This is a genomic window from Roseinatronobacter sp. NSM (assembly GCF_052379845.1).
GTDB lineage: Bacteria > Pseudomonadota > Alphaproteobacteria > Rhodobacterales > Rhodobacteraceae > Roseinatronobacter.
Genome location: NZ_JBQTCF010000002.1, coordinates 56,852 through 114,257, shown reverse-complemented (window position 1 = coordinate 114,257; position 57,406 = coordinate 56,852). Strand labels below are relative to the sequence as shown.

Genomic DNA, 57,406 nt, shown 5'->3' with positions numbered 1-57,406 from the left:
CGATCAGAAAATTCATTTGAAATGCGCTCAACCGGAATTTTCCTTCGAGGAAAAAAACAGCTTTCGAGGATATCAGTGTAAAAATGCGTTTCGGGAGTGCTGCATACTCCTTCAAAGCGGCTCAGGGACGTCGCCAAGAATGTAGTTCCCGAACGAGGAAATCCAACTAAAAATATGAGTTCTGCCATTTCTACTGTCCTGAAGTGTAAAGTGAACGTCTTGAGAACACAGCCAGTAGGATCAGACAAGCCATTACACCGCCAGTTTGATCAAGAAAGCCGACACTGAAGCACATACTCAAAAGGATGCCCGCGAATACGCTTTTTGTGAGCGCATTTGCAACCCTAGGATTGTCCTCTAATTCTGCCCGACCGTAAAGTAATTTCGTTACACCGAATATCAATGACAGCAGGCCTATTACACCAAAAATACCCAGCTCTATGAATGTTTCTAGAAAGGCATTGTGCATTTCAAGTCCGAAGATGCTCACGAACGTAGACTGGCCGGGGCCAAATCCGAAAAAGGGTGAGTCCAGCGCAATTCTAAAATGAAGCACCCAGTTAACTATTCGCCATGCCATTGAAGATTGCACAAAACGATAATCGTACTGTGTCGTATCAAAAGCCGTATAGGTTAAAAAAGTTGAAAGTGACGCTAGATCATCAAATCTATTAGATACTAATATAGAAATAGTAAGTCCAAACAAAACGCCAATAAAAATAAACGGTTTTACCAATGGTTTGGCAGAAAAATAAACGTATACCATCATTACTATTGCTAGCATTAGCCACGCAGTTCTTGCATAGGTGAGGTATATTGATATAAATGCTAAAGCGATTGTGATAATGTATAGGATTGACACCGGCTTCCGCAGCTTTATCCGCAAAACTTCAGATAAAACGATAAATATAACTGTTTGCATCGCGAAAGTGACCGGATGCGCCGTTAGGCCGTAAACACGTTTTATTCCTGAGCCAGCGCGTTCTATGAAAACTTTATCTGTCCCAATTTGAATCATGCAGAAAATAAAACCAAACACTAAGATTAATTTTGAAAATAAGAATAGCTTTTCCATGATGTCATGTGTAATTGATATCGTAAAAAAGTAGTTTAATAATAAAAAATATAAAATGAGTGATGAGATAGTTGTTGATGCAGATCCATAGTTCTGAATGTCATTCAGAAGAAACGAAAAAAATGAGGCTATACCCATCGTTGAAATGCCAAAAAAAATTGGCGCCAACTTTGAGCTGAACGTAAGCTTAGTAAGCAAATTAAACGCTAGCGCAATCATTATGATGGCAGATGTCACCAGTGAAATACGCGTTGAGAATTGAGCATCAAGTCCACCAGATATGAAGCGAACGTATAGCAAAAATAAAATAAAGGAAAAAAATCTCATTCTCGCGACCTGTTTTGCTCATTTTCTAGTGTTTTGCGAAGTAACAAGAACGCGATTAGACGCGAGCTGAAAGTGATTAACATTACACTGATAGCCATACCGATAGTGCCGTGGGTGCTAACGAGTATTAGTGCAACGAATATGAAAGAAACGATCGCAATGATTTGCACGCTTTGTACACTTCTTTCCCTATTGCAAAGCTCAAGAGCAGCAAATGCCGGTCCAAATGCACTTTGTATCACAGCTGATGCTGCTAGTATTTGGACAAGACGATAGCTATCGCCGTAACCCTCACCAAATAGATTCAATATGTCTGCCGAAAAATAGAAAATAATCGCGGCTACTGCCGTTGTTGGCACAAATGCGTGGATAGTGGCATGCTGAACCATTGCCCGAACCTTGTCACGTTCCCCCGAATGCCATGCCGCCGAAATTTTCGGGCCAACGACAATATTCTGGCTCAGCAGGAAAAAATGACACAACATCGCCACACGGTTTGCCGCGAAGTAATAGGCCGCTGGCTCCCCGCCCAGCACCAGCGCCACGATGACCACATCGGCATTGGTCAGGAACATGGACGCCACGCCATTTACCCAGAAGGGAACAACTGTACGCCGCCAGTCCTGCGGTGTGTCGCGCAGGGTGCTGCGGTCCAGTCTCGGGCGGGGCATGGTTCGTCCCATCACCGCGCCTTGCCCCATGATCAGGACAACCAGCACGCCGATCATCAGCGCCACGACAGTTCCCAACGCCAGGTCTTCGCCACCGCCCCAGAAATACACTGCCGCTGCCGCCACCAGCACCAAGGCGCGCCACAGTATTTCCTTTGGCACCAGCGCCAGCATGACAGACCGCCACGCGCGCGCCAGGTGGGCTTGCATGTCGATCCAGCCCACAAGCGGAATCAGCGCAAGCCCCGCGAAGACCGGCCATGGCACAGCGCGCAATCCTGTGCTGTCCGCGATCAGCAATGCCACCCCAAGCAGCACAGTCAGGCCGATCATACCCGTCAGGCCCAGCGTGAAGGCACGGTTGATCATGCTACGGGTTTGTTCGGCATCGTCGCCTTGCAATTTGCGCAGGGGGGGGATGAAGCGCAGAATTGCCGTGCGCTGTCCCAGAATTCCCGTAACTGACAGCAGTAATGAGCCGGTCAGCAACGCGCCGACAATGCCGAAATCCGCCGGGGCCATCATGCGTGCAAGGAGCAGCACAAAGATATAGCTGACAGCCGCAGCCGTCACCTTGATAATGAATACACCAGAGGCTTCAAACCGTCTCATGCAACCAGACGCTTGCGCAGCCAGCCGAGGAGATTGCGCACGCGCCCTAGATTTAGAGCAAGCGCGCCGATCAGCTTCACAGGCATCAACAGTTTCTGAAAGACTATTGGGAAAAAGCCTGCATGAGAATCACTTTGTGCATATCCCAGACTCTTCATCAGCTCTGAATTGGTTCTTTCGCAGATGGTGATTTCTGATGCGGACAGTCCGCCACTGCGCCAAGCATCACTGCGCGTATTATCTATGCCGACAGTTCCGAAGCTATCTTGCCTCGTTGATGAATTGATTTGGTCAACATTTAGCATATCTTGATCGTAGATTACCCCAACATGCACGCAGATCTTCTGCAAGGTGTCCTGCGGCTGTTCCAGCAGATCCTCGAACCGGATTGTCAGAACGCGGTCACGGGGCCTGCAACCGGCTGTTACGGCCGACTTCCACAAGAGGGACATGGTCAGCGGATGGTAGTTCATCCATGAGCGAAGCGCCTCGAACCGTGGAATTGGCGCCCCCATGGACCGGCGCCGCCATTTGTTCTTTTGCGACAGCAATACATCACGCGGGTCGCGGACCATGTTTATGACCACGGCATCGGGATATGCAGCCAGGATTGCGTCGATGTGGAATACGTTTCGCGGGGTCTGTTCGCAGGCGATCACTGCGCCATGGCGTCGTGCCTCGGTCAGCATGGTAGCGCGCAGCAATGCCGCATGCGTCCGTGGCATTACCTTGTTGATGATATCCTGCGCTTCTGCAACGAACCTTTCGGGTTCACGGCGCTTGAAGTAGCCCAATCTGAAGATCGAGATGAGACGCGCCACCAAATCTATTGCCCGCGCATCCTCGACAGCATTATCAGAGGCAAACTGCTCTGCGGTGACCATCTGTTCGATGTAGTGCAATTCCGGGAAGCCATGAATGGCGCTGTTGCGCCCCAGCACACGCGACATCATTGTGGTGCCGCTGCGGCTGTTGCCGACGACAAATACCATTTTTGCAGAAGGATGCGTCATTCAAAAAACCCTCGATTGCGTGGTGTCCCCGAAGGGCCGGGATTTACCATGCTTTTCGATGTCGGGTGTAGATAAAAGACTGGCTGAAAGAAAGCGGGAATCCATGTCAAGCGGTTGGGAATGTATGATACTGCCGCGAAAAGAAGCATTCATGACATGGAGTCCCGCTGTTGGTTGGCGCGGTTAGTCCGAAAGCACGTCCAGACGGATTGACAGCATGGTCACGCTTGCGCCGGTATTTTCCGGGTCGGGCTGGATGCCAAGGAAGTCGCCGTTGCCGTTTACCATCGGGGGGACATTATACTCAAAGGATGTCACGGTTGGTTCCGGTCCGACAGGCAGCGTTCGCCAGCCGGAATTCCCGACTTCGGCGGTCGAATAGGCCGCAGCGATAGTGCCGCCTTCTGGTCCGGTTGCCGTAATTTCAATGCGGATCCGGTTGCCGCTTGCGGCTTCTTCGAACGCGTCAGACAGACGAATGAACGCGCCGCCGGTTTGCCCACCCGCCCCGGCATTTTCGACATGACCGGACAGGGTTACGCCAGCGTCTGTTTCGACAAGCTGGTATCCGCGCGACGTATTGAAGGGCAGGCCAAGGTCGGTGCCAAGTGCATATGTTTCGACCCCTTGTTCAGTCGGTGCCACGGCGGATGCGGCTGCGTCCGGGTCGGTTTCGGTTGTTTCGGGCTGTGGTGCGGTGTGGGTGGCTTCATCGGCGGCGCTGTCGGGCGTTGTCGGCAATTCCAGCATCATACCTGAAAGAATGCGATCACAATCTGACAGTCTGTTGAGATCACACAAACTGCGCCACGCGCGCACATCGCCCAATTCACGCTGGGCGATTGTGCGCAAGGTGTCACCCGGTTGCACGACATAGCTGCCTTGGGCAGATGCGGCATGTGCCAACCCCAATGTTGCAAGAGTATAAATGGCAAAACGCATGATTTTCTCCTAATGTCCGCTGGTGCGTGCATTAGGGTTTCAGGTCAACCATGGCTTGTCAAGTTGCAGGTCCGTTAAGCAAGGATCACGATGTGGTCCTGCGTCGTGGCGGCTGCGTTGGTATCGCAGATGATGCATTTTCCATCACATCCCAAGGGAATTGCAGGAAAAGTTGATTGAATTTTCGCTTCGAAACTGCAGAAAAACAACAGGTTAAAGCTTTTCGGTGTTTCATCAACATGCCCGCATGTTCTCGGCCAATGCAAAAGGCCCGGTCCAGTGGCCGGGCCTTTCGTGTTCATGCTCGGGCTGGGTTAACCCTTGCTGAATTCAGGATAGGCTTCCATGCCCAGTTCGGTTGTGTCCAGACCGGTTACCTGATCTTCGTCGCTGACACGGATACCCATTACCGCTTTCAGGATCAGCCACACCACCAGCGATGCGATGAACATGAACGCGCCGATTGCGACAATGCCGATGATCTGTGCTGACAGCGTTGCATCAGGGTTGGTCAGAACCACGGCCAGCGTGCCCCAGATACCCGCGAACAGGTGGACCGGAATTGCGCCAACAACGTCATCCAGTTTCAGCTTGTCCAGCAGCGGAACAGTCAGAACGACAATCACACCACCAACAGCGCCGATCAACGTTGCCATGCCCAGACCCGGTGTCAGCGGTTCAGCGGTGATGGACACCAGACCAGCCAGCGCGCCGTTCAGAACCATGGTCAGGTCAGGCTTGCTATACAGCACTTTCGACAGGATCAGCGCGGCAATAGCCCCACCTGCAGCGGCTGTGTTGGTGTTGGCGAAGATACGGCTGACATCGGCCATATCGCTGACAGTGCCCATTGCCAGTTGCGACCCGCCATTGAACCCGAACCAACCCAGCCACAGGATGAACATGCCCAGCGTGGCCAGCGGCAGGTTCGAACCGGCCATAACCGTTACGCGGCCATCCTTGCCATATTTGCCGGTGCGTGCGCCCAGAACGATAACCCCGGCCAAGGCAGCCCAGCCACCAGCACTGTGCACGATGGAAGACCCGGCAAAGTCAAGGAAGCCGACATCGCTCAGGAAGCCTTCGCCCCAGCTCCAGCTGGCTTGAATCGGGTAAATGATGCCCGTCAACAGGACAACGAACACAAGGAAGGGCCACAGTTTAATACGTTCGGCCACAGCGCCCGAAACGATCGACGCGGTTGCGGCACAGAACATCAGCTGGAAGATGAAATCCGACCCGATGGAGGCGTATTCCACATCATCCAGATCCTCGAAGGCAACGCCGACAGGTTCCAGAACAGTGGGCGCAATGCCACCCAACCAGCCTTCTACAACCCAGTCGCCAAGCGGATACATCAGGTTGAAGCCGACCACGAAGTAAGCAACCGTCGCCAATGAAAACAGCGCCACGTTCTTGATCAGCTGCATGGTCGCGTTTTTGGACCGGACAAGGCCGGTTTCCAGCATACAAAAGCCCGCAGCCATGAAGAACACCAGAAACCCGCCGACCAGAAACAGCAGCGAGTTCATGATGAACACCATTTCCATATTCAGGCGTTCAACGGCGTCAATGCCGGTTTCGGCAACCTCTGCGGCTTCCTGCGCGAAGCCCAGACTGGGCGCCAGCGCGGCAGCGGCGATCAAGGGTATAAGTTTTTTGAATTGCATCTGCATTTGTCCTTTTGATCTTTTATCAAGGTTTCCGCGGGTCACAGTGCGTCGTCGCCGGTTTCGCCAGTCCGCACGCGCGTTGCTGCCGCCAGATCAAGCACGAAAATCTTGCCATCACCGATTTTGTCGGTGCGCGCTGTCTTCTGCAGCGTTTCAACGACCTGATCGGCCATGCCGTCAGACACAGCAATTTCAAGCTTCAGCTTCGGCACGAAATTCACGGCATATTCGGCGCCACGATAAATTTCGGTATGTCCCGACTGCGCGCCGAAGCCCTTGATTTCAGTGACCATCATTCCGCGCACGCCAATCGAGGTCAGCGCTTCGCGCACCTCTTCCAGCTTGAACGGTTTTATCGCCGCTATGATGTATTTCACGGTGCCTTCCCCTTTTCACTACTGCCGGGACCCCCTCGGGCCTGTTGGTCAGTCAGCACAAAAACTGGGCGCCGCCTCAATGCTTTGCTGCGCTGCAATATCCTCAAGATGACAAAAACCGAAAAAAAATGCACAAAATAGCATCGTTGCTTAAAAAATAATCAAAACTGAATCGTGACTTGACGCAAACACCTCAACACTTTGTTGCGAAGGTGCTGGTCAGATGGTCTGCGCACTGGCAAAAGGGCACCCGTGCCGGCAAAATGCCGATATGTCATTTTCATGTGTTTCTGATAAGTAGGTCAATTGAATGGGCGGTGCGGGAAACAAACGCAAGAATCTGGTTGCGGACAAGCGCGGTGCGAAGCCCGCAGCCCCGGCCAGTGCAGCAGCGACCAAGGCCAAGGTATCGCGCAAAGCCAAACCCCAGCGGGCGAAAGCGCCCACAGGCAATGTGGTGACGCGTTTCATCAGGGGGCTGGTGCGGTTTGTCTGGCGCATCATTTGGGGGGTGATGTGGCGCACTGCTGCCGTCGTGGCGCTTATCCTTGCTGGCGCCACATTCTACTTCTACGCGAATATGCCCCCCTTGGCCGATTTGCTGGATGCCCGCGCGCGCGGGTCCGTAACCATGATGGACCGCGACGGCACTGTGTTTGCGTGGCGTGGCGAAACATTCGGGGGGGCCATTACTGCAGATACTGTGTCGCCGTATTTGAAAAATGCGATTATTGCGACCGAGGATCGGCGCTTTTATTGGCATCTGGGGGTGTCGCCGCGCGGTATTGCGGGCGCGATCAGAACGAACATGTCATCCGGGCGCAGCGCGTTTTCGGGGGCGGGCGGGTCCACCATTACCCAGCAGGTGGCCAAGCTTCTATGCCTTGGTGTGCCCTTCGACCCCGACGCGTGGGAGTCGGAGGCCGCCTATGAGGCTGACTGCCGCCGTGGCACAGTGTGGCGCAAAATCAAGGAATTGCCCTATGCTTTTGCATTGGAAGCGAAGCTGTCCAAAGATGATATTCTGACGATCTACATGAACCGCGCCTTTCTTGGGGCCGGGTCGCGCGGTTTTGAAGCTGCCGCGCAGCGCTATTTCGGGCGTTCAGCGAATGAAGTTGGCCCGTCAGAGGCCGCAATGCTGGCGGGTCTTTTGGTTGCGCCGTCCTATTACGCGCCCACCCGCAACCTTGCGCGCGCGCAGGCGCGCGCAAATGTTGTCACCGGGCTGATGCATGAACAGGGGCTGTTGACGGATTACGAACTGGCCGAGGCGCGCGCCTATCCGGCCACGCTGTCCGATTCTGCGGAATCGCGGCGTGGAATTCATTTCGCTGACTGGCTGATGCAAAGCGGTCCTGCCTATCTTACGCGCGACACCACCGAAGATGTGTTGATGCGCACGACCTTCGATCCCCGCTTGCAGGCCGCGGCAGAAGATGCGGTGCGCGATATTTTCGAAAACCGCGTTCGGGACGGGTCCGAAGCTGAAGTGGCCGTGGTTGTCATGTCTGCGGACGGGGCGGTCCGTGCCATGGTGGGCGGGCGCAACCCCTCTGTTGGTGGGTTCAACCGCGCCACACAGGCCATGCGCCAAACCGGGTCGGCGTTCAAACCATTCCTGTTTGCCGCAGCGCTGGAAAACGGGTTCGAACCATTTGACATTGTCGAAGATGCTCCGCTGACCATCAATATTCCCGGTTCTGGCGCGTGGTCGCCACGCAATTATGACGGGGAATTCCACGGCTTTGTGACGCTGACAGAAGCATTGGCCAAATCACTGAACACGCCCGCTGTGCGCATTTCCGAGGCCATGGGGCGTGACCAGGTGCGGGCTGTTGCAAACCAGTTCGGGTTGCGCAGCGAACTGGCCGAAGGTCCCGCGCTTGCGCTGGGGGCGTCGGAATCAACGTTGCTGGAAATGACAGCTGCCTATGCGGGCATTTTGAATGGCGGAAGCGCCGTTCGGCCCTATGGCATAGAGGATCTGACCCTTCTGGGTGAACAAAGCCCGCTTTTTTCTGCGACCAACGGCATGGGCGACCGCGTCATTTCCGAGCAATCGGCGCAGATGCTAACATGGATGATGACCCGTGTTTTGCAAGACGGCACCGGCGGGCGCGCGCGCCTGCCCGACCGGCCAGCCGCAGGTAAAACCGGCACAACCCAGGCCGCGCGTGATGCTTGGTTTATTGGCTTTACAGCGGACTATGTTGCAGGGGTCTGGATGGGATATGACGACAATTCACCGCTGACCGGGGTGACAGGCGGCGGCCTGCCCGCCGAGATATGGCACGAAGTCATGACCCGCGTGCATCAGGGCTTGCCCGCGCGCGATCTGCCCATGCTGGAACCGCAACGCCCGGTGATGGATGATCGCAGCTTCCGTGCTGCGCCCGAACCCCGACAGGCGCCCGCTTCCACGTTGGATGATACCATTCGCGGGATTTTGGGGTCAATCTTTGGCGGGAACTGACCACCGCGCGGGCCGCCATGGCCCGCCGTGGTCATTCAGGCCATGCCGCCAGCTTACAACCCGGCCAACATATTTTGTAGCCCTGCGCGCGCGGAATCAACCACCCCAACATAGGCTGAAACGACCGGCGCCGAAAATGGTGCCACCGCAACCAAGTGCGGGGCCATGACGTAAAACCCGACCATCAGCATGGCCAGCAGGGGCGGCACGGCAAACCCGCGCAAGAAGCTGCGTTGCCGTGCCTGTGCTGTCTGGGGCAGCGCGAAATCACTGTGCTTGCGCGCTTCGCCTATGGGTTCCAGCGTGGCGCTGATGTCATCAATGTCAGGGAATGCAGCTTGTGGCCCCGCCGGTGTGTCTGTTTTGGGGGCCGCTTCGGTATCGGGGGTGGTGGGGTCGGCATGGGGCGCTGGCCAAGGGGCGCTGGCCAGTAGCCCAAGGTCGGGTTGGGATTGTAGCCCCTCGGCCTCGCGCTGGCGCTGGCTGGCTTCGAACTGTGCTTCCTCGCGCAGCACATCCGCAACGGACGGGTCCAGACGTCGTGATCTGGGTTTCAATGTTGTATCAAAAAGCCCGGTCTTATCGTCTTCTTCGGCGGGCTTGGGGTCTGCGCCTTGGTTCTGGTCCGCCGTATCAGTCGCGGGGGGGGGCGGTGCAGGCGGCGTTTGCGGTTTTGGTGCCGCGCTGTCGGCTTGCTGAAACCAGATATGGCTGCAGCCAGAACACTGCACCTCCCGGCCATCTTTGGAAAGCAAGCTGGCGTCGATTTCGTATTGCGCAAGGCAACTTGGACAGGTGATACGCATCATTTAGATCCTTCGCCTTGCGAAATGCAGGATTGGCGCTGTTTATCAACTATTGTAGCAAGCGATCAGGCGTGTTCCAAGGTATTGCTGATCTGACAAGGTAGAAGAAATGTTCCTGATGCCGAACGCCATACTTCGTTGCTATGATCCCACGCGCAAGCCAAAGGTGGCCGCAGTATGATTGCGTTTCACGATGTTGCCCATGATTATGGCGGTGGGCCGCTGTTCAGGAATGCGTCCATCACCTTGGAAAAAGGCAGTTTCCATTTCCTGACCGGCCCTTCCGGTGCAGGCAAAAGCACGTTTCTGAAGCTATGTTACGGTGAGTTGCTGCCAAGTTCCGGCAGTGTCACCCTGTTGGGGCAGGATATACGCACCATGTCGCGCGATGATCTGGCGCGCACCCGCCAGCGCATTGGTATCGTGCATCAGGATTGCCAGTTTCTGGACCATCTGAGTGTGGAACAAAATGTGGCGCTGCCGTTAAGTGTGACGGGACGCGCGGTTTCTGCCGACAACCTTGCCGACCTTCTGGCATGGGTGGGGTTGGGGGGGCAGGCGCGGGCATTGCCGCCAACCCTGTCGGGCGGGGAACGGCAGCGCACGGCCCTTGCGCGCGCCATCATCGCCTCGCCCGAGGTGTTGCTGGCGGATGAACCGACCGGCAATCTGGATTGGGACATGTCCCAGCGGCTGATGTCGCTGATGATCGAACTGAACCGCATGGGCACGGCAGTTTTGATTGCAACGCATGATCTGAACCTGATCCGGTTTGCGAAAACACAGGTGTCCACACGGGTTTTGCGTATTGCCCGTGGCGAGGTTCAGGCCGCAGGTGCAGAGTTATGACCCGCACTGACGTGACCCGCCTTGTTGTGCCGCGCAGCGGGCGCGGTGTCTGGCTGGTCGGGCTAAGTGCGGCGGCCATGGCGTTTTTGGCGGTGTTTGCGCTGGCATTGTCCGTCTCGGCGGCACGGCTGGCGCAGAACTGGCAGGCAGCCTTGTTGCAGACGGCCACTGTGCGCATTTCTGCGCCGCCCGAAGAAATGGCCGAACAAACCGCCCTTGTGCTGGAAGTATTGCGCACCACGCCGGGCATAGTGGCCGCGCGCGAAATGACCGACAATGAACAGGCGGGCTTGCTGGAAGCCTGGCTTGGCCCCGACCTTCCGCTGGATGCGCTGCCCTTGCCGCGCCTGATAGATGTGACCGAAACGCCCGACGGACCGGACCGACAGGGGCTGCGGCTGCGCTTGTCTGCCGAAGCGCCGGGTGCCGTTTATGACGATCACACGCGCTGGCGCAGGCCGCTGGCTGAAGGCGCGGCGCGGCTGCGCCAGTTGGCGAACCTGTCGCTGGTGTTGATAGGGTCGGTGATGGCGGCGATTGTCATGCTGGCGTCCAGTGCGTCGCTTGCATCCAATGCGCAGGTTATCCGCGTGTTGCGGCTGGTGGGCGCGCAGGACCGCTTCATTGCGCGCGCCTTCGTCCGGCGCATGACGCTGCGCGCCACGCTCGGCGCAGCTGCGGGGGCCGGTGCGGGGGCTGTTGCCATGATGCTATTGCCTGATCCTGCCAGCGGCAGTAGCGTCTTTTCGGGCTTGGGGTTCCAAGGTTTAGGGTGGCTTTTGCCACTGTCATTGCCGGTGGTTACGGCCCTCCTTGCCTGGGCTGCGGCCAAGGCAACGGCCTTGGGTGTTCTGAAGGGGGTTACCTGATGCGCTATGCGGTCCAATGGGTCCGGTCTGTGGTGTTTATTGCGCAAATGTATGTCGCAATGCTGGTGCTGGCAGTTGCGTTTGCCCCGCTTGCGCTGGTGCGGCGGGACATGGCACTGCGGGCTTGTCACAGCTTTTGCCATTATGTGCGCTGGTCTGCGGCATGGATTGCGGGCTTGCGGTCGGAAATACGCGGCACTGTGCCGGACGGTGCAGTGCTGGTTGCGGCCAAGCATCAGTCATTCTTTGATATTATCCTTATATTCGGGGCCTTGCCGCGCCCGCGTTTTGTGATGAAGAAACAATTGAAATGGGCGCCTTTGTTGGGCTGGTATGCCATGCGCATAGGCTGCGTGCCTGTTGACCGTGGCAAACGCGGGTCTGCGATCAAGGATATGATGAAACGCGTTGCGGCAGGGCAGGAAGAAGCGGGACAGTTGATCATCTATCCGCAAGGTACCCGCGTCGCGCCCGGGGCGAAACTGCCCTATAAGGTGGGAACCGCCGTGCTGTATGACCAGATGCGCGGGGAATGCGTGCCGGTTGCAACGAATGTGGGCCTGTTCTGGCCAAAACACAGCCTGTATCGCAAACCCGGCGTGGCGGTGGTGGAATTCCTGCCCCCCATCCCGGCGGGGTTGGCGCCGCGCGAATTTCTGGTGCAGATGGAATCAGTGATCGAACAGCATTCTGACCGGCTGATGGCAGAAGCGGCACCGCAATAGCGCCATTTATGCCCGGCCCCGTAGAATGTGACGCAAGGTTATTTCAAAACTGCCCCAGCGTCGAACGAACATCAGGGCTTGTTTGCTGTCTGATAGTGAGGAATGCTGGCCGCAACGCCTGTTATCGCTTCACAGGTGAGGGAGGATACCTTGAACAAAACCGCAGCTGACCGTCCTTGGCTGGCGGCGTATGGCACTGACATATCGCCCACGCTTGCCCCGTCGCCCTATGCCAGTCTGGCTGAACTGGTGCAGGATGCCTGCACGACCTTCGCAAGGAAGAAAGCCTTTACCTGCGTTGTGCCCAACGGCATGAGCGGCACCCACACATTCGCGCAGGTTGGCGCGCTGTCCGATGACTTTGCCAGCTTCCTGCGCCATGAATGCGGGCTGAAACGGGGCGCGCGGGTGGCTGTGCAACTGCCCAATGGGCTGGCCTATCCGGTGGCGGCATTTGGTGCGTTCAAGGCGGGTTGCGTTCTGGTGAACACAAACCCGCTGTATACCGCGTCTGAGATGACGCATCAGTTCAATGATGCCGGTGTCGAGGTGTTGGTGATCAGCGACATGTTCACCGACAAACTGCCCGAAGTGATTCCGCAGACCGGCATTCGCCATGTTGTTCTGGCGGGCGTGCCCGAATTTTTCCCGCGCATTCCGGAATTCATAATTCGTGGTGTCCAGAAGGTCTGGACACGCAGCTTGCCGCCGGTGCCCAAGCTGACAGTGCCGGTTTTGCGGATCCGCGAGGCATTGCGACGGGGGCGCAAACAGCCCAGGGTCACGGATTGGGACCAGTTGAAACCCCATGATCTGGCACTGCTGCAATATACAGGGGGCACAACTGGTGTCGCCAAGGGCGCGATGCTTAGCCATGGCAACATTCTGGCCAATCTGGAACAGGTGCGTGCCATGGGGTCGCATCATATGACCGGTGATGATTGCGTGCTGACGGCGCTGCCTGTCTACCACATCTTTGCGTTTACGGCCAATTTAATGACGTTTTTCGGGCTTGGCGCACGCAATATTCTGGTGCCGTCCCCGCGCCCTGTGCAAAATATCCAGCGGGCGTTGGAAAATTACCCAGTGACATGGATTACCGGCGTGAACACCCTGTTCAACGGGCTGATGAATGAAGAATGGTTCGCGGCCTATCCGCCTAAAACCCTGACCGCCGCCATTGCGGGCGGCACGGCGCTTCATGGTGCGGTGGCCGAGCGTTGGCAACGGATCACCGGCACCCGCGTGGCCGAAGGGTACGGGCTGACCGAATCCGCGCCTTTGGTGACGTTCAACCCGCTGGAGCAACCCATGCGCGCCGGGTCCATCGGGGTGCCGGTGCCGGGAACGGAAATTGCGCTGGTCGATGACAATGCCGACCCTGTGGATGACGGACAACCCGGCGAATTGCTGGTCAAGGGGCCGCAGGTCATGCTGGGCTATTGGAACCGCCCCGAAGATACGGCCAAAACCTTGCAAAACGGCTGGCTGTTTACAGGGGACGTGGCCACAATGGATGCAGACGGCTATTTGCGCATTGTAGACCGCAAGAAGGACATGGTTCTGGTGTCCGGCTTCAATGTCTACCCCAACGAGGTTGAGGATTGTCTGGCCAAGTTGCCCACAGTGCTGGAAGCAGCCGTTATAGGCGTGCCGGACGTGAAATCGGGCGAAGCGGTGCGCGCCTATGTCGTGCGCAACCCTGACCAGCCCGATGACCTGACCAAGCAGGATGTGATTGCACATTGCCGCAAATATCTGGCGGCTTACAAGGTGCCCAAAAGCGTGATCATCCGCGATGAGCTGCCGAAATCCCCTATCGGGAAGATCCTGCGCAAGGACCTGAAGGCTGAAATGCGCGCCGAATTCGCGGGAAAGGTCTGATACCATGCTGACAGAACTGGAAACCACATTACTGGGGATCATGATGATGGTCATCATGTTGGGCATGGGGGCCAGCATGACGCCGCGCGACTTCCTGATTGCCTTTCGCAAGCCCAAGGGCATTATGGTGGGCCTGCTTAGTCAGTTTGCTGTCATGCCGTTTCTGGGGTTCTTGCTGGCGGTGGCTCTGGGCCTGCCGCCCGCGCTGGTTGTGGGGCTGTTGCTGATTGCCTGCATGCCCGGCGGCACCACATCCAACATTTTCGCCTATTTCAGCAAGGGTGTTCTGGCGCTGTCCATCATGATGACCACAGTATCCACGCTTGCGGCGGTGGTTATGGTGCCGGTCCTGTTGTCGTTTTATGGCGGGCTTGCGGGGGTGGGGGCGGATTATGTCATCCCGCCGGGCAATGTAGCGCAAATTCTGGCCGTATTGCTGGTGCCCACAATGTTGGGAATGGTGCTGCGGCGGATGAACCCGAATGTGGGCGCGACAGTGGAACTGATCGGGTCCTTCATGGGGGTGGTGGTCATCCTGTTCCTGATCATCAGCTGGGTGCCGCGCAATTACCAGTTGCTGCTGGACACGCCCGCCCCGATTTATGCCGCAACGATCGGGATTGGGCTGATTGGTATGTTGTTCGGCTATTGGGTCGCGCGGGGGTTGGGGCAGGACACCAACCGCGCGCGGACCATCAGTCTGGAAACGGGCATTCAGAACGGGCCGTTGGCGGTGCTTGTCATTACGCTAAGCTTCACGGCGGCGCAACAACAGGCAGTGTTGCTTATTCCGGTGCTGTATTCGCTGTTCATTGTGCTAAGCTCCACTGCTGTCACGCTGTGGTATCGGCGCAATGCCACGCGCGAAGCGCTGGCGCGCGATGCGGCCAAGGTTGTGCAATAGCAGACCCGACAGCTTCTTGATTTCTCGCGCCTTTGCCACACCTTGGAACGTGGCGGGGGCGGTCCCTGTCAGGCGATGCAGGGGGGGGAATGGACCCTATTCTGGTTCCAAGACCTGAAGGGTTGTTCTGTCCGGCGGGCGGGTTCTTCATTGACCCTGTGCGCCCTGTCGCGCGTGCGCTTGTCACCCATGGCCATGCAGACCACGCCCGCGCAGGGCATGGCGCGGTGATGGCCACGGCCCAGACGCTGGACATCATGGCGCTGCGCTATGGCGCGGAATTTACCCCAAACCGCCAACCCTATGACGGGCCTTTGCGCATTGGCGATGTGACGGTCAGCTTCCACCCCGCGGGTCATGTGCTGGGATCAGCGCAAATTGCGGTCACGGGGGCGCAGGGGCGTATTGTGGTGTCGGGTGACTACAGCCGCGTGCCCAACGCCGCCTGTGCCCCGTTTGAACCCGTGCCCTGCGATATTTTCGTAACGGAAGCGACATTCGGCCTGCCAGTGTTCCGCCACCCTGACCCGCTGGGTGAAATTGCCAAATTGCTGGCCTCTGTGCGCGCGCAGCCAGACCGCGCGCATCTGATCGGGGCCTATGCGCTGGGCAAGGCGCAGCGTATTATCATGCTGTTGCGGCAGGCAGGCTATGACGGGCCAATCCATATTCACGGTGCGTTGCAAAAACTGTGCGACTATCACATCGAACAGGGCGTCGCGCTGGGCGACTTGCGCCCTGCCACCCTTGAACGTGGGCGCAAGCCGGATTTCGCGGGTGCAATTGTGCTGGCGCCGCCATCGGCGTTTGCGGCCACATGGGCGCAGCGTTTCCCCGATCCGGTGATCTGCTTTGCATCGGGCTGGATGCAGGTGCGCGCCCGCGCCCGCCAGCGCGGTGTTGAACTGCCGCTGGTCATATCCGATCATGTGGACTGGCCCGACCTGACGCGCACCATCACCGAACTGGACCCCGCGCAGGTCTGGGTCACCCATGGGCGCGAAGATGCGGTCATGCGCTGGTGCAGCCTGAACGGGCGCGCGGCCCACCCCCTGCGCCTGATCGGGTATGAGGACGAGGCAGAATGACAGGCGGTCTTGCGGCATTCGCGCGGCTGCTGGAACAGCTGGCCTTTACCCCGCAGCGGTCGGGCAAGGAACGGGTGCTGGCCGACTGGTTTGCCACCCAGCCCGACCCCGAACGCGGGCTTGCACTGGCCGCGCTGACCGGTGATCTGGATTTGCGGCAGGTGCGCCCGTCCTTGTTGCGCGGGCTGGTGTCGGGCAGCGTTGATGCCGAGCTGTTCGCCCATAGCTATGATTTTGTGGGCGATCTGGCGGAAACCATTGCGCTGATCTGGCCTGTCGACGGTTCTGAGAACCCCGCGCTGGCGGATGTGGTTGCGCAATTGCGCGACACACCCAAAGCGCAGCTTGGGGGGGTGATTGTGGCGCTGCTGAACAGTCTTGGCCCGTCACAACGCTATGCCTGCCTGAAACTGGCGACAGGGGGCTTGCGGGTGGGCGTGTCGGCGCGGCTGGCGCGCACGGCATTCGCCAAATGGGCCAACCTGCCCCTGACCGAGGTTGAGGAGATATGGCACGGCCTGACGCCCCCCTATCTGGACTTGTTCGCATGGGCGCAGGGCGGCGCGAAGCCTGAAACTGCCGCCTACGCGCCTTTTCGCCCCGTCATGCTGTCAACCGCCTGGGACCCCGAGTCGATGGCGGCCCAGTCCCCGGCGGATTTTGCAGCGGAATGGAAATGGGACGGCATTCGTGTTCAGGCCGTCAGTGACCGTGGCACGCGGCGGCTGTATTCACGCACGGGCGAAGATATATCAAACGCCTTTCCTGATGTGCTGGCCCTGCTGGAATTTGACGGCGTGCTGGACGGGGAACTACTGGTCCGGCGCGGCGACATGGTTGCGCCGTTCGGGGAATTGCAACAACGCCTGAACCGCAAGACCGTCAGCGCCGCCATGTTGCGCAGCCACCCCGCCGGATTGCGCGTCTATGATGTGCTGATCTGGCAGGGGCAGGACATGCGCGACCACCCCTATGACGCGCGCCGCGCTGTGCTGGACGCGGCCATCCCCGCGCTGCCCGCGCAGATTGACCTGTCGCCAAGGCTGGATTTCACAACATGGGACGATCTGGCAGCCCTGCGCGCCGACCCGCCCGCTGCCGTGATTGAGGGGGTGATGATCAAACGCCGCAACAGCCCCTATGTTGCGGGGCGCGCAAAAGGGCATTGGTTCAAATGGAAACGCGACCCGTTCATCATTGACGCTGTGCTGCTCTATGCCCAACGCGGGCATGGCAAGCGGTCGGGCTATTATTCGGATTTTACCTTCGGGGTGTGGGACGGGGCTGTGCTGGTCCCTGTGGGCAAGGCCTATTTCGGGTTTACAGATGCGGAACTGAAGGCGCTGGACCGCTTCGTGCGTGATAACACCACTGACCGTTTCGGCCCTGTGCGCGCCGTCAAACCGCTGAAGGTGGTCGAAGTTGCGTTTGAGGGGTTGAACCGGTCCCCACGCCACAAATCTGGCGTGGCCATGCGCTTTCCACGGATCAGCCGCATTCGTGACGACAAACCCGCCGAACAGGCGGACACGCTTGAAACCCTGCAGGACCTTCTGCCAAAATGACATTGCCCCCCCCGGTTCACGAATGGTTCGCCGCCCAAGGCTGGCAGCCTCACCCCCACCAGATTGCGTTGTCGGGCGCAGATTGTGACACATTGCTGATTGCGCCCACGGGCGGGGGCAAGACATTGGCGGGGTTCTTGCGCACCCTGTGCGACTTGCAGCAGCCGTTTGCTGGGTTGCACACGCTGTATGTATCGCCCCTGAAGGCGCTGACCCATGACATTGCGCGCAATCTGGCGCGGCCCGTTGCGGGGCTGGGGCTGGATATCCGCATTGAGGACCGCACTGGCGACACCACCGCCACCACCCGTGCACGCCAGCGCGTGGACCCGCCGCATATTTTGCTGACCACACCAGAATCACTGGCGCTGATGCTGTCCTATCCGGAAGCGCCGCGCATGTTTGGCACGCTGCGCCGTGTCGTGATTGACGAAATCCACGCATTGGCCGACTCCAAACGCGGCGATCAGCTTATGCTGGGGATGTCGCGGTTGCGTAGCCTTGCACCTGCGTTGACGGTCACGGGGCTGTCGGCCACCGTGGAAAACCCACCCGCGCTTGCGTCCTTCATGGGCGGCGCGCAGGTTTTGCACGCGGACCCCGGCCCCGCGCCCGATATTGCCATGCTGCCAGTGACCGCCCCCCCGCCATGGTCGGGGGCAGGCGGGCATTATGCCGCGCGCGATGTCATGCGCGCGATAGAAGACGCGCGCATGACGCTTGTGTTCATCAACACCCGCGCGCAGGCGGAATTGTTCTATCAGGCGCTGTGGGATGCCAATGACCGGAACCTGCCCATAGGGTTGCATCATTCCAGCCTGTCGCGTGATGTGCGCGCGCGCGCCGAAGCGGCCATGGCCGCAGGGCAATTGCGCGCCATGGTCTGCACCGGCAGCCTGGATCTGGGCATTGACTGGGGCGATGTGGATCTGGTGTTGCAGGTGGGTGCGCCCAAGAATGTCAAACGGCTGGTGCAGCGTATCGGGCGGGCAAACCACCAGTATAACACCCCGTCGCGCGCGCGGATTGTGCCCGCAAACCGGTTCGAGGTGCTGGAATGCGTGGCCGCCCTGCAAGCTGTGCAAGATGGCAAGCTTGATGGGGACACCCGCCCCGCAGGCGGGCTTGATGTGCTGTGCCAGCATATTTTGCTGGTGGCCTGTGCGGGGCCGTTTTGTCCAGAAACCCTGTTCCATGAAATCACGCGCGCCGGTCCCTATGCGGCTGTGACGCGCGCTGAATTCGATGCCTGCGTGGAATTCAGCGCCACAGGGGGGTATGCCTTGCGGGCCTATGACAGATGGCAAAGGCTGGTTCTGCGCGGCGGGCTGTGGCAGTTGCGTGACCCGCGCACGGCACGCGACATTCGCATGAACATAGGCACCATCACCACGCCCGAGACGCTGAAAGTGCGCCGCAAGGGGCGCGGTGGCGCCCCACTGGGCGAGGTGGACGAGAGTTTTGCCGCGACCCTGACGCCGGGTGATACGTTTTTGATCGGCGGGCAAACAGTGCGCTATGACACGCTGCGCGATATGGTGGTTGAAGTGACCCCGCAACCCGCCCGCCAGCCCAAGATTGCGGTATTCGGCGGGTTGAAAATGTCCACATCCACCCTGCTGAGTGACCGCGTTCTGGCCTTGATTGGCGATCCGGCGCAATGGGGGGCATTGCCGCGCGCAACCGCCCAGTGGCTGCAGCTTCAGGCGGACATATCGCGCCTGCCCCAGCCCGGAACGCTGACCTGCGAAACCTTTTCGCGCGGGGGGCGGGCGTATTTCTGCCTGTATGGCTTTGCGGGCTATAACGCGCATCAAACACTGGGCCTGTTGCTGACCCGCCGGATGGAAGCGGCGGGCCTTGGGCCTTTGGGGTTCGTGGCCACTGATTACGCAGTTCTGGTCTGGTCGCTGGACGCGGTGACAGACCCCGCCCCCTTGCTGAACCCGAATGGGTTGCGCGACGGGCTGGACGACTGGCTGGCCGAAAATGCCGTGATGAAGCGCAGCTTCCGCGCGGTGGCCACCATCGCGGGGCTGATCCAGCGCAATTTGCCCGGCAAGCGCAAAACCGGAAAGCAGGCCACATTTTCCAGCGATATCCTGTATGACACCTTGCGCAAATACGACCCCGACCATCTGCTGTTGCGCATTACCCGCGATCAGGCCGCCCATGGGCTGGTGGATTTCGGGCGAATTGAGCAGATGCTGCGCGACCGCCCGCAAATTGTGCACACCACATGCGCCCGCGTGACGCCCCTTGCCGCGCCGTTGATGCTGGAAGCGGGGCGCGTGCCCATTCGCGGGTTGGGCCATGAACGCTTGCTGGATGAAGAAGCCGCGCGCATGCTGGCAGATGCAGGGCTGGCATGATGGGGTATGAGGTCAGCTTCGCGGGGGCGCAATTCACGGCCCTGCCCACTGGGGCGCTGTGGTGGCCCGCGCAAAACGCATTGATCGTGGCTGACCTGCATCTGGGCAAATCCGCGCGCATGGCGCGGCGCGGGGGCGGCCTGCTGCCCCCGTTTGATGCGCAAGACACCCTGCACCGGCTGGCGCAGAACGTGGGCGCAACGGGGGCCGCGCACACCTTCCTTCTGGGGGATACATTCGACGATAATGATGCGGCAGACGATGTCACCGCCGGGCCGCAATGGCAACAGTTGCAGGACATGACGCAGCTGATATGCATCAGCGGCAATCATGATCCCGCCCATGGCGCGCAGGATATGACGCTGGCGGGGATAACCCTGCGCCATCAGGCCGCGCCGCATTCCGCCCCCGATATATCAGGCCATTTCCACCCGAAATTCAAACTCGCAGGGCGCGGACATGCGGCGTTCCTGGTGGGGCGATGCCACCTGATCTTGCCCGCCTTTGGCACTTATACGGGCGGGTTGGACGTAAACAGCCCCGTTTTAACGGGGCTGGTCGGGCCGGGACTGGCCATTTTGACAGGGCGCGTTGCGCGGGCTGTGCCCTATGCGCGCCTTACGCCAGCCGTCCGTGGCAATGCTTGAACTTCTTGCCTGATCCGCAGGGGCACAGATCATTGCGGCCGGGATTGCCCCATGTTTCAGGGTTCGCTTCGTCAAACCCGTCAACCAGCGGCTTGGGCGCTTCGCCTGCGTTTTCTGCTGCAATCTGTGCATTGTGCTGTTGCAGGGCCATTTGCTGCAACATGGATTTCTGTTCGTCTTCCGAAAGCGGACGAATGCGCGCCAGATAGGTGGACACATCTTCGCGCAGGGAATTCAGCATGGCTTCGAACAGCAAGAACCCTTCGGCCTTGTATTCGTTCAGCGGGTCTTTCTGGGCATACCCGCGGAACCGCACCGCCGAACGCAAATGATCCAGCGTCAGCAAATGTTCGCGCCACTTGCGGTCAATGGTTTCCAGCAGGATCTGTTTTTCCAGATTGCGCAGCGTGTCAGACCCGAACTGGTCCTGTTTTTGTGCCATCAGCGCATCAGACGCATCGCACAGCCGTTCGCGCACCACATCCTGATCAACGCCGTCTTCTTCGCCCCAGTCCTGCACCGGCAGGTCCAGTCCCAGCTTCTCGCGCACAGTGGTTTTCAGCCCGTCCATGTCCCATTGTTCAGCATAGGAATTTGGCGGCATATGCGTATCGATCAGGTCATCAACAACCTGATGGCGCATATCTTCGATGATTTCGGACAGATCATCGGCTTCCATGATGTCGCGGCGCTGTTCAAACACAACGCGGCGCTGTTCATTCATCACGTTGTCGTATTTCAGCAATTCCTTGCGAATGTCGAAATTGCGCGCCTCAACCTTGGCTTGGGCTTTTTCCAGCGATTTGTTGACCCATGGGTGAACAATCGCTTCGCCTTCCTTCATGCCAAGGGTGGACAGCACTTTTTCCAGCCGTTCAGACCCGAAAATGCGCATCAGGTCATCTTCCAGCGACAGGAAGAAGACTGAACGCCCCGGGTCGCCCTGCCGCCCGGAACGGCCGCGCAGCTGGTTGTCAATGCGGCGGCTTTCGTGGCGTTCTGTGGCCAGAACGAACAACCCGCCTGCTGCCTTGACCTTCTGTTTTTCGTCAGCAACTTCGCCATCAACGCGGGCGCGGGTTTGTGCCGGGTCTGCATCCGGATCTTCGGCCAGCGCTTGCAGAACGCGCATTTCCACATTGCCGCCCAGCTGAATATCGGTGCCGCGACCGGCCATGTTGGTGGCAATGGTCACGGCCCCGAAACGCCCGGCATCGGCCACGATCTGCGCTTCTTGTTCGTGCTGGCGCGCGTTCAGCACGTTATGCGTAATGCCTGCCTGTGTCAGCAGCGCGGACAGTTCTTCTGATTTTTCAATGGATGTCGTGCCTACAAGTATGGGCTGGCCCTTTTCATGGGCTTCGCGGATTTCTGACAGAACACCGTCCAGCTTTTCGCGCGATGTGCGGTAGACCTGATCATGTTCGTCCAGACGCGCGATGGGCAGGTTGGTGGGAATTTCCACCACGCCAAGGTTATAAATCTCCCGGAATTCCGACGCTTCGGTAGAGGCCGTGCCGGTCATGCCCGCCAGCTTCTTGTACATGCGGAAATAGTTCTGGAACGTCACCGAAGCATAGGTCACGTTTTCCGGCTGGATTGCCGCGCCTTCTTTTGCTTCGATGGCCTGATGCAACCCTTCGGACAGGCGCCGTCCTGCCATCATGCGGCCCGTGAATTCGTCGATCAGCACCACCTGGCCGTCGCGGACAATGTAGTTCTGGTCCTTGTGGAACAGTTTATGCGCGCGCAGGCCCTGATTGACATGATGCACCAGTGACGTTGATTCCGGATCATACAGGGACTGGTCATCTGCCAGTAATCCCGCTTCGCGCAGCTTTTCTTCAATGAATTCGTTGCCTTCCTCGGTCAGGGTGGCGTTGCGAATTTTCTCATCAATGGTGAAATGCTGTTCGGTCAGGTGGGGGATCAGTTTGTCGACCTTGACATACAGATCACTTTTATCTTCAGCCGGGCCGGAAATGATAAGCGGCGTGCGCGCTTCATCAATCAAGATACTGTCCACCTCATCGACGATGGCGAAGAAATGGTCGCGCTGGTTCATGTCGTCCAGCCGCATGCGCATATTGTCGCGCAGATAATCGAAGCCCAGTTCGTTATTCGTGGCATATGTCACATCGGCGGCATAGGCGTCTTTCTTCTCGAAATCGGGCTGTTGGGAATACACAACGCCGCAGCGCATGCCCAGTTTGGCAAAAACCTTGCCCATCCATTCGGAATCGCGCCGCGCCAGATAGTCGTTGACAGTGACGACATGAACACCCTTGCCTGTCAGCGCGTTCAGATAGGCGGGAAATGTGGCCACAAGGGTCTTGCCCTCGCCAGTTTTCATTTCGGCAATGTTGCCCTGATGCAGGAACATGCCGCCGATCAACTGCACATCAAAAGCGCGCAGTCCCAGTGCACGGCGCGCCCCTTCGCGGCAATTGGCGAAGGCTTCGGGCAGAATGTCGTCAAGGGATTCCCCGTTTGCGACGCGGGTTTTCAACTCCTCGGTCTTGGCAATAAGCCCGTCATCGGACAGGGCCTGAAACTCTGGCTCCAATGCGTTGATCTTTGCAACAATCGGGCGGGCTGCCTTGACCTTGCGATCATTTGCCGTGCCGAATACCTTTTTCGAAATCGTGCCCAAACCCAGCATTCTGTCTCCGCCTCGTTTCATCTGATGCGGCCCTTTTTCTTGGCCGCTAAAGAAATCGTCATGTTGCACTAATGCTGCCGGGGTTGTCGGAACGCGCGGGCTTCCATAGAAGGGCATGTGAACCGCACGGCCCCAAGCAATGCAGAACCAGTCTGCGATGTAATGGTCGACCCCAAAAGTGTCAACGATGTGCGCTTGTCGCACAGGGAAAGGAACAGAAATATGGGCAGATTTACACGATTGAGTGGTGTTCTTGCGGCGGGGCTGGCATTTTCCGCCCCTGCCATCGCGCAAGATGACGTGACGCGCGACACAGTTCTGGCAACTGTGAACGGCACAAACATCACATTGGGCCATGTTCTGGCCGCCCGCGATGCCCTGCCAGAGCAATTTCGCGCCCTGCCTGCGGATGCGCTGTTTGAACCGCTGGTTGAACAACTAATCGAACAAACCGCCATCATGCAGCAGGCCCAAGGCACGCTGTCGCCGCGTGAACAGATTACGCTGGAAAATGAACAGCGCGCGTTTGTTGCCAATGCGGCCCTGTCGCGCGTGGCAGAAGCTGCTGTCACCGACGACGTGATTGATGAAGCGTATGGTGCATTCGTCACCGAATTTGACGGGCAGGACCCGACGCCGGAATATAACGCATCGCATATCATTGTCGAAACCGAAGAAGAAGCCGCCGCCTTGCGTGCGCAGTTGGATGATGGTGCGGATTTTGCCGAACTGGCGCGCGCGCATTCCTTTGATGGTGCTGCCGCGAATGGCGGGTCACTGGGGTGGTTTGAGCCGGGTGCCATGATTCCGGAATTTGAACAGGCCGTCGAAGCGCTGGACGTGGGTGAGTATATGGGGCCGCTGGAAACCCAGTTCGGCTGGCATCTGGTGTTGCTAAACGACATGCGCATGTCGCAAGCGCCGGAACTGGCAGAAGTGCGCGACGCGCTGGTGCAGAATATCCAGCGCGAAGCGGCACAGGCCGAACTGGACCGCGCCACGCAATCCGCCACGATTGAACGCACCTATGAGGGGCTGGGGCCGGATGTCATGAACCGCTCAGAGCTTCTGGACGACTAAGCGGACTGGGTGTAACCTGACCGCGCAGCGCCGACCCGCTTGCGGGTCGGCTTTTCTTTGGGGAAATATTATGGGCGCGAAAAAGAAACTGAAGAAGAAAATCAAGTCGCTGAAGGCACTGGTAAAGCAGTCGGCGCAGGGGCGTGTTGATGACGCGCCGCTGGTGTCGCCCTTGGCCCCTGCGGATTTTCCTGATTTGCCGTCGATTCGCGGCCTGCGCCTGTCCACTGCCGCCGCGGGCGTGCGCTACAAAGGGCGCACTGATGTTATGCTGGCGGTTCTGGACAAGGGGTCCGTGCTTGCGGGAACCTTCACGCGGTCTGCTACGCGGTCTGCATCGGTGTTGGACGCGCAGTCCAAAATTGCCGGTGACGGGGCGGAAGGCGCGGCCATTCTGGTCAATTCCGGCAATGCAAACGCTTTTACCGGCGCGGTCGGGGTGGCTTCGGTCAATACGCTTTGCGCAGCGCTGGCGCAGAAGGCGGGATTACCTGCCGCGCGGATATTCACATCCTCGACCGGGGTGATCGGGGAACCCCTGCCGCATGACCGCATTGTGGCGGTGCTGGATGAACTGACGGCTGGTCTGTCGGATGCGGCGCTGCCAGATGCGGCGCGCGCTATCATGACGACCGACACATTCCCCAAAGGGTCCAGCGCAACAGTTGAAATTGACGGCCAGCCCGTCGCCATTGCGGGCATTGCCAAAGGGTCGGGCATGATTGCGCCGGATATGGCAACGATGCTGGTCTATATCTTCACGGATGCGAAAATCACGCGCCCGGTGCTGCAATCCTTGGTGTCGCGCCAGACAGACCGCAGCTTCAATTGCATCACTGTGGACAGCGACACGTCCACATCTGACATGGTTCTGGTCGCCGCGACCGGGCAGGCCGATATGCCGGTGATTGAGGACGCCACCAGTGACGCGGCCCGCGTGTTTTCTGATGCGCTGGGCAAGGTCATGCTGGATCTGGCGCATCAGGTTGTGCGCGATGGCGAAGGGGCCACCAAATTCGTGGAAGTGGCTGTGTCCGGCGCGCGGTCCGATGCCGACGCGCGCAAGGTTGCCATGGCAATAGCGAATTCGCCCTTGGTCAAAACTGCAATCGCGGGCGAAGACCCGAACTGGGGCCGTATTGTCATGGCTGTGGGCAAATCCGGGGCCGAGGCTGACCGCGACCGCCTGTCAATCCGGTTCGGGCCGCATCTGGTTGCGTTTCAGGGGCAGGTTGCCCCCAGCTATGCCGAACAGGTGGGCGCGGAATACATGCGCCAGCAGGACCTGGTTATCGGGGTTGACCTGCGCCTTGGTGTGGGGGCGGCCACTGTCTGGACCTGTGACCTGACGCACCGCTACATTGACATCAACACGGATTACCGTTCGTGAAGCTGGTTCTGGTTTCTGCCGTTGCGCTGATTGATGCTGACGGGCGCGTGCTTCTGGCACAGCGCCCCGAAGGCAAGTCCATGGCGGGCCTGTGGGAATTTCCGGGCGGCAAGGTGGAAGCGGGCGAAACCCCCGAAGCGGCATTGATACGCGAATTGCATGAGGAACTGGGCATAGACACATGGTCCAGTTGCCTTGCGCCGCTGACATTTGCCAGCCATGCCTATGATGATTTTCACTTGCTGATGCCGCTATTCGCCTGCCGAAAATGGGAAGGTCAGGTGCAATCGCGCGAAGGGCAGGCGCTGAAATGGGTGCGTGCCGCCAATTTGCGGGACTACCCCATGCCCGCCGCTGACCTGCCCCTGATACCGATTCTGCGGGACTGGCTGTAGCTGCCGTTGCAACCTTACAGGAATTTGCAACAATTTCTTGGGTGGGGATGATTGGCAAGAAATTGGAAACAATCAGAGTCTGTCAGCGCGGAAAATTTGTCAGAATTAAGGTATTGGAAAGGTCTGGGCGTTGTTTTGGCGTCAGATTGTGGCAAAGTTAATCCAACAGCGGACAGTGGCACACATCACTGAATGCAGCTTTCGGAAAGGACCAGACCATGATCCGCACAATCAAGATCGGACGTTACATTACCGCTCAGGGAACATTCGTGCGCGCCCTCGGGAATGGTCACATCGTCATTCGGGCAGGGCAGCGGTTGCTGTCTGGCCGCCCGATCTCCGCCCGTGTCGCCTGACCAACGACACGTTTTTGCGCTCGGATCGCCCTGACTGCAAGGTCAGGGCGTATCTTTTTGTGCACCGGACACGTCACAGCCCATCAGCGTCAGGGGGTCAATCAATCTCTCGGGCCTCATCCACCAGCATGATGGGAATACCGTTTCGAATAGGAAAGGCCAGATGCGCTGCCTTGGACACCAGTTCCTGTTGTTGCGCGTCATAGCTTAACCTGCCCTTGGTCAGCGGGCATACCAGCGCTTCCAGCATGCGCCTGTCGAACTGCCTGTGTTCGGTCATTGCATGGCCTCGTCCGTGCCGCCGCGCAGGGCAAATTCCATAAGCGTGACCAGTGTTTCGCGGCGTGTGGTCAAGGACGGCGCTTCAAGCAGGGCTTGTTTGTCATCCGCATCGAATGGGCAAAGCATGGACAGTGAGTTGATAAGCAATTCGTCATCAGCTTCGGTCAGGCTGCCCCAATCGGTTGACAAGCCATGCACGGAAAAGAACCGTTTAAGCACATCGAAAAACTGCCGTCGGTCAAATTCAGTGTCCTGTTCGTCGCCGCCGCGGTCACGTTCGAACCCGTCCCATGCAATATCTGCGCGGCGATACGGGGTGAAGCCGGACACTTCCTGCCGCAACCGGAACCGCGAAACGCCGGTCAGGGTGATCATATAGCGCCCATCCTCGGTTTCGGAAAACGCCGTCAGGCGCCCCGCGCACCCAATGCTGTGCAGCGCCTTCTCGTCGCTTTGCGGAATGCTGCGCGGCTGGATCATTCCGATCAGCCGATGCGGCGTTTTCATGCAATCATCCAGCATTGCCAGATATCTGGGTTCAAAAATATGCAACGGCAACCGCGCACGCGGTAGCAACAACGCGCCCGGCAGCGGAAACACAGGAATAAGATCAGGGAAGTCTTTTATACGCGCCATGACAGGGAACCTAACCCGAGAAACGGCTTAGGCAAATATCATCGAGCTAAGTTTGCGCCGTCCCTTTGTTGCCAAAGGATCATTTGGCTTCAACGCGTCAAATATTGTGAACAATTGGGTCTTGGCAGCGCCATCTTGCCAGTCGCGGTCACGGCGGAACAATTCCAGCAATTCATCAATTGCGGCGTCAATCTGGTTGGTGGCATACAGCGCCTGCGCAAGGTCGAACCGTGCCTGATGGTCGTCAGGATTTGCCTGAACCTGCGCGCGCAGGTCATCCACGGGGCCAGCGCTTTCGGCCTGACGGGCAAGTGCCAGTTTCGCGCGCGCGGCCTCCAGTTCGGTGGTGGTCGCAATGGCGGCGGGGACATTGGCAATAAGCGCTTCGGACTGGTCCAGATTTCCAGCGGCAATATGGGCGCGGGCCAACCCGCCAAAGGCGCGCGCGTTTTCGGGCTCCTCGGCCAGGACAGCCGCGAAAACCTGCGCGGCATCTGCTGCGGCGCCCTGTTCCAGCATGGTTTCCGCTTCATCCAGCGCGGCGTCCAGCCCGTCATCGCCAGATGCCAGCGCGGCCAGTTTGGCCACAAATTCCTTCAGGGCCGCGGGCGGTTGCGCGCCTTGAAACCCGTCAACCGGTTGGCCCTGATGAAAGGCATAGACTGTCGGGATAGACTGCACACGCAACTGACCGGCGATGGCCTGATTTTCGTCGACATTGATCTTGACCATACGCACCTTGCCGCGTGCGGCGCGCACTTCGGCTTCCAGCGCGGGGCCAAGGGTTTTGCATGGCCCACACCATGGCGCCCAGAAATCCACGATAACAGGAACGTCCTTGCTGACCTCGATGACCTGCGCCATGAAATCGCGGTCGGAACCGTCAATAATAAGTGTGTCATCGGCTGTGTTTGCGCCTGTGTTCAATTCCAGCATGATCGCCCTCTGTATTGCTCTTTGGCCCTATATGGGCAGTCGATGGGTAAAGGCCAAGGGGCTGGCCTGCTTTCGTTTGCCATATCGCGGATCACCTTGTCGGGCAAAGAAAAAACCGCATGCGCGGGCATGCGGTTCATTCAACGTCGCGTTGTGTAAACCCTTAGGCCATTGCGGCCTGTGCTTTGGCAACAATCTGGCCAAAGGCTTCGGGTTCATGCACGGCCAGATCGGCCAGAACCTTGCGGTCCACTTCGATACCGGCCAGACCCAGTGCGTTGATGAAACGCGAATATGTCAGGCTGGGGTCGATTTCGCGCACAGCGGCGTTGATACGCTGAATCCACAGCGCGCGGAAATTGCGCTTGCGCACCTTGCGGTCGCGTGTTGCGTATTGGTTGGCCTTGTCAACCGCCTGCGTTGCAGTGCGGAAATTGCGCGACCGCGCGCCGTAATAGCCTTTTGCGGCTTTAACGACCTTGCGGTGACGGGCATGGGTGACTTTGCCGGAAGTAACTCGGGACATGACAGCGCCTCCTTAGCGGTCGTAGGGCATGTATTTCTTGACGATACGCGCATCCTGATCAGACAGGATGGTGTTTCCGCGCGCGTCGCGAATGAATTTCTTGGTCCGCTTGATCATGCCGTGGCGTTTGCCAGCCTGACCCGCCTTGACCTTGCCGCTAGCGGTCATGGAGAAGCGCTTCTTGGCGCCTGATTTGGTCTTCATCTTGGGCATTTCCGACTCCTTAGTTCGAAAACCGGTTTAAGATGCGACTCGGCATGCCACATGGCCGGACGCATCAACTAGAGGGTGCTCGCTACACCAGAAGTATGTGGCGCGCAAGCGTGATTGCCTATAAATGTGCCATCAATCGCGCCACCAGCGCCACTGTCAGTTCGGGAATGTCGCGCAAGGTATACAGGCCATCAGGCCGTTGCACCCAGACCCATGCCAGAAGCCCGCCGCTGCAGGCCAGCAGCGCCAAGCCCAGAACGGGTTTGCGGCTGTCTGTCCATGCGGCCATGGTGCTGACCATTGCCAGCGGCAGCAGATACACACCCAGCAAGAACAAGGTTTCCAGTTCCATACCCACCACACGCGTCAAGGCAGAAACAGGTTACTCGGGCTCTCCCTGAACAATCAAGTGTTCCGCGCAGGGTGCGACGCGCAAAATATTCGTGGTGCCGGGCTGGTTGAAGGGAATGCCCGCAGTCACGAGGATCTGGTCCTTTTCAGTGGCGAAGCCGTATTTGCGGGTAACGCGCACTGCGTTGATAACCGCTTTCTTGAAGCGCTCCACTTCGTTAACCTGTTCGCAATGCACCCCCCATGTCAGCGCATAGCGCCGCGCAACGCCCAGAAACGGGGTCAGGGCCAGAATGGGCACATGCGGGCGTTCGCGTGCCACAAGGCTGGCCGTGGTGCCCGATTCGGTGAAGCAGCAGATTGCGGCAATATCGGTTTTCTCGGCCAGTTCGCGGGCGGCGGCAACAATGCCGTCGGCGATGGAATGGTGGTTCACATGTTTGCGCGATGCATTGATGACGTCGACGTAATTGGGGTCGCTTTCAACCTCGATTGCGACGTTGTTCATGGTGGTGACCGCTTCAATCGGGAACTGCCCCGCCGCTGATTCTGCCGACAGCATCACAGCGTCAGCGCCCTCATAGATGGCGGTCGCCACGTCCGACACTTCAGCGCGGGTCGGCATGGGGCTTTCGATCATGGATTCCAGCATCTGGGTTGCGACGATCACGGGTTTGGCGGCGGCGCGGGATTTGCGCACAAGGCGTTTTTGAATGGGCGGAACGTTCTGGACAGGCAGTTCCACGCCCAGATCGCCCCGCGCGACCATGATCCCGTCAGACACGGCCAGAATTTCGTCAAAGGCCTGCACCGCAGCGGGTTTTTCAATTTTGGACAGAATCGCGGCGCGCCCCTGTGCCAGTTCGCGCGCTTCCAGCACATCAGACGCGCGCTGCACGAAGGACAGTGCCAGCCAGTCCACACCCAGACGGCAGGCAAATTCCAGATCCTTGCGGTCCTTTTCGGACAAGGCGGCAACCGGCAGCACAGCGTCGGGCACGTTCACACCCTTGCGGTCGGAAATGACACCGCCCACCGTGACCGTGCAATCGGCAAAATCAGGGCCACAGGCATTCACCTTCAGCCGCACCTTGCCATCATTGACCAGCAGGTTCGCGCCCGGTTCCAGCACGGCAAAAATTTCGGGGTGGGGCAGGTTCACGCGCTGCGCGTTGCCCGGTGCCTTGTCCAGGTCCAGCCGGAAGGCCTGACCAACCGCCAGGTCCACGGGGCCATCTGAAAACGCGCCGATGCGCAGTTTCGGGCCTTGCAGGTCAGCCAGAATGCCAATGGGGCGGCCAACATCTGCTTCCACCTTGCGGATGATTGCATGGCGTTGCGCCGTTTCTTCATGGGTTCCATGACTCATATTCAGGCGGAACACGTCAGCGCCCGCTTCAAAAAGCGCGCGGATCATCTCATAGCTGGACGAGGACGGCCCCAGCGTTGCGACAATCTTGATCATGCGGTGGCGGCGTATCACGGTCATACAAGGTCCTTTCAGGCGGGTGTGACCCCGAAATGCGTTCGGCCAGGCCGGGCAGGCGTGTTATCGCAGCCTTATGCAACCGGCAGAAGTTGTTAGCGCAAACAACTATGATTTTTCACAGCGGATATCAAGCCCCGTGATACAGTCACCTTGACGACGGGCGCAAGAATGAACAGGTGTCCAATCCTGACCTGCCGGAGGATGTGATGGACGAGCAAACACGAACAGAAGTTGAAGCCGCTGCTTTTCGCGCTCTTCTGGCGCATCTGGACACGCGCAGCGATGTGCAGAATATCGACATGATGAACCTTGCCGGGTTCTGCCGCAATTGCCTGTCACGCTGGTATCAGGAAGCGGCCACTGCGCGCGGGCTGGATATGGACAAGGACACCGCGCGCGAAGCTATCTATGGCATGCCGTATTCAGACTGGCGCGACAAATACCAGACCGATGCCAGCGCGGACAAGCAAGCGGCTTTCAAAACGGCATTTGCGCAGAATGTCGGAAAACCGGCACCGGAATAGCGGCGCTGCCCGCTTGATAAACTGTCTTGACAAACTTGCAGGATTGTCGCGTGATCTAGGTATTATTTTAGTTTAATTGGATTCATTCAGTGGGTTTCAGTTTCCTGTTCTTATTGCTGGGTGCCGGGGCCGCTATTGCTGCGTCAAGCATGTTCACCGAAAACACCGTGGACGCGGATGATAACACTCAAGACGATGTAGATGCCGCCGAAGACGCCGCGCCCCAGCCAGGCGAGGCGCCCGACACATTGGAAGGGGTGTTTTCATCCGATGCGCCGGATGCCGGGGCGCAGGGCACCACAGCCGGGCCGGATTATCCCGTCATCGAAAATTTCAACCCTGATGAGGACACGCTGGTTATTGACCTGCGCGCGTTCGGATTTGACCCCGAAAATGCCCCGCCCGTCACCCTGACTGGCGAGCTGGCCCCCGATGGCGAGGGGCTTTTGGTGCGCGCTGACGGGGTGGCCGTGGTGCAATTGTCCACCTATGGGGGGGGCGACATGCAAGACGCGCTGGAATGGCTGGATATCGACGTGGTGGGCGCGGAATACACTTTCCCGTCGCAGGATGATCCCGGTTTGGAAACCGACGATGATGATGCGTATGACAACCGCGATATCCGGCTGGACTATGGCGGCACGGACACGCAGGATGTTTTGATCGTGGTCGACAGTAACCCCGCCTTGGGGGTCGACAACCCAATCGGCGGCGGGCGTGCCTATGGCATGGATGGCGATGACACGCTGATCGCCCTTAAGGGTGATGGGCAAATGTTCGGCCCGCAGGTGCTGGACGGGGTTGCGGGCGATAATCTGATCATCATCCGGTCATGGGCCGTGGCCTATTCCGGCACTGGGGCCGACACGTTTGTTTTATGGCCCTATGACGTTTTCCCTGACGGGGACTGGCGTTTTGATGACCCTGTTCAGCGCTACCCTGAACCCAGTATCAGCAATTTCGACCCAAGGTCCGACACGCTGGAAATCCATCTGGGCAAAGCCTATGCCAGCTTGGTTCCCGAAGGCGTGCAGGGCAGCCACCTGTTGGGCGCATCCTTGCTGGACCCCGCTGGCACGGTCGAGGTGGTTGATTTTGGGAATTCAGCTCAAATCCGCTTTGGGGGTGTCGCGCTTGCGCGCATTGTCTATTCCGATGACATGCCCTTTGGCGAAGGTATCAGTGCCGCCGATGTGCGCGTAACGACCTGATTGTTTGAAATGTGTCGCGCGCATCTGCATGGGCGCGACACTTGAAGGCGGTCAAATGGCGGCCTTGCGGCTTTCCTCGATGTAAATTTCGCGCAGGCGCAGCGCCAGCGGGCCGGGTTTGCCGGTGCCCAGTTGCGCGCCGTCAATTTCGACAACTGGCATGACAAATGTGCTGGCAGAGGTCACGAAAGCCTCATCCGCCGATTTCGCCTCATCCACAGTGAAATTGCGTTCCTCAACCTGCATTTGTGCTTCTTTTGCAAACCGCAGGACAGCGGCGCGCGTAATCCCGTGCAAAATGTCATTGGACAGCGCCCGCGTAATGATGCGCCCGTCCTTGATGATATAGGCGTTGTTGGACGTGCCTTCGGTTACAGTGCCATCTTGCACCATCCATGCATCATCTGCGCCCGCCTTGATGGCCATCATCTTGCCCATGGACGGATACAGCAGTTGGACAGTCTTGATATCGCGCCGGCCCCAGCGAATATCATCAATGGTGACCACCTTGATTCCCTTCGCGGCTTTGGGGCTGTTCACCAGTGCGGGGTTGGACTGGCTGAACAACACGACAGTGGGTTTTGTGGTTTCAGGGTCGGGGAAGATGAAATCCCTGTCCCCCGGCGCGCCACGGGTGACCTGCAAATAGATCATGCCCTGATCAACGCTGTTTTGCGCCACCAACTGACGATGTACCTCCAGCCAGTCGTCACGGTCCATCGGGTTTTCAATGTCCAGTTCCCGCAAGGACCGCCCAAGGCGGACAAAATGCCCGTCAAAATCGATCAGCTTGCCATCGACCACGGTTGTCACCTCATAGACACCATCGGCCATCAGGAAGCCACGGTCGAAGATGGAGATCTTCGCCTCCCCCTCGGGCAGGTAGTCGCCATTCACATAGACGATGCGGCTCATGTTCTAAAACCCTTCTGGCAATTTGCGCACGGCCCCCATGGCCGCCGATGTTGTCAGCGCAGCATAGGCGCGCAATGCGGTTGTCACCTTGCGCGGGCGCGGCTGCGCGGGGGCCCACCCCTTTTCATCCTGCGCGGCGCGGCGTGCTGCAAGCACGGCGTCATCCACAGCCAGATGGATTGTGCGGTTGGGAATATCGATTTCGATCATATCGCCGGTTTCCACCACCCCAATCAGCCCGCCTTCGTCGGCTTCGGGGCTGACATGGCCAATGGACAGGCCCGACGTGCCGCCCGAAAACCGCCCGTCTGTGACCAGCGCACAGGCCGCGCCCAGACCTTTGGATTTCAGGTAACTGGTGGGGTAAAGCATTTCCTGCATGCCAGGGCCCCCGCGTGGCCCTTCATAGCGGATGATGACAACCTCACCGGCCTGCACCTTGCCGGTCAGAATGCCGCTGACTGCATCATCTTGCGATTCATACACCCGTGCTGGGCCGCTGAATTTCAGGATCGACTCGTCCACGCCAGCCGTCTTCACAATGCACCCATGCTCGGCCAGATTGCCGAACAATACGGCCAGCCCGCCATCTTGGCTGAAGGCATGCTCCTTGTCGCGGATCACACCTGTCTGGCGGTCCATATCAACCGACTCATACCGCCGCTCTTGTGAAAACGCGGTTTGCGTGGGCACGCCACCGGGTGCCGCCGCAAAGAATTTATGCACGTCAGGGTTGTTGGTGCGCCGCACGTCCCATGCGTTCAGGGCGTCCCCCATCGTCGGGCTGTGAACCGTGGGCAAATCCGTGTGCAGCAATCCGGCGCGGTCCAGTTCACCCAAAATCGACATGATACCGCCCGCGCGGTGCACATCTTCCATATGCACATCATCTTTCGCGGGGGCCACCTTGCACAGGCAGGGCACGCGCCGCGACAGGCGGTCAATATCCTGCATAGTGAAATCAATCTCGCCCTCATGGGCGGCGGCCAGCAAATGCAATACAGTATTGGTTGACCCGCCCATGGCAATATCCAGCGACATGGCATTCTCGAACGCTTTGAAGCTGGCAATATTGCGCGGCAACACGCTGTCGTCATCGTGCTCATAATAGCGCTTCGCCAGATCGACAATCACATGGCCCGCGCGCAGGAACAACTGCTTGCGGTCGGCATGTGTCGCCAATGTGGACCCGTTCCCGGGCAGTGACAGGCCCAGCGCCTCGGTCAGGCAGTTCATGGAATTGGCGGTGAACATGCCCGAACAGGACCCGCATGTGGGGCAGGCGGCTTCTTCAATCGCCTGAACCTGTGCGTCGGTGTATTTTTCATCGGCAGCGGCAACCATCGCATCAACCAGATCCAGCGCTTTGTCCACGCCATCCACGTTGATCTTGCCCGCTTCCATCGGACCGCCCGAGACAAACACCACCGGAATATTCAGCCGCATCGCCGCCATCAGCATGCCCGGCGTGATCTTGTCGCAATTGGAAATGCACACCATTGCATCCGCGCAATGGGCATTGACCATATATTCGACCGAATCGGCAATAATCTCGCGTGAGGGCAGGGAATACAGCATCCCGTCATGGCCCATCGCAATGCCGTCATCCACCGCAATGGTATTGAACTCCTTGGCCACACCGCCAGCCTTCTCGACCTCGCGCGCGACCATCTGGCCCAGGTCCTTCAGATGCACATGGCCGGGCACAAATTGGGTAAAGCTGTTGACAATGGCAATAATGGGCTTGCCAAAATCGCCTTCCTTCATCCCGGTTGCGCGCCACAGGCCCCGTGCGCCGGCCATGTTGCGTCCATGCGTCGTCGTCCGAGAGCGGTATCTTGGCATCTGGCTGTCCTCCGATTTGGGATGCTGCATAGCGCATGTTCCCGCGTTGGAAAAGGGTGATCAACCCCAAAGCCCAGGGGGCGCGGGATGAACACCTTGCGCATCATATATCAGGGGCGGCTCGCGGTCCTCAGCCAACAAAAGCGGGCCGTCAAGATCAACAATATCCGCCCCTTGGGCGACCAGTATCGCGGGCGCCATGGCCAGCGAACTGCCCACCATACACCCCACCATCACACCGAACCCTTCAGCGCGCGCAGCGTCGCGCAGCGCCAGTGCCTCGGTCAGGCCGCCAGTCTTGTCCAGCTTGATATTCACCATGTCATATTTGCCCTTCAGCGCGGGCAGGCTGGCGCGGTCATGGCAACTTTCATCGGCACAAACCGGCAATGGGCGCGCAATCTCTGCCAGCATGCCGTCCTCGCCTGCTGGCAGGGGCTGTTCCACCATGGCCACGCCCAGTCCGATCAGATGGGGCGCAAGCTCTGCATAGACATCCGCACTCCAGCCTTCATTGGCATCAATGACTATCCGCGTATCGGGCGCCCCGCGCCGCACAGCTTCCAGTCGCGGCATGTCATCCGGGGTGCCCAGCTTGATCTTCAACAAGGGCCGCGCAGCATGCTTGCGGGCCGCGGCTTCCATCCGGTCAGGCGTATCCAGCGACAGGGTGAATGCCGTAATCAATGGCCCGGGTGCGCTCAGGCCCGCCAATTCCCACACGCGCTTGCCTGCCCGCTTGGCCTCCCAATCCCAGAAAGCACAATCAACAGCATTGCGCGCGGCACCAGGTGGCAAAATTCCTTGCAACGCCTCCCGTCCGATCCCGTCTGCCAGTGCTTCAATCTCACGGCTGACGGACTCGATCGTCTCACCATATCTAGCATATGGCACGCATTCCCCACGCCCCTGCGCGCCCTCCCGCCTAAGGTGAACACTCACCACATCGGCATGGCTCCGTGATCCCCGCGCGATTGTAAACACTTCCGCCAGTCGAAACCTGTCATGGGTCACTGTCAGCATGTCCTGCCCTTTTCAGTCTGGGTCAAATATCCTGGGGTGAATGGGGCGGCACGCCCCAGAGGGGCAAAGCCCCTGCTGCACCCATGATCATATTGCGGCCAGCGCATCTACCAGTTTTCCTGCCCCGTGACGATACGGGTCCACTGTGGGCAGGCCCATCTCTGCCTCGACGCGGGCGCAATAATCCAGCGCGTCTTGTTCACTCATCGCGGCGGTATTGACGGAAACCCCGATGACCTGTGCCGCAGGGTTCGCCACCCGCGCCAGATGCAGCGCTGTATCGCGCAAATCGGCCAGTTCCGGCAGGGCATAGCCGGGCAGGCCGCGCATATGGGTGCGCGTGGGTTCATGCGACAGGATCAACGCGTCGGGCTGGCCACCATGGATCAACGCCATGGTGACACCGGAATACGAGACATGGAACAAACTGCCCTGCCCCTCGATCAGGTCCCAATGATCAGCGTCGTTGTGGGGCGTCAGCCATTCGATGGACCCTGCCATGAAATCCGCGATCACGGCATCCAGCGGCACGCCGCCGCCGGTAATCAATATGCCGGTCTGGCCGGTGGCGCGAAATGTGGCTTTCATGCCGCGCGCAACCATTTCACGCTCCATGCACAGGGCTGTATACATTTTCCCGACTGAGCAATCGGTGCCAACGGCCAGACACCGCTTTCCGCTGCGCTTTTCCCCGTTGGCGATAGGGTATTTCACGGACGGAACCCGCACATCGTGCAACTGCTGCCCGGTTGCCTCGGCCACCGCCTTCAGGTCCGGTTCGTCGCGCAGCAGGTTGTGCAGGCCAGATGCCAGATCGAACCCTTCTTCAAGTGCCGCCACCAGCACTTTCTTCCATGCCCCCGAAATCACCCCGCCGCGATTGGCCACGCCGATGACAAGCGTTTTTGCCCCTGCGGCTTTTGCCTCGGCAAGGGTCATGTCCGGCAGGCCCATATCGGCGCGGCACCCGTCCATGCGCAACTGGCCCAGCGCGAATTCTGGCCGCCAGTCCTTGATCCCTTGTGCGACCTTGGCGGCCAACGGGTCGGGCGCATCGCCCAGGAACAGAAGATAAGGTGTCTTAATCATGGTATGCTCCCGAAGGGTCAGTTTTCTTTGGTGCAGTTTTGCGCGGAACACAGGCAAGCTTATCGTGAATTTTTACTTATATACGCAATTTTGAACAAGAATTTCGCTAAAAATAGGAAGAATGCGCAAAATTATTGCCCTAACATCGGGGGCTGGTCCCCGAATGATGCATGCGCAGAAACTGCCTTGCGAAGTTGCGCGCAACATTATAACCAAAAAGCAGATAAAAGCGAAATTTACTATCCACGAGGTGATGAATGAGTTTCCGTATCCAGCCTGCCCCCCCTGCGCGGCCCAATCGTTGCCAGCTGTTTGGGCCGGGGTCGCGTGTGGCCCTGTTTACGAAGATGGCGGCATCGGCTGCGGATGTCATTAACCTTGATCTGGAAGACTCTGTCGCCCCGTCTGACAAGGACGCCGCGCGCGCGAATATTATTGCGGCAACCCATGATGTGGATTGGGGCAATAAATACCTGTCGGTGCGTATCAATGGGCTGGATACGCCGTTCTGGTACCGGGATGTCGTTGATTTGCTTGAACAGGCCAGCGACCGGCTGGACCAGATCATGATCCCGAAAGTGGGCTGTGCGGCAGATGTGTATGCCGTCGATGCATTGGTAAGCGCCATTGAAGCGGCGAAGGGCCGCAAGCGCCGCATCAGTTTCGAAGTGATCATTGAATCGGCAGCCGGTATCGCGCATGTCGATGAAATTGCAGCTTCCAGCCCGCGGCTTCAGGCCATGAGTCTGGGCGCGGCTGATTTTGCCGCCTCCATGGGAATGGCCACAACAGGGATCGGTGGCACGCAGGAAAATTACTATATGCTGCATGATGGCGCGCGTCATTGGTCGGACCCGTGGCATTGGGCGCAATCGGCCATCGTTGCGGCCTGTCGGACACATGGGGTTTTGCCTGTTGACGGTCCATTCGGTGATTTCAGTGATGATGAAGGGTTTCGCGCGCAGGCGCGCAGGTCGGCCACACTGGGCATGGTGGGCAAATGGGCGATCCACCCCAAACAGGTGGCACTTGCCAATGAGGTGTTCACCCCGTCTGAAGCGGCAGTCGCGGAGGCGCGCGAAATCCTGGATGCGATGGCGGCGGCGAAAGCCCGCGGCGAAGGGGCGACAGTTTACAAGGGACGTTTGGTCGATATTGCGTCGATCAAGCAAGCTGAAGTTATTGTCCGGCAGTCCGAGATGATTGCGGGCTGACGCCTTCTTTTGGCAAAGGGGATGTGGGGGCAGGCAGGGGCGGGCTGTGCCCGCCCCTGCCTGCCCCCACTGGGGTGCCTTGTGTCTGCCGAAGGCAGGTCACAAGGCGCAACCTGATGGCGGGTGCCATTGCGGTTGAAAGGGGCATGCTGCAAGGAACCTGCGCCTGTTTTGCTGCATCGCCGTCTAAAGATCCTCGATCATGACAACGCCACCAAGCGATTTTACAGCGCCTTTGATCTGGGGCGTTATTGCGAAATTCAGTCCGGTGTCGATATCGATTTCACGGCCCTGTCCCACATCCGCCACGCAAAACCGCACCGGACCTTGACCGCGCAGGGCCTGCGCCTGTCCTGCGCCCAGCAGTTTGGCCACTGATTGGATCGCTGCGATTGTGTCGACATGGATGCGCAACCCCGCTGCGCCTGCATCCGCCACGACCGAGTCGATTGGCTGGATCCCGCGCGCCAGCAGTTTCAGGGTTTCGGCTTCCATCGTGGCTTCGACTGTCAGAACCACGTTCTGGCCGGTTTCCAGATACTGGCGGCCTGCTTCCAGCGTGTCGGAAAACACGGTCACTTCATACAGGCCCGTGGTGTCGGACAGTTGCACGAAGGCAAAGCGGTTGCCGCGTGCGGATTTGCGTTCTTGCCTGCCGGAAACCGTGCCCGCAATTTTGGCCACCATCGCCCCGCCCGCAGCTTTCTTTTCAAGTTCGGCCAAGGTCATGACCTGTTTGCGTTTCAATGCGGCCGCGTAATCGTCCAGCGGGTGGCCGGACAGGTAGAAGCCGATGGCCTGATGTTCATATCCCAGCCGTTCGGTGGGCAGCCAGTCATCGCATTGCGACAGGCGCGGTTCGGGGATGTCTGCGCCTGCCTCGCCGAACAGCGATACCTGATTGGACGCGCGCGCGTCATGGATGGCCGCCGAATAGCTGACAAGCCCGTCAAGGCTGTCGAATACGCGCCTGCGGTTGCGGTCCAACTGGTCAAACGCCCCCGCCCGCGCCAGCATTTCCAGCGCGCGTTTGCCCACGCGTTTCAGGTCCACACGGCGCGCAAGGTCGAACAGCGTGGCAAACGGTTTGTCACCGCGTCCGTCCACGATCAGGCGCATGGCGTCCAGACCCACATTCTTCAGCGCACCCAGTGCATAGACCAACGCCCCGTCCTGCACATCGAACCGCGCGCGCGACCTGTTCACGCATGGGGGCACCACTGTAATGTCCATCCGGTCCACTTCGCGCTTATACACCGCCAGCTTTTCGGTCAGGTGGATATCGCAATTCATGACACCGGCCATGAATTCCACGGGGTAGTTCGCCTTCAGATAGCCGGTCTGGTAGCTCACCACGGCATAGGCGGCGGCGTGGGATTTGTTGAACCCGTAATTGGCGAATTTTTCCAGCAGGTCGAACACCTCGCCTGCTTTCTTTTCATCCACCCAGTTGGCAATGGCCCCTTTTACGAATTTGGGGCGTTCCTTGGCCATTTCCTCGGCGATTTTCTTGCCCATGGCGCGGCGCAGCAGGTCCGCACCGCCAAGCGAGTAGCCCGCCATGACCTGCGCAATCTGCATCACCTGTTCCTGATAGACGATAATGCCCTGGGTTTCTTCCAGAATGAAATCAATCGACGGGTGAATCGACTCCAGCGGCCTCAACCCGTTCTTCACCTCGCAATATGTTGGAATATTTTCCATCGGGCCGGGGCGATACAGTGCCACAAGGGCCACGATATCTTCAATACAGGTGGGTTTCATGCGCCGCAGCGCGTCCATCATACCCGAACTTTCCACCTGAAACACAGCTACTGTGCGCGCGCTGGCATACAGCTCATAGGTGGGTTTGTCATCCAGCGGGATGGCGGAAATGTCCAGCTCCACCCCGCGCCGTTTGAGCAGATCAACCGCGTTCTGTATGACCGTCAGGGTTTTCAGGCCCAGAAAGTCGAACTTGACCAGACCGGCCTGTTCCACCCATTTCATGTTGAATTGCGTGGCAGGCATGTTCGATTTCGGGTCGCGGTAGAGCGGCACCAGTTCGTCCAGCGGGCGGTCACCGATCACCACCCCCGCCGCATGGGTTGAGGCATTGCGCAACAACCCTTCAACTTGCTGGGCATAGGTCAGCAGCCGGTCCACCACTTCTTCGGATTTGGCAGCTTCGCGCAGGCGCGGTTCATCGGCCAGCGCCTTTTCAATGCTGACGGGTTTCACGCCTTCTACGGGAATCATTTTCGACAGTTTGTCGACCTGACCGAAGGGCAGTTGCAGCACGCGCCCCACATCGCGCACCGCAGCCTTGGACAGCAGCGCACCGAAGGTGATGATCTGGCCCACCTTGTCATCGCCGTATTTGTTCTGGGTGTAGCGGATGACTTCTTCGCGGCGGTCCATGCAGAAATCGATGTCGAAATCCGGCATGGATACACGTTCAGGGTTCAAAAACCGTTCAAACAGCAGCGCATAGCGCAGCGGGTCAAGGTCCGTGATGGTCAGCGCATAGGCCACCAGCGACCCCGCCCCCGACCCCCGGCCGGGGCCAACAGGAATGCCGTTATCCTTGGCCCATTTGATGAAATCGGCAACAATCAGAAAATAGCCGGGAAAGCCCATGCCTTCGATGATGCCCAGCTCAAACTCCAGCCGTTGTTCATATTCCGCCACGGGGGCTGCATGGGGAATGACGGCCAGACGTGCGGCCAGCCCTTCCTTGGCCTGACGGCGCAGTTCCTGCACCTCGTCATCGGCGAAGCGTGGCAGGATGGGCGCGCGGCGTTCGGCCTTGTAGGCGCAGCGCCGCGCGATTTCCACGGTGTTTTCCAGCGCTTCGGGCAGGTCGGCAAACAGGGCGGCCATTTCTTCGGGCGATTTCAGGTAATGCTGCGGCGTCAAACGGCGGCGCGGCGCGGATTGGTCGACATAGGACCCTTCCTTGATGCACAAAAGCGCGTCATGGGCTTCATACATCTTGGATTTGGGGAAATAGACATCATTTGTGGCCACCAGCGGCAGCCCCATGTCATAGGCCATTTCCACGAAGGGGCGTTCTGTCACGCGCTGGGCTTCCATCATCTGGCCGTCTTCGCCCGCGTGGCGCTGCAATTCGACATATAGCCTGTTGGGGTAGGTGGCCGCCAGCCGTTCCATCAGCGCGCGGGCCTTGGGCATCTGGTTGGTCTGGACCAGTTTGCCCACCGCCCCTTCAGCCCCGCCAGACAGGCAGATCAGCCCGTCTGAATGCTGTTCCAGTTCTTCCAGCGTGACCTGTGGCACGGGCCGGTCCTTGGGCAGATACAGGCAGGAATTCAGTTTCATCAGGCTCATATAGCCCGCCTCGGACTGCGCCAGCAGCACAACAGGGGCTGGCATGCGCAGCTTTTCCCCCGGCGCGGGCGGGTCATAGGCCACGGAAATCTGACACCCGAGAATGGGTTGCACGCCGGACCCCGACGCCAGCACCGAAAATTCCAGCGCCGCAAACATATTATCCGTGTCAGTGACGGCGATGGCGGGAATGCCTTGTGCGGCGCAATCCTTGACCAGCTTTTTCAGCGGCAAGGCCCCTTCCAGCAGGGAATATTCGGTATGTGTTCGCAGGTGAATGAAGCGGGGTGTTTGTGTCATGGGTCCATCATAGGGGGGCGTGCAGCCCCCTTCAATTGCAGCGGCAGGCCAGCGGCCACGAAAATGACGCGGGTGGCAAGGGTGGCCATGCGTTGGTTCAGCCGCCCCGCTTCGTCACGGAACCTGCGCGCAAGCGCGTTGTCGGGCACAATGCCAAGCCCCACCTCGTTGGATACCAGCCAGACCGGTCCCTTGCGCGCCAGAAGGGCAATTTCCAGCGCGTCATATTGCGCTTGCAGGCAGTGATCGGCCAGCAGGTGGTTTGTCAGCCACAGGGTCAGGCAATCCACCAGCACCGGCGCGCCATCGGGCAGGGTGCTCAGGCGTTGGGCCAGATCAAACGGGTCTTCATATATGTGCCAACCGTTGCCGCGCCGGGCCTGATGATGGCGGATGCGGTCGCGCATCTCATCGTCAAACGCTTGCGCTGTGGCGATGTAGTGCCACGGCGCGGGCAGGGCCGTGATTTCGCGTTCGGCCAAGGCGCTTTTTCCAGACCGCGCCCCCCCAAGGATGAGCGTCAGGTCATGGTGCATCAAGAAACACCTGCGGGGCAATCGTGATCCAGTGGCCAAATGGCAGGTTTGACTGCCACGCATCATTGCCCATGATCAGGCTGCGCGCGCATTTGATAACGCCATGATGCGTGACAACCAGTGTGGCAGGGACGGCATGGTCGCGCAGCGCGGCCAGCGCGCGGTCACGCAGCGCGGCAACCGTTTCGCCACCATGGGGGCGGGCGTGCAGAATGTCGCGCGCCCATGCGTCCAGCTGCGCGCGGGGAATATCCTCCCAGGGTTGTCCTTCCCATGTGCCGAAATCCATTTCACTCAGGCGCGGGTCAATGGTCAGGGGCAGCGCGCGTGCTTGCGCCACATGTCTGGCCAGCCGCAAACACCGCGACAACGGCGAAGATACAATGCGCGCCACATCTGGCAGGGTTTGACTGACAGTTTGCGCCGCATCTCCAAAGCACGGCGCAAGCCCCAGATCACTGCGCCCGTAGCAAATGCCGGGGGCCACGTCGGGCCGGGTGTGGCGCAGCAATATCATAGCCATGCCACAAGCCCGATCAGGCAGGCAGTGGCCGAAATCATTTGTGCAGCGCCCAGCGTGTCGCCTGTATCGCCCTGTATTTTGCGCCGTGTCAGGTGCAGCCACAGCCCGGCCCCGCCTGCGCTGATGACCATGGCCAGCACCATGGCCACCGCAGGTAGGGCCAGCATAAAACCAACCCCCATTGCGCATGATATTGCGGCCAGCGTCAAAACCAGTCCTTTGGGGCCAAGGGGGCGGTCTAGGCCCGTTCCCGCCCCGCGCGGGCGCAGATACCGCCCTTGCCCCAGGGCCAGCGCCATGACCGACCGGCTGAACACATGCGCCAGAACCAGTGCCCCCATGGCCCATGCCAATGGCATATGCGCCAGACAGGCCGCTTGCAATAACACCGCCATGACCAGCGCAAGCACCCCGTAGCTGCCAATATGGCTGTCGCGCATGATCTCCAGGGCGCGTTCCGGTGTGCGGCCGCCGCCCATGCCATCCACAGCATCGGCCAGCCCGTCTTCATGTAGGCCGCCGGTGACCAGCGCCATAAGCCCAAGTGTCAGCACCACAGCCACGGGTTGTGGCAAAACCGCTGCGCCCAGCCACAACGCCGCCGCCGCCAGCAGCCCCAGAACCAGCCCCACCATGCCAAACCAGCAGGGAATGCGCGCCCAGCGTTCCGGGCTGTAGATGGTCCTGCCCCCAACTGGAAGGCGGCTTAGGAACTGAAGCGCCAACGCGGATTCGGCGGCGATGTCGCGCAACGGGGCCATGATGTCAGCCTGTGCTTATGCCAGCGCTTTCAAAACTGGCCATGTCGCACAGCATGGCCGCCGCCGCCCGCACCAGCGGCCACGCCAGAATTGCGCCCGTCCCCTCGCCCAGTCGCATGTCCAGGTCCAGCAACGGATCGGCGCCCAGCCAGTCCAGTGCAGCGCGATGGCCTGCTTCTTGTGAACAGTGGCAAAATATCATGGCAGGGCGAATATGCGGCGCACGCGCCAGCGCCGCCGCCGCTGCGGCAGTGGCAATAAACCCGTCCACCAGAACCAGCCGTCCCGTTTCTGCGGCCTCCTGCATCGCGCCCGCCATCATGGCAATTTCAAAACCGCCATATTCGGCCAGAATGGTGTCCGGGTCCAGTTTGTCGGGGCAGCGCGCGGCGGCACGTTCCAGAATGCGGCGTTTGCGATCCAGGGCTGTATCCGTCAATCCGGTGCCCCGCCCCACCAGATCAGCCAACGGCAAGCCCGACAGTTTATGCAGCAAAAGGCTGGCGGTCGCGGTGTTTGCGATGCCCATTTCCCCAAAAGCCAGCGCATCCGCGCTGGTGGTGCGGGCAATATCTGCGCCATGCGCAAGGGCCTGCGCCAGTTGCGCTGCGGTCATCGCCGGACCCGTCAGCGAACTGGCACTGCCTGCGGCGATGCGGCGCGATATCAGTTTGGGGTGGGTGATGGCGTCACCGGCCACACCTGCATCGACCACCTGCACCGGAATGTTCAGGGTCGTGGCAAACACATTCGCCGCGGCCCCGCCTGACAGGAAATTCAGCATCATCTGTGCTGTCACTTCCTGCGGATAGGCGGACACACCTTCATGCGCGATGCCATGGTCGGCGGCAAAGATTGTCAGAACGCAGCTGTCCATGCGCGGTGTCAGGCTGTTGCGGAATGCCGCAATCTGGGCCGCCAGCGTTTCAATGCGCCCCAAGGCGCCCAAAGGTTTGGTCTTGGTGTCGATGGCATGCTGGATTTCAGCGGCACTAAGGCGGTGGGTCTGGTCGGTCATGGTTATCCTGATGGAAAAAGCATGTAATCACACCACGGTCCTGACATAGCCGGGTCATGGCGGGGATGCCATCACCGTAAAGGGCCACCCCGCATGATGCAATCTGAAAGCATGCTGCGGGGGCAAAAGGCCGCGCGCCGAGGGGTTATCCGTCGCTGCCCGCATGTTGCAAAAGCTGTGCATTCACTGTTGAGGTGAAGTCGCTGAGCGAAAACGGTTTTGCCAGAAATACTGAATTTTCTATGCGCGCCTGCGCGGCAGACCGGCTGTCTTCGGCATAGCCAGACATGAAAACGACGGGGGTTCGCGGGTAGCTGGGCCTGATTTTGCTGACCCAACCCGGCCCGTCAATGCCGGGCATGATAACATCGGTCACGAACAGGTCAGGGCAGATTTCGCCATCGGCAAGAATTTTCAAGGCGGCCTCGCCTGATTCTGCTTCCAGCACGCGGTGGCCCTGCAGTTGCAGCGCGCGTGCCGCGAAGGACCGGACCGGCGCTTCATCTTCGACCAGCAGCACAAGGCTGCGGGGGCGCAGGGGTTGTGCGGCCACTGAGGGTATAGGCGGGCGGGTTTTTTGTGGTTGCGTGGTGGCGGCTTGTGGCTTGAAATACAGGCTGACAGTGGTGCCGGTGCCCTCTTCGCTGTCGATGAAGATGAAACCGCCCATTTGCTTGACCAGACCATAGACCGTGGACAGGCCCAGCCCGGTCCCCTCGCCCTGGCGCTTGGTTGTGAAGAAGGGTTCAAACAGTTTGGACAGGTTGGCTTTGGGAATACCTTGACCCTTATCGCGTACTTCAATCACGGCGTAGTCGCCCGGCGGTAATGTGGCCTGATCACGACAAAGCCCTTTGGGCAGTTTCTGTATCGCGGTTTCGATCACCACCTCGCCGCCCAGCGGCATGGCGTCGCGTGCATTCACCACCAGATTGACCAGAATTTGTTCGAACTGGCGCCTGTCCGAACGGATGTTGATTGTCTGTTCGGCAAAGCGCAATGACAGCGTGATCTTGGCCCCCACCAACCTGTTGAGCAGATGCACCAGTTCAGCCAGCGCCGCCTGCAGGTCCAGCGTTTCAAACTGCAGCGTCTGCTTGCGGGAAAATGCCAGCAACTGGCGCACAAGCGCTGCCGCGCGGTTGCTGTTTTGCTGGATTTGCATCAGGTCCGGGTAATCAACATCGCTGCTGTCATGGCGCATCAGGATAAGTTCGCAATGCCCTGATATGGCGGTCAACAGATTGTTGAAATCATGCGCGACCCCACCGGCAAGCTGCCCGATTGCCTGCATTTTCTGGCTTTGCGTGAATTTCGCTTCCAGCGATTTCAGTTCTGTTGCATCGTTCATCACGGCCAAAGTATACCCTGCTGGACCGGATGACAGCGCCCGAAGCGATACCTGAATGTAGGTTTCCTCGCCATGGCGGACCAGACGCATGACTTCTGTGCTGCGTTTCAGCCGCCCCGAGCGCACATCCTCCATCCATTCATAGATGGGTCTGCCAAGCCCCTCAAGGCGGTCACTGAACAAGATTTCCTGTTGTGCGTTCAGGTGCAAAAGGCGGCGCGCCTCGCGGTTGGCATAGGCGATATGCCCGTCGGGCGCGATATGGGCAATGGCCACGGGCAGTTGGTTCATGGAAATCTCCGCCCCTGCGGGCGATGCAGGCGCGGGCTGTGCGGGCAGAAAGATGATGGCCTGTTCCGCAGGGCCATAGGGCACCCGACAGGCAAGGCGGTCAATCGATGTGTTGGCCAACTGAACCTGTGCGGGGTGGTTTCCGTCCGGCATGGCGGGTTTGACAAGGTCGCCAATATGTTTTGGCGCTGTGTCGAAATGGGCCGCAAGCAAAGGTGAAAGGTGCAAAATGCGCCCGCTTGGGTCACATCGCGCCCATTCCAATGGCAAGTCAGACTGGACTTGACTGACAGTGTCAGGGGGAATGCGCCACAGGAAATTGCCCCCATCGGTCAAGATGACTTCGACACGGCAGGGCTGCGCCCCGATGCTTAGGTCTTTGGTGGCATGTCCGCGCGCGCTGGCCTGATCATGCAGTTGCATGATCACATTGGTTGGCGTGGCACAGTAATTGCCCAGCAATGCCCCAAGGTCGGCCAATGGCCCAAATGTCGCGGTGGCAGCGCGATTTTGCCATGCAATGGTTTGGTCCCTGCCCGACACCACAAAGCAAGATGTTTCGGAATTGTCCAGTAGCGCCCGGATGGCCTTGTGTTCATGGGCCTGCAACAGCTTTGCGAAACTGCGACCCGCCCATAGCAGGAGGGCCGCCATGCCCAATGACGCCCCGATGGCCAGTGCCGGTGTAAACCAGACTGTCCCGCGCAGACCTGCCACGGCACCGGCGCTGATTGCCACCCCCGCCACAGCGAGCAAAAGCAGATGGCGCGGTCGAAATTCGGCTACAAGATGCATTTTGTTCTGCCAAATGGGGCCATGCATATTGCATGTGATGAAACGCGACGTTGAAAGCTATTCTAAGAACAAGAGACTTTAGAATTGGTTACCAAAGCCTTGAATGAAACTTCAACTTTTGGTTGCATGGCTGCAACGGATTTCAGCCTGAGTGTTGCAGCACTGCCAGAAAAAAGCCGTCGCCGCCGTCCAACGGCGTAAACTGTTTTTGCGCCACTGGGGAAAACTGGGGTGCATGGGCCAAAAACCGGGTCACCTGATCCGCATTTTCCACGTCCAGCAGGGAGCATGTCATGTAGCAAAGGACGCCGCCCGGTTTGAGATGCCCGGCAGCCTGCTTTAGGATTTCTCCCTGCACTTGCAGAAGGGACTCAAGCGCGGCGCGGTCAAGCGACCATTTGCCCGCAGGTGCGCGCCGCCAACTGCCAGACCCCGAACAGGGCACATCTGTTACCACAATGTCGAACAGCCCTTCGGGCGTTTGTGTCATGTCAATACGGGCACCTGCGCGTTGCGCGCGCTGGGGAATATCCTTCATGCGGGCGGGGTTGGCGTCATGGGCGGTCACATGCGCCCCGCGCGCGGCAAGTGCCAGTGATTTGCCCCCGCCGCCTGCGCAGTAATCCAGCACGCGCGCGCCGTCAGTCAGGGGAACAGCGTTCACAACGGCCTGCGATGCGGCGTCCTGCAATTCGACCAAGCCAGTGGTAAACGCATCGGATTGACGCACGCGACGGGCGTTTTCCACAACCTCCAGCGCTGTCCCCGCCAGTGGATGGGGTTTTGTGATGATACCGTCATGTTCAAGCAGTCGCGCTGCCTGCGCACGGGTGGTGCGTGCCAGATTGGCACGCAGATAGACCGGCGCACGTTCTTGCAGCGCCTGCAGGACCGCCGGGAAATTGAGTCCCAGACTGCGGCGCAAATCATCGGCAATCCAGTCCGGGCAATCCAGCGCGATGGTGTCAGACATGGCGTTGGCAGGCTGACGCATGTCTTCCGCGGTCAAGGCGGCGGGTGCATAGGCCTGTCCGGTGAACAGCGGTTCGGGGTCGATGCCCTGTGCGCGCAGCAAGCCCAACACAAGCCCCCGCCCGCTTTCGGCGCCGCCCAGATGGGCGAATGAACGCTTGCAGCGCAAACAATCAAAGACATGGTCGCGGATGGCGGCGCGATCCTTTGCGCCTGCGAACCGGCTGTTGCGGGCCCAGCCTGTCAGGGCTTGTTCGGCGGGGGTGCCGGACAAAATTCGGTCCAGTATGTCAATGGCAGCTTGCAAGCGGGCGGCGGGGGTCATGGAGTCCTCGGTTTGCGTGTCCGGGTGTCATAGCAAGCGCGTGCGTCCTTGGCCAGAACGGTCCCCGCGCGCGCCAGTCGCCCACCCGCCCGCCCAACCGGCCCCTGACATGCGTCAGTGGCCTTGCGACTGGCGCGCGCGGGGACCGTTCTGGCCTGGTGGCGCAATGCCGAACCGTTGGTCAGCGAGGGTCTGGTGGGATGGAATAGGTCAACGATGCGCGCGCTACAGGGTCTTGCAGCCCTTCGGAAAACAACAAGCATTCCCCGACAGCCAGAATACGCCCCAGTTTCAGGATGCGGGCCTGACAGATCAGGTCCACCCCCGCAGCGGGTTTGCGCATGAAGTCGATGGAACAATTCGTGGTGACGCTAAGCGCTTTTGGCCCGATCATGGACAGGATGGCCAGATAGACAGACACGTCAGCCAAGGCAAACATGGCTGGCCCCGAAACTGTGCCGCCGGGCCGCAGATGGCGGTCGTCGTTATGCAGGCGCACAGTGACAGCGCGCTGTCCGACATCCTCGATTGCAAACATGTCAGCGACTTGGCGGAATTCGGATTTCAGAAATTCAGTCAGTGTTTCGCGGTTCATTTCCATGCCTGTCCCCTGTTCTGTTTGACTTTTGCCTGCGTCCCTGTTGTCGCTATAGTCAACGCAGCACGGGAGGAATGACAAGATGAGCGATGCAATTGTTCAATGTGACGTAACGGCAGGGATTGCGCGGATAACGCTGAATTCCCCTGCCAACCTGAATGCGTTGTCAGATGCGATGCTGGCTGCGTTGGCTGCGCAGCTTGATGCGGTATCACAGCAACCCGGCGTCAGGGTGATTGTTCTGTCTGGCGCGGGCAAGGCATTTTGCGCAGGTCATGACCTGAAGGAAATGCAGGCGGGCCGGGCCGCGCCGGACAGGGGCGCGGCGTATTTCGCGGATCTTTTTGCGCGCTGTTCAAGCCTGATGCAGATGATTCCCGCATTGCCGCAACCTGTCATTGCGCAAGTGCATGGCATTGCAACTGCCGCCGGGTGCCAGCTTGTGGCCAGTTGCGATATGGCCGTAGCGGCAGAAGGAACACGATTCGGCGTGAATGGCGTGAATATCGGGCTGTTCTGTTCCACCCCCATGGTTGCGCTGACACGCAATATTCCCCGCAAGACGGCATTCGAAATGCTGACCACCGGACAGTTCATTGATGCCGCCCGCGCGGCTGAGTTGGGGCTGGTCAATCATGTTGTTGCCGCCGCCCAGTTGGAGGTTCAGACCATGGCGCTTGCGCAGAAAGTTGCTGAAAAACTGGCCCCTGCTGTCAAGATCGGCAAACAGGCATTCTATGCGCAGGCCGAAATGACGCTGGCAGACGCCTATGCACATGCCGGACAGGTCATGGTGGAAAACATGCTGTGGCGCGACACAGAGGAAGGGATTTCTGCCTTTTTGGAAAAACGCAAGCCTGATTGGGCGTAATCCTGCGCCGGGGGCGGGGCGGCCCTGCAATGCGCCAGCGCCGTCCGGCTTTGTTCTGTCAGTTCACAATCTTTGCTTCGGTCGCGTTGCGGATGTCATCTTCGCTGACACCATCGGCGCATTCGATGATTTTCAACCCACCTTCGACCACATCCAGAACGCCCAGATTGGTGATGATGCGCTTGACCACGCCTTGGGCCGTCAGCGGCAGAGTGCAGGCCGTCAGCAGTTTCGACTCGCCCGATTTGTTGGTGTGATCCATGACCACCACAATGCGTTCCACCCCGGCAACAAGGTCCATCGCGCCGCCCATGCCCTTGACCAGTTTGCCCGGAATCATCCAGTTTGCGATATCGCCGTTTTCGGCAACTTCCATCGCGCCCAGGATTGCCATGTTGATTTTGCCACCGCGGATCATGGCGAAGGATTCGGCACTGTCGAAATAGGCCGTATGCGGCAGGGCCGTTACGGTTTGTTTGCCTGCATTGATCAGGTCTGCGTCGACCTCATCCTCGGTGGGGAAGGGGCCGATTCCCAGCATCCCGTTTTCCGATTGCAGGGTGACGCTTACGCCTTCGGGGATGTAATTTGCAACCAGTGTCGGAATGCCGATCCCAAGGTTCACATACATCCCGTCCCGAAGTTCCTGCGCCGCACGCGCGGCCATCTGATTACGATCCCAGGGCATTTTTCCTCCATTTTTTCAGCAGGCCATGATTGTCTGTGGCGGTGGATGCATCAAGCGCCTGCGCGCTGCGCCAGTTTTGGGTTGGTATAAGCGGGTTGGTAATGCAAGCCGCAATTTCGTCCTTCAGCACTGTCAGCACAAGGTGTTTTTCCTTCTCGCTGACCTGAACAGGGCGTGTTGTGTGGCCAAGCGCGCGCAAGCGGCTGCGCAAGGGGGCTGGAACCAGATTACGCAGCGTGTCGCGCATGCCTGCGTTTTTGTAAAGCGCGGCCACAAGGCGGTTCCGGGGCAACAATGTTGTGTTGTATTGCGACTGCCCACGCAACGGCTGGACGGGCACTTCCAAAAATCCGGCAACGCGGGCAAGCACCGTGTTGGGGTCTTGCAGATCGTCATAATCCAGAATCAGCAGATCATCCCCGAACAGATCAGCATAAGTTTGAATGTTGCGTTCAATGTGGCTGCGCCGGATATGCCAATACAATGGCTGCCAATGCATCTTGATGCGCGCGGCTTCGCGGTCCAGCGCCTGCTTCAGCGTTTCCGCCGTGCCAAGGCGCAGGGTGTGGCGATATTGTGAAATGGTGCGCGCAACAGGATCGCGCGTCAGGCAAATGAACTTGCAGCGTCGTGTTCTGGCGAAATCAGCCAGCATCCCGGGCGAGGCGGGACACCACAAATAATCGGTCGATGCGTCAATGGCCCATGCCGCTTCGGGTTTATGGGCGAAATTCTGGGCATAACTGCGCGCATCCGTCAGAATTGTTTGCCTGAATTCCGCTGCGGCAGGGCCGTCCCATATCGTCTGGTCCATATTCGAATGAGTGCGGGGTTCCTTGATCTTGCCAAGGACCATGTCATCGCGCGCGCCCAACCAATTTGCCAACGCAGATGTGCCAGCCTTTGCAGTTCCAATAATGAACAGGAAATTGGGCGGGGCCATGTCACTCATGGCCCCGTAGACGTTATGTTCAGGCGTTGCGCTTTTCCCATGCCCGCCCCCTGCGCCACTATCAGGCAGCGCGCGTGGTGCGCTGTTCGATGCGTTTTTCGTGCTGCCCCTGGATCAGGCGGTTCACATAGATGCCGGGCAGGTGCACGTGATCGGGATCAAGGGTTCCGGGTTCCACGATTTCCTCGACCTCCAGCACGCAAACCTTGCCGCATTTGGCGGCAGGCGGGTTGAAGTTGCGCGCGGTCTTGCGGAAAATCGCATTGCCGGTGGTGTCGGCCTTCCATGCCTTGACGATCGACAGGTCAGCGACAATGCCACGTTCCAGAATGAAGGTTTCGCCGCCGAATTCCTTGTGTTCCTTGCCTTCAGCGATCTGGGTGCCAACGCCGGTGCGGGTATAAAAGCCCGGTATCCCCGCGCCACCTGCGCGCATGCGTTCGGCCAGCGTGCCTTGCGGGTTGAATTCCAGTTCCAATTCGCCCGACAGATACTGGCGCATGAATTCCGCATTCTCGCCGACATAGGATGACATCATCTTGCGGACCTGACGGGTTTTCAGAAGCACGCCCAGCCCGAAATCATCGACGCCCGCGTTGTTGGAAGCGATGGTCAGGTCCTTGGTGCCCGCATCGCGGATTGCATCAATCAGCAGTTCGGGAATACCGCACAGGCCAAAACCGCCTGCCGCAATGGTCATTCCGTCGAACAACAACCCGTCAAGGGCCTCGGTGGCAGAGCCGTAAACCTTTTTCATTGCGTCACTCCCTCGTTCATAATCTGGCCAAACTGATGGCGCGGCCTTGGTGTGAAGTCAACCTTTGGTGCAGTTGGCATGCGCTGCGCATTCATTCTGTGCTGCCTGATTTTGCGGCTTTCGCCTTCGGGCTGGATTTTTTGGCGGCAGGCTTTTTGGCTGCGGGTTTTTTGGTTGCTGCCGCTTTCTTCGCCTTGGGTTTGGTCGCGGCCTTCGCGTTGACCAGTTCGACCGCCTGATCCAGCGTTATTGTGTCCGGTTCCATATCCTTGGGCAATGTCGCATTGACCTTTTCCCATTTGACATAGGGGCCATAGCGCCCTTTCATCACGGCCAGTTCCCCGCCATCAGGGTGCATGCCCAGTGTTTTCAGGGGTTCTGCCGCAGTGCGCCCGCGTGTCTGCTTGGCGGCCAGCACCTCGACTGCGCGGTTCATGCCAATGATGAACACTTCGTCCACATCTGGCAGGTTGGCATATTTCTTGCCATGTTTGACAAACGGACCATAGCGCCCGATCCCGGCCTCGATCAATTCGCCATCTTCGGGGTGGGGGCCGACAGGGCGCGGCAGCGACAACAGCATCAGCGCGCGGTCCAGATCGATACTGTCCACCTCCCAGCCTTTGGGCAGCGATGCGCGCGGCGGCTTGGGGTCTTCGGTGGTGGCTTCGCCGCGCTGCACATAGGGGCCGAAACGTCCCGTGCGCAGCGAAATGGGGTCGCCAGCATCATGGCCCAGCAGCTTGCCATCACCCGCCAGTTCGGCATTGCCGCCATCCTCGCCTGCAAGGGGGCGGGTGTAGCGGCATTCGGGGTAGTTGTTGCACCCGATGAAGGCCCCGCCGGAACGTGCCGTTTTCAGGTTCAACCGGCCAGCCCCGCATTTGGGACAAGACCGCGGGTCACTGCCATCCTCGCGCGGCGGATATAGGTGCGGGGCCAAAACCTCGTCAATTTTTTCAAGAACTTCCGTTATGCGCAGGTCCGATGTTTCCGCGATAGCGGCGGAAAAATCGCGCCAGAACCGTTCCAGCACTTCCTTGTAATCGCGTTCACCTGCCGACACATCGTCAAGCTGTTCTTCCAGTGCGGCGGTGAAATCATATTCCAGATAACGCTTGAAATAATTGACAAGGAAGATGGTGACCAAGCGCCCCTTGTCCTGCGCAATCAGGCGGTTTTTGTCCTTCAGGACATAGCCGCGATCCTGAATTGTGGTGACAATGCTGGCATAGGTGGACGGGCGACCGATGCCCAGTTCTTCCATGCGCTTGACCAGCGTGGCCTCGGTATAGCGGGGTGGGGGCTGGGTGAAATGCTGCTCGGGCGTGACGGACCGCTTGGCCAGCGCATCGCCCTGGGCCATTTGCGGCAGGCGCTTGTCGTCATCATCGACAACATCATCGCGCCCTTCCTCATAGACCTTCAGGAAACCGTCAAACAGCACAACCTGGCCCGTGGCGCGCAGGCCCACTTGCGCGTCGCGGCTGCCAATATCAACTGTGGTGCGTTCCAGACGCGCGGCTTCCATCTGGCAGGCAATGGTCCGTTTCCAGATCAGGTCATACAGTTTGCGCTGGTCGTTGTCAGTGATCTTCAGCCGGTCGGGGCTGGTGGCCATTTCCGTGGGGCGGATACATTCATGCGCTTCCTGTGCGTTCTTGGCCTTGTTTTTATACATGCGGGGCGATTTGGGCACATACTCCGCGCCGTAGCGGTCCTTGATGACATCGCGCGTGGCCATCACGGCCTCGGGGGCCATGTCAATGCCATCGGTCCGCATATAGGTGATGTGGCCCGCTTCATACAGGCGCTGGGCGGTGGACATGCAGTGTTTTGCGCCCATGCCAAATTTGCGGCTGGCTTCTTGCTGCAAGGTCGATGTCATGAAAGGGGCCGACGGGTTGCGGCTTGCGGGCTTTGCCTCAACCGATGTGACGGTCAGATCGCGCGACTGGACGGCCTGCACCGCAAGTTCGGCGGCTTCCGATGTGGCCAGATCGAACTTGTCCAGCTTCTTGCCTGCGAAACTGACCAGTTTGGCGCTGAAGTCCACGCCGCGCGGTGTGGTCAGACCTGCGGTGACCGACCAGTATTCCTGCGCGCGAAAGGCCTCGATCTCCATCTCGCGCTCGACAATCAGGCGCAGGCAAACCGATTGCACCCGCCCCGCCGATTTCGCGCCCGGCAGTTTGCGCCACAGCACAGGCGACAGGTTGAACCCCACCAGATAATCCAGCGCGCGCCGCGCCAGATAGGCGCGCACCAGTGGCATGTCCACTTCGCGCGGGTTTTTCATGGCCTCGGTCACGGCGGCTTTGGTGATGGCGTTGAACACCACGCGCTTGACGGGCGTGGTTTTCTTGATGGCGCGGGATTTTTCCAGCGCTTCGGTCAGGTGCCAGCTGATTGCCTCGCCCTCGCGGTCGGGGTCGGTTGCAAGGATCAGCTCATTGTCGATTTTCAGCGCGTCGGCGATGGCCTTTACATGCTTGCGGGAATCGCTGGCGACCTCCCATTTCATCTCAAAATCATGTTCGGGGTCGACGGACCCATCCTTTGGGGGCAGGTCGCGGACATGGCCGAAAGACGCAAGAACCGTGTAGCCCGGCCCCAGATATTTGTTGATTGTCTTGGCCTTGGCGGGCGATTCGACGACGACGACTGCCATAAAATTCCTCGGTTTATCCTTGTCCGGGCGGGGTTGCGCGGGTTGGCCTTAATGTGAGGGCAGGGGCAGGAATGTCAATGCAGCGGTCATAGGGTGCAGAAGTTTGCGCTAAACTGCGTCGGGTATGCCGCGCTGCAAATACTGCTTGCGCGTGTGCTTGCTGCGGGGCCGTGCCGCGTAAAAGCGGGAACTGGCGCTGCACAAGAAAACATGCGGTCCAAAAGGATTAGCTAGGATCGCCTGACTGCCGGCGAACACTGCACATTCTAATGCCGTGCCTGTGGTCTGCTGACCAATCCGCCAGGGTGGCGTTGCACCGCGCCTTGCAGTTCCAATGTCACCAACACCGGCGAGATTTGCGATGCTGACATTTGCAAATCGCGGATAAGCTGGTCTTCGGCTGTGGGGGTGGGGCCCAGAAGCGCTAGGATGCGGGCATCCAGCGCCGGGACATTGCCTGTTTCACGGGGGGGGGACATGTGCGCGGCGGCGTTGCCAGCAGGCCGGCTTTCGTGGCGTGCGCTTTGGTCCGTTTGCACCCCGCGCGTTTGGGCCGCATTGGGCATGGCGGGTTCGGGTGGATGATCCTGCAAGCGTTGCAATACTTCAAGAATATCATCCACATGGCGCACAAGTGTGGCGCCGTCGCGGATCAGCCCGTTGCAGCCGCCTGCGCGCCCGTCCACGGGATGGCCCGGCACGGCCATGATTTCGCGTCCCTGGTCCAGCGCGTCGCGCGCCGTGATCAGCGTGCCGGATTTTTCCGCGGCTTCCACCACCACCACAGCCAGCGCCAGACCGGAAATGATGCGATTTCGCGGTGGGAAATTTCGCGCTTGCGGATAAAGGCCCATGGGCGCTTCGGACAGGCGCAGGCCCTGATCGGCAATTGCCGCGGCAAGCACAGTGTTTTCGGTCGGGTAGATCACATCGACCCCGCCGCCCATCACGGCAATTGTGCCGGTTTTCAGGCTGGCATGGTGGGCGGCGGCATCCACCCCGCGCGCCAGGCCCGATACGATGGTATATCCTTCATGCCCCAGCCCTTCGGCCAGGGTGCGGGCCATGCGCGTGCCCAGACTGGACGCATTGCGCGCGCCGACAATGGCGACCATGGGGCGCAGAATGGGCGCGCGTTTTCCCATGCACCACAGCACAGGTGGGGGGGTGTTGATGCTGGCCAGCGTCGCGGGATACGCGTCGGTGCCAAAGCAAAGCATGCGCGCGCCTTTGGCGCGCGCAAGGTCGATTTCAGCCCGCGCCTTGTCTGCAGGGAACGGGGTGTAGGTCTCAACCCCGGCAGCCTGCGCAATTTTTGGCAGGGCGTCCAGCGCCGCTTCTGCGGTGCCGTATTCCGACAAAAGGCGGAAAAACGTGGATGGCCCCACACGGGAAGATCGAATGAGGCGAAGCCAGGACAGCCTGTCTTCTTCCTTCGTGGGTGGGGTGAAGGGTGGGTGAGAAGAAAACAAATCTTTCGCCATCCGGTCAACCTCGCCTCATTCTTGCCTTAATCTGCACTGTGATAGTTAAAAGACTGTAAAGATTCGCACCCCTTCGACATCTTTTTTCGGTTTTTTTAGGTTTTCCGTTTTACCCTGCGCTGCCGCCGACTGTCAGGCCGCCAATCATAAGTGTCGGCTGGCCCACACCAA

General features: G+C 59.2%; 52 protein-coding genes (2 of these 52 cut by a window edge). 18 read left to right on the top strand and 34 right to left on the bottom strand.

What is annotated here, in order from left to right:
* The 7 genes from ACTZWY_RS01760 to ACTZWY_RS01730 all read right to left on the bottom strand — a co-directional run.
* On the bottom strand, window positions 1-188 hold the 5' portion of the coding sequence (locus tag ACTZWY_RS01760) for a sulfotransferase family protein (protein WP_444788949.1). The gene continues 760 nt to the left of window position 1, outside the view; only the first 188 of its 948 coding nucleotides appear in the window; the start codon lies at window positions 186-188; the stop codon falls past the left edge of the window.
* A gap of 2 nt (window positions 189-190) precedes the next feature.
* A complete protein-coding gene (locus tag ACTZWY_RS01755) occupies window positions 191-1,402 on the bottom strand; it encodes an O-antigen ligase family protein (RefSeq protein ID WP_444788948.1) in 1,212 nt (403 codons plus the stop codon).
* Window positions 1,399-2,685 (bottom strand): lipopolysaccharide biosynthesis protein, encoded by a 1,287-nt coding sequence (locus ACTZWY_RS01750; protein WP_444788947.1) that lies wholly within the window; start codon window positions 2,683-2,685, stop codon window positions 1,399-1,401. The genes ACTZWY_RS01755 and ACTZWY_RS01750 overlap by 4 nt, the downstream gene beginning before the upstream one ends.
* Window positions 2,682-3,698, bottom strand: coding sequence for a sulfotransferase family protein (locus tag ACTZWY_RS01745; protein WP_444788946.1), 1,017 nt, complete (start codon window positions 3,696-3,698; stop codon window positions 2,682-2,684). Before ACTZWY_RS01745 ends, ACTZWY_RS01750 begins: the two co-directional genes overlap by 4 nt.
* Window positions 3,699-3,881: 183 nt before the next feature.
* Window positions 3,882-4,640 (bottom strand): LysM peptidoglycan-binding domain-containing protein, encoded by a 759-nt coding sequence (locus tag ACTZWY_RS01740; RefSeq protein ID WP_444788945.1) that lies wholly within the window; start codon window positions 4,638-4,640, stop codon window positions 3,882-3,884.
* A gap of 314 nt (window positions 4,641-4,954) precedes the next feature.
* Window positions 4,955-6,310 (bottom strand): ammonium transporter, encoded by a 1,356-nt coding sequence (locus tag ACTZWY_RS01735; protein ID WP_444788944.1) that lies wholly within the window; start codon window positions 6,308-6,310, stop codon window positions 4,955-4,957.
* Between the two features lie 41 nt (window positions 6,311-6,351).
* Window positions 6,352-6,690, bottom strand: a complete 339-nt coding sequence (locus ACTZWY_RS01730) for a P-II family nitrogen regulator (RefSeq protein WP_277805398.1) — start codon at window positions 6,688-6,690, stop codon at window positions 6,352-6,354.
* A 310-nt stretch (window positions 6,691-7,000) separates the two neighbouring features.
* On the opposite strand from ACTZWY_RS01730, the gene ACTZWY_RS01725 reads away from it, so the two are divergent.
* Window positions 7,001-9,166, top strand: coding sequence for a transglycosylase domain-containing protein (locus ACTZWY_RS01725; RefSeq protein ID WP_444788943.1), 2,166 nt, complete (start codon window positions 7,001-7,003; stop codon window positions 9,164-9,166).
* A gap of 53 nt (window positions 9,167-9,219) precedes the next feature.
* Here the strand turns inward: ACTZWY_RS01725 and ACTZWY_RS01720 are convergent, their stop codons facing one another.
* Window positions 9,220-9,975, bottom strand: coding sequence for a zinc-ribbon domain-containing protein (locus tag ACTZWY_RS01720; RefSeq protein ID WP_444788942.1), 756 nt, complete (start codon window positions 9,973-9,975; stop codon window positions 9,220-9,222).
* 174 nt (window positions 9,976-10,149) lie between these two features.
* On the opposite strand from ACTZWY_RS01720, the gene ACTZWY_RS01715 reads away from it, so the two are divergent.
* The 9 genes from ACTZWY_RS01715 to pdeM all read left to right on the top strand — a co-directional run bounded on the left by ACTZWY_RS01715 (window position 10,150) and on the right by pdeM (window position 20,875).
* Window positions 10,150-10,821 (top strand): cell division ATP-binding protein FtsE, encoded by a 672-nt coding sequence (locus ACTZWY_RS01715; RefSeq protein ID WP_444788941.1) that lies wholly within the window; start codon window positions 10,150-10,152, stop codon window positions 10,819-10,821.
* Window positions 10,818-11,690 carry a cell division protein FtsX gene (locus tag ACTZWY_RS01710; protein ID WP_444788940.1) on the top strand — a complete coding sequence of 291 codons (873 nt, stop codon included), beginning with the start codon at window positions 10,818-10,820 and terminating at the stop codon, window positions 11,688-11,690. The genes ACTZWY_RS01715 and ACTZWY_RS01710 overlap by 4 nt, the downstream gene beginning before the upstream one ends.
* On the top strand, window positions 11,690-12,415 hold the full coding sequence (locus tag ACTZWY_RS01705) for a lysophospholipid acyltransferase family protein (protein WP_444788939.1): 726 nt from the start codon (window positions 11,690-11,692) through the stop codon (window positions 12,413-12,415). The genes ACTZWY_RS01710 and ACTZWY_RS01705 overlap by 1 nt, the downstream gene beginning before the upstream one ends.
* A 150-nt stretch (window positions 12,416-12,565) precedes the next feature.
* A complete protein-coding gene (locus ACTZWY_RS01700) occupies window positions 12,566-14,299 on the top strand; it encodes an AMP-binding protein (protein ID WP_444788938.1) in 1,734 nt (577 codons plus the stop codon).
* 4 nt (window positions 14,300-14,303) lie between these two features.
* A complete protein-coding gene (locus ACTZWY_RS01695) occupies window positions 14,304-15,203 on the top strand; it encodes a bile acid:sodium symporter family protein (protein WP_444788937.1) in 900 nt (299 codons plus the stop codon).
* 89 nt (window positions 15,204-15,292) lie between these two features.
* Window positions 15,293-16,291 (top strand): ligase-associated DNA damage response exonuclease, encoded by a 999-nt coding sequence (locus ACTZWY_RS01690; RefSeq protein WP_444788936.1) that lies wholly within the window; start codon window positions 15,293-15,295, stop codon window positions 16,289-16,291.
* Window positions 16,288-17,856 (top strand): cisplatin damage response ATP-dependent DNA ligase, encoded by a 1,569-nt coding sequence (locus tag ACTZWY_RS01685; protein WP_444788935.1) that lies wholly within the window; start codon window positions 16,288-16,290, stop codon window positions 17,854-17,856. Before ACTZWY_RS01690 ends, ACTZWY_RS01685 begins: the two co-directional genes overlap by 4 nt.
* Window positions 17,853-20,228 carry a ligase-associated DNA damage response DEXH box helicase gene (locus tag ACTZWY_RS01680; RefSeq protein WP_444788934.1) on the top strand — a complete coding sequence of 792 codons (2,376 nt, stop codon included), beginning with the start codon at window positions 17,853-17,855 and terminating at the stop codon, window positions 20,226-20,228. The genes ACTZWY_RS01685 and ACTZWY_RS01680 overlap by 4 nt, the downstream gene beginning before the upstream one ends.
* Window positions 20,228-20,875 carry a ligase-associated DNA damage response endonuclease PdeM gene (gene pdeM / locus ACTZWY_RS01675; RefSeq protein WP_444789042.1) on the top strand — a complete coding sequence of 216 codons (648 nt, stop codon included), beginning with the start codon at window positions 20,228-20,230 and terminating at the stop codon, window positions 20,873-20,875. Before ACTZWY_RS01680 ends, pdeM begins: the two co-directional genes overlap by 1 nt.
* Here the strand turns inward: pdeM and secA are convergent.
* Window positions 20,847-23,537, bottom strand: a complete 2,691-nt coding sequence (gene secA / locus ACTZWY_RS01670; protein ID WP_444788933.1) for a preprotein translocase subunit SecA — start codon at window positions 23,535-23,537, stop codon at window positions 20,847-20,849. The genes pdeM and secA overlap by 29 nt on opposite strands.
* 222 nt (window positions 23,538-23,759) lie before the next feature.
* Here secA and ACTZWY_RS01665 point away from each other — a divergent pair, with 222 nt between their 5' ends.
* The 4 genes from ACTZWY_RS01665 (at window position 23,760) to ACTZWY_RS01650 (ending at window position 26,758) form a co-directional block, all read left to right on the top strand.
* Complete coding sequence (locus tag ACTZWY_RS01665) at window positions 23,760-24,617, top strand: peptidylprolyl isomerase (protein WP_444788932.1); 858 nt, start codon at window positions 23,760-23,762, stop codon at window positions 24,615-24,617.
* A gap of 70 nt (window positions 24,618-24,687) precedes the next feature.
* On the top strand, window positions 24,688-26,007 hold the full coding sequence (gene argJ / locus ACTZWY_RS01660) for a bifunctional glutamate N-acetyltransferase/amino-acid acetyltransferase ArgJ (RefSeq protein WP_444788931.1): 1,320 nt from the start codon (window positions 24,688-24,690) through the stop codon (window positions 26,005-26,007).
* Window positions 26,004-26,402: an 8-oxo-dGTP diphosphatase MutT gene (gene mutT / locus ACTZWY_RS01655; protein ID WP_444788930.1), complete on the top strand. Its 399-nt coding sequence runs from the start codon at window positions 26,004-26,006 to the stop codon at window positions 26,400-26,402. Before argJ ends, mutT begins: the two co-directional genes overlap by 4 nt.
* A 218-nt stretch (window positions 26,403-26,620) precedes the next feature.
* Window positions 26,621-26,758 (top strand): hypothetical protein, encoded by a 138-nt coding sequence (locus tag ACTZWY_RS01650; protein ID WP_444788929.1) that lies wholly within the window; start codon window positions 26,621-26,623, stop codon window positions 26,756-26,758.
* Between the two features lie 97 nt (window positions 26,759-26,855).
* On the opposite strand, the gene ACTZWY_RS01645 is transcribed toward ACTZWY_RS01650, so the two are convergent.
* The 7 genes from ACTZWY_RS01645 to pyk all read right to left on the bottom strand — a co-directional run bounded on the left by ACTZWY_RS01645 (window position 26,856) and on the right by pyk (window position 31,182).
* Window positions 26,856-27,038 (bottom strand): Trm112 family protein, encoded by a 183-nt coding sequence (locus ACTZWY_RS01645; RefSeq protein WP_444788928.1) that lies wholly within the window; start codon window positions 27,036-27,038, stop codon window positions 26,856-26,858.
* The gene (locus ACTZWY_RS01640; protein ID WP_444788927.1) at window positions 27,035-27,676 is read right to left on the bottom strand and encodes an LON peptidase substrate-binding domain-containing protein; all 642 of its coding nucleotides are present in this window, start codon (window positions 27,674-27,676) and stop codon (window positions 27,035-27,037) included. The genes ACTZWY_RS01645 and ACTZWY_RS01640 overlap by 4 nt, the downstream gene beginning before the upstream one ends.
* Window positions 27,677-27,703: 27 nt before the next feature.
* Complete coding sequence (gene trxA / locus ACTZWY_RS01635) at window positions 27,704-28,612, bottom strand: thioredoxin (protein ID WP_444788926.1); 909 nt, start codon at window positions 28,610-28,612, stop codon at window positions 27,704-27,706.
* Between the two features lie 163 nt (window positions 28,613-28,775).
* Entirely contained in the window at window positions 28,776-29,138 is a 363-nt protein-coding gene (gene rplT / locus ACTZWY_RS01630) for a 50S ribosomal protein L20 (protein WP_277805378.1), read from the bottom strand.
* Window positions 29,139-29,150: 12 nt separating this feature from the next.
* The gene (gene rpmI, locus ACTZWY_RS01625; RefSeq protein ID WP_274352190.1) at window positions 29,151-29,351 is read right to left on the bottom strand and encodes a 50S ribosomal protein L35; all 201 of its coding nucleotides are present in this window, start codon (window positions 29,349-29,351) and stop codon (window positions 29,151-29,153) included.
* Between the two features lie 118 nt (window positions 29,352-29,469).
* A complete protein-coding gene (locus ACTZWY_RS01620) occupies window positions 29,470-29,703 on the bottom strand; it encodes a hypothetical protein (RefSeq protein WP_444788925.1) in 234 nt (77 codons plus the stop codon).
* A 30-nt stretch (window positions 29,704-29,733) separates the two neighbouring features.
* Window positions 29,734-31,182: a pyruvate kinase gene (gene pyk, locus ACTZWY_RS01615; RefSeq protein WP_444789041.1), complete on the bottom strand. Its 1,449-nt coding sequence runs from the start codon at window positions 31,180-31,182 to the stop codon at window positions 29,734-29,736.
* Between the two features lie 215 nt (window positions 31,183-31,397).
* On the opposite strand from pyk, the gene ACTZWY_RS01610 reads away from it, so the two are divergent.
* Both ACTZWY_RS01610 and ACTZWY_RS01605 read left to right on the top strand, forming a co-directional pair.
* Window positions 31,398-31,715 (top strand): DUF1244 domain-containing protein, encoded by a 318-nt coding sequence (locus ACTZWY_RS01610; RefSeq protein ID WP_444789040.1) that lies wholly within the window; start codon window positions 31,398-31,400, stop codon window positions 31,713-31,715.
* 89 nt (window positions 31,716-31,804) lie between these two features.
* Window positions 31,805-32,926, top strand: a complete 1,122-nt coding sequence (locus ACTZWY_RS01605; RefSeq protein WP_444788924.1) for a hypothetical protein — start codon at window positions 31,805-31,807, stop codon at window positions 32,924-32,926.
* Between the two features lie 51 nt (window positions 32,927-32,977).
* On the opposite strand, the gene ACTZWY_RS01600 is transcribed toward ACTZWY_RS01605, so the two are convergent.
* The 4 genes from ACTZWY_RS01600 to dgcN all read right to left on the bottom strand — a co-directional run bounded on the left by ACTZWY_RS01600 (window position 32,978) and on the right by dgcN (window position 37,798).
* Window positions 32,978-33,841, bottom strand: a complete 864-nt coding sequence (locus ACTZWY_RS01600) for a D-amino-acid transaminase (protein ID WP_444788923.1) — start codon at window positions 33,839-33,841, stop codon at window positions 32,978-32,980.
* A gap of 3 nt (window positions 33,842-33,844) precedes the next feature.
* Window positions 33,845-35,686, bottom strand: a complete 1,842-nt coding sequence (gene ilvD, locus ACTZWY_RS01595) for a dihydroxy-acid dehydratase (RefSeq protein WP_444789039.1) — start codon at window positions 35,684-35,686, stop codon at window positions 33,845-33,847.
* A gap of 60 nt (window positions 35,687-35,746) precedes the next feature.
* A complete protein-coding gene (gene dgcA / locus ACTZWY_RS01590) occupies window positions 35,747-36,709 on the bottom strand; it encodes an N-acetyl-D-Glu racemase DgcA (RefSeq protein ID WP_444788922.1) in 963 nt (320 codons plus the stop codon).
* An 87-nt stretch (window positions 36,710-36,796) separates the two neighbouring features.
* A complete protein-coding gene (gene dgcN, locus ACTZWY_RS01585) occupies window positions 36,797-37,798 on the bottom strand; it encodes an N-acetyltransferase DgcN (RefSeq protein WP_444788921.1) in 1,002 nt (333 codons plus the stop codon).
* Between the two features lie 257 nt (window positions 37,799-38,055).
* Between dgcN and ACTZWY_RS01580 the strand changes: the two genes are divergently transcribed.
* Complete coding sequence (locus ACTZWY_RS01580; RefSeq protein WP_444788920.1) at window positions 38,056-39,012, top strand: L-malyl-CoA/beta-methylmalyl-CoA lyase; 957 nt, start codon at window positions 38,056-38,058, stop codon at window positions 39,010-39,012.
* A gap of 186 nt (window positions 39,013-39,198) precedes the next feature.
* On the opposite strand, the gene dnaE is transcribed toward ACTZWY_RS01580, so the two are convergent.
* The 8 genes from dnaE to ACTZWY_RS01540 form a co-directional block, all read right to left on the bottom strand.
* Entirely contained in the window at window positions 39,199-42,642 is a 3,444-nt protein-coding gene (gene dnaE / locus ACTZWY_RS01575) for a DNA polymerase III subunit alpha (protein ID WP_444788919.1), read from the bottom strand.
* The gene (gene cobU, locus ACTZWY_RS01570; RefSeq protein ID WP_444788918.1) at window positions 42,639-43,178 is read right to left on the bottom strand and encodes a bifunctional adenosylcobinamide kinase/adenosylcobinamide-phosphate guanylyltransferase; all 540 of its coding nucleotides are present in this window, start codon (window positions 43,176-43,178) and stop codon (window positions 42,639-42,641) included. The genes dnaE and cobU overlap by 4 nt, the downstream gene beginning before the upstream one ends.
* On the bottom strand, window positions 43,168-43,701 hold the full coding sequence (gene cobC / locus ACTZWY_RS01565; RefSeq protein WP_444788917.1) for an alpha-ribazole phosphatase family protein: 534 nt from the start codon (window positions 43,699-43,701) through the stop codon (window positions 43,168-43,170). Before cobC ends, cobU begins: the two co-directional genes overlap by 11 nt.
* Window positions 43,692-44,462, bottom strand: a complete 771-nt coding sequence (cobS, locus tag ACTZWY_RS01560) for an adenosylcobinamide-GDP ribazoletransferase (RefSeq protein WP_444788916.1) — start codon at window positions 44,460-44,462, stop codon at window positions 43,692-43,694. The genes cobC and cobS overlap by 10 nt, the downstream gene beginning before the upstream one ends.
* Window positions 44,463-44,466: 4 nt before the next feature.
* Window positions 44,467-45,480 (bottom strand): nicotinate-nucleotide--dimethylbenzimidazole phosphoribosyltransferase, encoded by a 1,014-nt coding sequence (gene cobT / locus ACTZWY_RS01555; protein WP_444788915.1) that lies wholly within the window; start codon window positions 45,478-45,480, stop codon window positions 44,467-44,469.
* A gap of 145 nt (window positions 45,481-45,625) precedes the next feature.
* Window positions 45,626-47,917, bottom strand: coding sequence for an ATP-binding protein (locus ACTZWY_RS01550; protein ID WP_444788914.1), 2,292 nt, complete (start codon window positions 47,915-47,917; stop codon window positions 45,626-45,628).
* Between the two features lie 142 nt (window positions 47,918-48,059).
* Window positions 48,060-49,214, bottom strand: a complete 1,155-nt coding sequence (locus tag ACTZWY_RS01545) for an RsmB/NOP family class I SAM-dependent RNA methyltransferase (protein ID WP_444788913.1) — start codon at window positions 49,212-49,214, stop codon at window positions 48,060-48,062.
* 181 nt (window positions 49,215-49,395) lie between these two features.
* Window positions 49,396-49,809 carry a PaaI family thioesterase gene (locus ACTZWY_RS01540; RefSeq protein ID WP_444789038.1) on the bottom strand — a complete coding sequence of 138 codons (414 nt, stop codon included), beginning with the start codon at window positions 49,807-49,809 and terminating at the stop codon, window positions 49,396-49,398.
* 85 nt (window positions 49,810-49,894) lie between these two features.
* Here ACTZWY_RS01540 and ACTZWY_RS01535 point away from each other — a divergent pair, with 85 nt between their 5' ends.
* A complete protein-coding gene (locus tag ACTZWY_RS01535) occupies window positions 49,895-50,683 on the top strand; it encodes an enoyl-CoA hydratase (RefSeq protein ID WP_444788912.1) in 789 nt (262 codons plus the stop codon).
* Between the two features lie 58 nt (window positions 50,684-50,741).
* Here the strand turns inward: ACTZWY_RS01535 and ACTZWY_RS01530 are convergent, their stop codons facing one another.
* The 6 genes from ACTZWY_RS01530 to tldD form a co-directional block, all read right to left on the bottom strand.
* On the bottom strand, window positions 50,742-51,371 hold the full coding sequence (locus tag ACTZWY_RS01530; RefSeq protein WP_444788911.1) for a CoA transferase subunit B: 630 nt from the start codon (window positions 51,369-51,371) through the stop codon (window positions 50,742-50,744).
* The gene (locus ACTZWY_RS01525; protein ID WP_444788910.1) at window positions 51,355-52,323 is read right to left on the bottom strand and encodes a sulfotransferase; all 969 of its coding nucleotides are present in this window, start codon (window positions 52,321-52,323) and stop codon (window positions 51,355-51,357) included. Before ACTZWY_RS01525 ends, ACTZWY_RS01530 begins: the two co-directional genes overlap by 17 nt.
* A gap of 61 nt (window positions 52,324-52,384) precedes the next feature.
* On the bottom strand, window positions 52,385-53,080 hold the full coding sequence (locus ACTZWY_RS01520; RefSeq protein ID WP_444788909.1) for a CoA transferase subunit A: 696 nt from the start codon (window positions 53,078-53,080) through the stop codon (window positions 52,385-52,387).
* 91 nt (window positions 53,081-53,171) lie between these two features.
* Window positions 53,172-55,751, bottom strand: a complete 2,580-nt coding sequence (topA, locus tag ACTZWY_RS01515) for a type I DNA topoisomerase (RefSeq protein ID WP_444788908.1) — start codon at window positions 55,749-55,751, stop codon at window positions 53,172-53,174.
* Between the two features lie 266 nt (window positions 55,752-56,017).
* Complete coding sequence (dprA, locus tag ACTZWY_RS01510; protein ID WP_444788907.1) at window positions 56,018-57,235, bottom strand: DNA-processing protein DprA; 1,218 nt, start codon at window positions 57,233-57,235, stop codon at window positions 56,018-56,020.
* 109 nt (window positions 57,236-57,344) lie between these two features.
* On the bottom strand, window positions 57,345-57,406 hold the final stretch of the coding sequence (tldD, locus tag ACTZWY_RS01505) for a metalloprotease TldD (RefSeq protein ID WP_444788906.1). Its footprint extends 1,360 nt past the window's final position; 62 of the gene's 1,422 nt are visible here — the last part of the coding sequence; its start codon lies beyond the right edge, outside the window; its stop codon occupies window positions 57,345-57,347.

Coding starts and splice junctions, on each gene's coding strand:
- ACTZWY_RS01755 (WP_444788948.1), bottom strand. CDS start 1,402: ATGAGATTTTTTTCCTTTATTTTATTTTTGCTATACGTTCGCTTCATA.
- ACTZWY_RS01750 (WP_444788947.1), bottom strand. CDS start 2,685: ATGAGACGGTTTGAAGCCTCTGGTGTATTCATTATCAAGGTGACGGCT.
- ACTZWY_RS01745 (WP_444788946.1), bottom strand. CDS start 3,698: ATGACGCATCCTTCTGCAAAAATGGTATTTGTCGTCGGCAACAGCCGC.
- ACTZWY_RS01740 (WP_444788945.1), bottom strand. CDS start 4,640: ATGCGTTTTGCCATTTATACTCTTGCAACATTGGGGTTGGCACATGCC.
- ACTZWY_RS01735 (WP_444788944.1), bottom strand. CDS start 6,310: ATGCAATTCAAAAAACTTATACCCTTGATCGCCGCTGCCGCGCTGGCG.
- ACTZWY_RS01725 (WP_444788943.1), top strand. CDS start 7,001: ATGGGCGGTGCGGGAAACAAACGCAAGAATCTGGTTGCGGACAAGCGC.
- ACTZWY_RS01720 (WP_444788942.1), bottom strand. CDS start 9,975: ATGATGCGTATCACCTGTCCAAGTTGCCTTGCGCAATACGAAATCGAC.
- ACTZWY_RS01715 (WP_444788941.1), top strand. CDS start 10,150: ATGATTGCGTTTCACGATGTTGCCCATGATTATGGCGGTGGGCCGCTG.
- ACTZWY_RS01710 (WP_444788940.1), top strand. CDS start 10,818: ATGACCCGCACTGACGTGACCCGCCTTGTTGTGCCGCGCAGCGGGCGC.
- ACTZWY_RS01705 (WP_444788939.1), top strand. CDS start 11,690: ATGCGCTATGCGGTCCAATGGGTCCGGTCTGTGGTGTTTATTGCGCAA.
- ACTZWY_RS01695 (WP_444788937.1), top strand. CDS start 14,304: ATGCTGACAGAACTGGAAACCACATTACTGGGGATCATGATGATGGTC.
- ACTZWY_RS01690 (WP_444788936.1), top strand. CDS start 15,293: ATGGACCCTATTCTGGTTCCAAGACCTGAAGGGTTGTTCTGTCCGGCG.
- ACTZWY_RS01685 (WP_444788935.1), top strand. CDS start 16,288: ATGACAGGCGGTCTTGCGGCATTCGCGCGGCTGCTGGAACAGCTGGCC.
- ACTZWY_RS01680 (WP_444788934.1), top strand. CDS start 17,853: ATGACATTGCCCCCCCCGGTTCACGAATGGTTCGCCGCCCAAGGCTGG.
- pdeM (WP_444789042.1), top strand. CDS start 20,228: ATGGGGTATGAGGTCAGCTTCGCGGGGGCGCAATTCACGGCCCTGCCC.
- secA (WP_444788933.1), bottom strand. CDS start 23,537: ATGCTGGGTTTGGGCACGATTTCGAAAAAGGTATTCGGCACGGCAAAT.
- ACTZWY_RS01665 (WP_444788932.1), top strand. CDS start 23,760: ATGGGCAGATTTACACGATTGAGTGGTGTTCTTGCGGCGGGGCTGGCA.
- argJ (WP_444788931.1), top strand. CDS start 24,688: ATGGGCGCGAAAAAGAAACTGAAGAAGAAAATCAAGTCGCTGAAGGCA.
- ACTZWY_RS01650 (WP_444788929.1), top strand. CDS start 26,621: ATGATCCGCACAATCAAGATCGGACGTTACATTACCGCTCAGGGAACA.
- ACTZWY_RS01645 (WP_444788928.1), bottom strand. CDS start 27,038: ATGACCGAACACAGGCAGTTCGACAGGCGCATGCTGGAAGCGCTGGTA.
- ACTZWY_RS01640 (WP_444788927.1), bottom strand. CDS start 27,676: ATGGCGCGTATAAAAGACTTCCCTGATCTTATTCCTGTGTTTCCGCTG.
- trxA (WP_444788926.1), bottom strand. CDS start 28,612: ATGCTGGAATTGAACACAGGCGCAAACACAGCCGATGACACACTTATT.
- rplT (WP_277805378.1), bottom strand. CDS start 29,138: ATGTCCCGAGTTACTTCCGGCAAAGTCACCCATGCCCGTCACCGCAAG.
- rpmI (WP_274352190.1), bottom strand. CDS start 29,351: ATGCCCAAGATGAAGACCAAATCAGGCGCCAAGAAGCGCTTCTCCATG.
- ACTZWY_RS01620 (WP_444788925.1), bottom strand. CDS start 29,703: ATGGAACTGGAAACCTTGTTCTTGCTGGGTGTGTATCTGCTGCCGCTG.
- ACTZWY_RS01610 (WP_444789040.1), top strand. CDS start 31,398: ATGGACGAGCAAACACGAACAGAAGTTGAAGCCGCTGCTTTTCGCGCT.
- ACTZWY_RS01600 (WP_444788923.1), bottom strand. CDS start 33,841: ATGAGCCGCATCGTCTATGTGAATGGCGACTACCTGCCCGAGGGGGAG.
- ilvD (WP_444789039.1), bottom strand. CDS start 35,686: ATGCCAAGATACCGCTCTCGGACGACGACGCATGGACGCAACATGGCC.
- dgcA (WP_444788922.1), bottom strand. CDS start 36,709: ATGCTGACAGTGACCCATGACAGGTTTCGACTGGCGGAAGTGTTTACA.
- dgcN (WP_444788921.1), bottom strand. CDS start 37,798: ATGATTAAGACACCTTATCTTCTGTTCCTGGGCGATGCGCCCGACCCG.
- ACTZWY_RS01580 (WP_444788920.1), top strand. CDS start 38,056: ATGAGTTTCCGTATCCAGCCTGCCCCCCCTGCGCGGCCCAATCGTTGC.
- dnaE (WP_444788919.1), bottom strand. CDS start 42,642: ATGACACAAACACCCCGCTTCATTCACCTGCGAACACATACCGAATAT.
- cobU (WP_444788918.1), bottom strand. CDS start 43,178: ATGCACCATGACCTGACGCTCATCCTTGGGGGGGCGCGGTCTGGAAAA.
- cobC (WP_444788917.1), bottom strand. CDS start 43,701: ATGGCTATGATATTGCTGCGCCACACCCGGCCCGACGTGGCCCCCGGC.
- cobS (WP_444788916.1), bottom strand. CDS start 44,462: ATGGCCCCGTTGCGCGACATCGCCGCCGAATCCGCGTTGGCGCTTCAG.
- cobT (WP_444788915.1), bottom strand. CDS start 45,480: ATGACCGACCAGACCCACCGCCTTAGTGCCGCTGAAATCCAGCATGCC.
- ACTZWY_RS01550 (WP_444788914.1), bottom strand. CDS start 47,917: ATGCATCTTGTAGCCGAATTTCGACCGCGCCATCTGCTTTTGCTCGCT.
- ACTZWY_RS01545 (WP_444788913.1), bottom strand. CDS start 49,214: ATGACCCCCGCCGCCCGCTTGCAAGCTGCCATTGACATACTGGACCGA.
- ACTZWY_RS01540 (WP_444789038.1), bottom strand. CDS start 49,809: ATGAACCGCGAAACACTGACTGAATTTCTGAAATCCGAATTCCGCCAA.
- ACTZWY_RS01535 (WP_444788912.1), top strand. CDS start 49,895: ATGAGCGATGCAATTGTTCAATGTGACGTAACGGCAGGGATTGCGCGG.
- ACTZWY_RS01530 (WP_444788911.1), bottom strand. CDS start 51,371: ATGCCCTGGGATCGTAATCAGATGGCCGCGCGTGCGGCGCAGGAACTT.
- ACTZWY_RS01525 (WP_444788910.1), bottom strand. CDS start 52,323: ATGAGTGACATGGCCCCGCCCAATTTCCTGTTCATTATTGGAACTGCA.
- ACTZWY_RS01520 (WP_444788909.1), bottom strand. CDS start 53,080: ATGAAAAAGGTTTACGGCTCTGCCACCGAGGCCCTTGACGGGTTGTTG.
- topA (WP_444788908.1), bottom strand. CDS start 55,751: ATGGCAGTCGTCGTCGTCGAATCGCCCGCCAAGGCCAAGACAATCAAC.
- dprA (WP_444788907.1), bottom strand. CDS start 57,235: ATGGCGAAAGATTTGTTTTCTTCTCACCCACCCTTCACCCCACCCACG.